Source organism: Streptomyces otsuchiensis, from assembly GCF_004305975.1.
Classification (GTDB): Bacteria; Actinomycetota; Actinomycetes; order Streptomycetales; family Streptomycetaceae; genus Streptomyces; species Streptomyces otsuchiensis.
Genome location: NZ_BHZI01000008.1, coordinates 1 through 45,347 on the forward strand (window position 1 = coordinate 1; position 45,347 = coordinate 45,347).

The window sequence follows — 45,347 nt, forward strand, 5'->3', positions numbered from 1 at the left end:
CGCCCTGCCCACAGCCGCCGCCCTCCTGGACAACCTCCACCGCACCGCCGCCGACCGCACCCGGGACACCTTCGGCCGCCTCCGCGCCACCGACCCCGAACGCTTCGCCCGCGCCTGGCTGGCCACCGCGCTCTACACCGACGAACTCGACCACGCACTGTGCGCCGCCGCCTGGAGCGCCGGACCGCCCGTGCCCGCGCCATGATGACCAACGACCGCCTGCGGCTTGGCAGTCGAGCCGCTGTCATGAGGAATACTGGAAGTGGTGAGGCAGGCGACTCACCGCCAGGACGGGTGAAATGTCGGAGTTTTGTAAAGTAAGTAAAATCCAGCTACTCGCCAGCTAAATCCCCAGCTCACGCCCTCTCCTCCCCGCGCACGCGGGGGTGTTCCCCAACACCGGCCGTGCGCAGAACCTTGCGCGCACTCCTCCCCGCGCACGCGGGGGTGTTCCCACACATTCGGTGTAAGTCGCCGCAAGCTCCTTGCTCCTCCCCGCGCACGCGGGGGGTGTTCCCCAATCACGACGTGTGCCTACGGGCAGTACATTCCAGGACGGGGGACGCGAAGACGTGCGACCGGGCACGACTCTGGCTCATGAGTACCGACGACCAGGGAGCAGCCAGCGGCTACCTCCACGAGCTTGCCTCAGCGCTCTGCGGAGTGGGGCTGACGAAACGGTACGGCGTCACGATGGCGACCTGCGCTGCTGGTGGGTGGGGGAGTACCTCGTGCGCCGGCAGCCGAGCTGCCCGCCCCCTCCGGGTGTGCGCCGTCCCCGCCACGGGCGGTGCGGATCGGGCTTGTTCCTCTGGAACGACCGGCCCTGAGCAGCGAAAAGCCCCACTGCGCGCAACATGCACGGTGGGGCTTCGGTCGGCTTCGCGGCGCGCGCTCAGTTGGTGATCTCACCGGTCTTGACGCCGGACACGAACGCGGCGAACGCACCGGCCGGGAGCGCGAGGGCTGGGCCGGTCGGGTTCTTGGAGTCACGCACGGGAACGGTGCCCGTGCTCGACGCGATGCCCGGGGCCCACTCGACGCATGAGCCGCCGTTGGTGCTGTAGGTGGACTTGATCCAGCGAACGGAGCCGGTCGTCATGGGGTGCCCTTCCGTACCTCTTCGATCATGGCCACCGATGCCGCCTGAGACAGCGATTCGGCCTGAAGCTGATGATAAGCCCTCACCAGAGGAAGCACGGAGGAACTTTCTCGCTCTAGATGGCCGTGGGTCTGGGACTCGACGTAGGACACCACCGAGCCGCCCGGCAGCGTGAGCAGGTTCACTAGCCGATCAAGGGGGCGCCGCTCACCAAGCGAGAGCGGCGCAAGCTGGAGGATCGTGTTCGGTAGCGCAGCAAAGTCGACCAGGCGCTGCAACTGTGCGTGCATCACGTCCGGGCCGCCAAATGGCCGTCGGATCGCGGTCTCGTCCAGTACCGCTATCACCATCGGGGACGCTTTCCGGGTCAGTGCTGCTTGGCGCCTTATGACTGCCTGAACTCGTTCGTCGGCTTGTTCCGGTGTGATGCTGCCCCGGTCGACCGCTGCTCGGTTGTGGACCTCTGCATACTCGCGGGTCTGGAGCGGGCCGGGGACCGCGACGGTGTCGAACAGTCGCACTTCTGTAGCTCTGCCTTCAAGGTCTACGTACTCGGGGAACCCTTGCAACAGCACCCCGTGCCGGATCTCGCCCCACTCGCGGGCGAACGACTCGGCGGTTCCGTCGAGTCCTAGGGCTACGTCAAGCGCCGCCGAAAATTTGCGAGTTGGCGATTTGTTGCCAGTTTCCACGCCCGAGACATGCCGCCCTGAGTAGCCCATGCGCGCGCCCAAGTCGTTTTGCAGCCACCCCCTCGCTTCCCTCAACCTGCGCAGACGCGCGCCGTACGCCGCTTCCGGGCTCGCGTCCGGGTTCAGATCCTTGCGGTTTACCAATGTGCTCCCCGCCCCTGCGACATTGAATACCCCCTGACTCTAGGCAACTCTGTGACTCCTTGGTAGTGGCAGCACTACGGAGAGGAGCAGTCGTGTGCCCTGATCTTCAGCCCGGAGGCTGGCACAACAGCCCGCAACTGCGGGTTCCGCCTGTACCACCTGAACGTGTGACCGAAGCGGGAACCGCCGCACACCAACTACGCGACGCGTTGACCGCCGTGGGCATAAGGCTTCCGGTGGCTGCTACCCCGCTCGTGTGGGGCTCCGCGACGGGTGGACCGGTGCGCTTGGTCGAAGTCGGCCCGATGCTCCCCGATGTCGCGGCCCGTATCGCCGAAGCGTTGCGTGCATCCTCGTCGGCGGGGTGCGCCGATGAGTGACTGTCAGACCTGCAAGGCGCTCCGTGAAGCACTTGAGCACTCCCAGAAAAGCGGTGACGCCCTGTCGGTGCACGAGATGCGGACCGCCATCCGAGCGCACGAGCGAGAGCACCGGTGACCGGCACGGGCGCCGAGGGCGAGCCGGAGCCTTCTCCGGCTCCCGCCCCGGCGGACGACGAGCCGCCGTGCCCGCTCGCTGAACTCGTAGCGCGCTCCGTGGAGTTAGGCCGGGCCGTCGAAGCGCACTTCAAAGAGCTGAGGCGGCGGTGAGCGGCGGCTACCGGTTCGCGCGGTTCCAGCTCGTACGCCTGCCCGGCCCGCTCGTCTTCCGTGCGCAGTGCGAAGTCTGCGAGGAGATCGGCCCGCAGGCGGACACCGGGGACGCGGCCATGACGTGGACGATCTTCCATCTGGAAGACCATCCGGACCACGACCTGTTCCGAGAACTCAGCTCCACCCCGTACCGGGCGGAGCCCCGCACGTGAGCGCCGGGCGGTACGTGGACGGCTACCACTGCGAAGTGGTCGCCCGGTCCCCGGACGCCGGGGGTGAGTGGTACTTGGCCACGACGTGGGCCGACACCCCCGACGACGCGCTCAACTGGCTTCACCACCAGGCCGTGCGGCTCGCGGATGTGCTCGATGTCGCCGAGGACGACCAGGCCGAGGACCAGCACCAGTACGTGACTCCGGTGTCCGAGGTCTTCCGCGAGTGGACGGCGGACACGAAGTTCCGCGCAGTTCAGCGCGCCGCCCTGGCGGACGGGCAACCGGTCAGCGCGAACGCCCGGGGCCCGGATCGGATCTGCGGTTCCGCGGATGTGGAAGTCCTCTACTCGCTGGCCGCCCGCCCCATCCTCCGCCCCGTCCTCGCCCCCTTTGGGAGTAGCAGTGTCGATCATCGATGAGCAGCGCGCCGAAGCGGCGTCCTTCCCAGCCACAGACATACAGGTCGGCGACTTCATCACGCTTGCCGGCTCGTGCCTGCGGGTCACTGCCGCCGTCCACCGTGGCGGCATCACGCGGCTGGAGCTTGGCCTCAGCGTGCGCGTACAGATCCACTCGCACATCGACGTGACCGTGATCCGACCCGTCCGTCCGGCCCGCCCCGTGCGGCCCGTGCGTGCCCTCTGGGCGCGCTGAACCCCGAACGCCCGCCCTGGTCGTGTTCCGGCTCCCTCCGGCGACCGGGGCGGATCACCCCTCTTGCCCGTAAGGGTGTGCGTTCCCGTCTGGCGAGGGGTCTCCCGTTCCGACGCATCTGGAGAGGAGGTAGGCAGATGGACGAAGACGTCAAGGAAACGGCTGAGGGATCGGATGTACCGACGGTCATCGACCTGGGCGACGCCGCCGCACTGACGCGTGGTAGTTCGTCGTCGTCTGTGGAGTCCAAACAGACTCCGTACAGCTAACGAGCAAGTAGCGGCCCCCTGCGGGAGCAATCCCAACGGGGGCCGCCCCGACGTCAAACGGCGGAAGGAGTGAGGAGATGAAAGACCGTAGAGCGCGGTGGTACGGCGGATGCGCACCCGGCAGCCGGCCCGTCGCAGCACCCGTGGGCGCGCGTCTGCTCTGGCGTGACCCTGCGCTGTGGGTCTGTGGCGGCTGGCAGCCCGAGCAGGTCCGAACCCTGGCGCTCGGCAGCGCGCGCATCGCCGTACTCGGTCCGTGCTCGGCCACGGAACACGACTTGGCCCGTGCCCTGTCCGCCCCCGAGCTTGCGACCGTAGCGCGGACGTGGGCGGGCTCTCACACGGTTGTTCGGCTGACCGAGCGGGGCCGCGTGGAAGTCCTCGCCGATGTGGGGGCAGCGTCACCCCTCTACACGGTCAGAGCCCCGGACGGAGCGGTGTGGGGGTCCAGCTCGTTGGCACTGTCCTCGCTCACCGGCGGAAGCGTCGATACAGGCTGGCTCGCCGCGTATCTCCGGGACAAGCACAGCCCCGCTTCGGGCCTGAGTGCATGGGCGGGCGTGACCCCCGTTCCTGCCGGTCATCTGCTGACGCTCGGCTCCGAGGGCGGAATGACTCTCGCCTCGTGGTGGAAGCCGATGCGACGGACACCCCATGAGGCATCGACGGCGCTTCGGCATGCGCTCGGCGAAGGTGTCCGCGTACGGGTGTCCGGAGTGCCCGCGAGCACCGACCTGGCCGGTATGGACTCGACCACGGTCACGCTCCTCGCCGCGCAGTGTGGGCCGATCACCGGCGTCACGGTGCACCCTGCGGGCGTGACTACCGGCGGAGATATGGAGTACGCCCGGGCATTGGACGTCCCCGGTCTCATCCGTTCGCCGTTCCCTCTCGCTGCCCGACATCTGCCGTTCAGCGCAACCGACGTGCCGTTGCCCGCGACGGACGAACCGGCACCATCGACGGCCGTTTGGGCGATGTTCGCGGACCAGCTCGGCACCGTGGCTTCCGCGGGCTCCGTCTGCCACCTGACCGGGGACGGCGGGGACAACCTGTTCTCATCCACTCCCGCACACCTGGTGCGCCTCGCCCGTAGCGGTCACTGGGCCCGGATGTTCGGGGACGCGCGGGACTGGGCTCGGCTCCGTCGCCAAAGCCCCCGCCCGTTGCTCACCGCCGCACTACGGGGCAACGCGTACCGAATCGGCCGTGCCGATTTCGGGCGGCCGAAATGGCTCGCCGCGCCCGTCCCGAAGGTGAGCGCTCCCACGGGCCCCGATGCAGACATGGCGTTGGTGGCCGAGTTGCGCACGGTCGCACGGTCGGCGTACGCGGAACTCCAACTAGCGGACGCGCTCGGGCTCGCGCTGCACAACCCGTACTTTGACGGGGCGGTCCTGGACGCGGTGGTCTCGGCCCCCGCCGAACAGCGCTACTCGGCTCGGCGGTACAAGCCCATGCTTGCCGACACGTTCGCCGACCTGCTGCCCGACGCGCACCGGACACGGGCCGCCAAGGGGCTCATGGTCGGCGACTTCCACCTAGGGCTACGCATGAACCGGCGGCGCGTGCTCGGTCTCGCGGACGGGCGTCTTGCGGCCCTCGGGCTCGTCAACCCCGCGCCGCTGCGTGCGACCGTTCACGCGGCTGCCCTCGGGGCTGAGACGGTATGGCCCCCGCTGCTGTCCGTCCTCGCTGCCGAGGCATGGCTAGAGGCAGTCGAACGCGCTCCCGGCACCGAGTGGACGCGGAACGCGCCGACCCCGGCGGGTGCACCGTGAGCCGAGCTAACACCGTGGTCTCCCGCGCCTCGCACGCGTCGGTCGTGCTCGACTACGACACGGGGACGGTCCAGTTGCGGCCCACGTCCCACGACGTGACCGCCATGGGGGCGAGCGTCGTTGACCTTCCCGACACTGTTCCGACGTGGGGAACCGTCGAACAGTCAGCGGCACCGCCCGAGCACGCCACTGTTCCGCTGCGCTGGCGGGTGGTTGCCGTGCCGGCTGTCCTCACCACCGCCGCAGTGCGGGCCGCCGGTCGTCGTCGGAACCGGTTCTCTCGGCTGGTCCGGCTCGCCTGCTCTGGGCGCGATTTGCCCCCGGCAACAGCCGCTCAGGCTCGCTACGCTGTCCGCGCCGCTCGTTGGGCCGCTCGGTTCCTGCCGATGCGCTGGGCGTGCCTGGAGGACTCGACGGCTGCCGCACTCGTGCTGACGGCCGTTCGACGCCGCGCCGAGTGGCGGCACGGTGTAGCGCTCGACCCCGTACGGCTGCACGCGTGGATAGCCGACCCGGAAGGGGAACCGGTCGAGGAACCGGCGGACACCGCGCTGTATACACCCACCTACACACCAGACGGCCCCGGCTCGGCGCGGGGCACCAGAAAGGTACGACCGTGAGTGAACCGCACATCCTGTTGAGCGGCGAAACGCTCGCTCTCGCAATGCCCCGCGCGGACATGCTGCCCGAGTACCACAAGTGGGAGAACGACCCCGCAACGATCCTGGGGTACGGAAACCAGTGGGCGCAGGCGTGGGAGGTTCGCGCCGCCGGGTACGAGCGGCAGCGCGGGAACGACCGCTTCCAGCAGTTCGAGGTGGTCCGGCTGGACGACGGTACGCCCGTAGGAATGACGATTCTGGAAGTCAACACGTACGTGCGCACCGCTGAGTTCGTGATGGTCCTCGCCCCCGCCGAGCGCGGGAAGGGCCACGCAGCGGAGGCGACTCGCCTAACGCTGGACTGGGCGTTTCACCTTGCCCATCTGCGGGCGGTCTGGCTCAAGGTGCTGGAGCCCAACAAGGCCGGAATCAGCGCGTACGAGAAGGCGGGGTTCCGGTCGGCTGGTCGGCTCCGCCGCTCGGGGTTCTGGCTCGGGAAGCCCGTAGACGAACTGATCATGGACGCGGTACCCGAGGACTTCCCCGAACCTTCCGCCGTCGCCGCGACGTTCGGCGACTGACACAGTCGTCACGTAGGAGCTTGCTCGTTTTCCCCGCTGCGGAAGGGCGGACGGGCACTCTCCTCCCCACTACGGTCCCGCACGAAGGTTCCCCGCTGCGGAACCGTGAAGACGTGTCCTTCGTCGCGGAGCAGTTTTCACCGGGCGAACCGGTAGCCGCCGCACACCGCTTGCCCAACTTTCGGAGGTGCGCCTCGATTGCTCGTCCCAGCTCTGCGGACCTCACACGAAGATCCGCCAACGAGGTCGGTTGTTCGTTGCCGGTGCAGGTTGATGACAGCCAGGGTGTGATGCCGCATCCACCCGGGCGCAACTCGTCGCAGCCGTTGAAGAGCCTTGACCGCTTCCTCCACATGTCCCAAGTCCGTGTGAGCGCGGGCGATATCCAACAGGAGCCACGTCCGCCAAGACGGTGGCGTGTCCGCAGAGAGGCGCATTCCCCCTGCCCAAACGGAGGGCTTCCTCCGGGTGGCCGTACTGGACAGCGAGCCGAGCTCTCTCGATTCTCACGGACGACCGATTGAATACAGATACCATCCTGCTGTCCTCCGACGGAGGAAGCTCCGAGAGGCGGCCAGTAGCCGATTCCGCCGCGAGCATCGTCTCGTTGGCCGTGTCGTAGCTTCCGGATCGCGCGGCGGATGTGGCGGCGGACATCACGAGGTCGCCCCACACCCGCAACCCTTCGGCGGTCTCCCCGCGTCCTTGCTCCACCTGATCCGAGGCGCGCACCGCGATCAACTCGGCATCGTCGAGAGCGTTCTGGCGTTGGTAGTTCCATATTCGTGCTCGTCGGGAGGTGTCAGCATCCGAACGGCCTGGCGTCCCACGCGTGCCCAGTGCCGCGTGCCGCCGTGCCGCCGCTTCAGTCGGTGGCCGGTTGCGGGGGCCAGGGGCCCCAGGCGTCCATGAAGGAGCCGCCGAGGAGTGGGGTGCCTGGGCGGGCCCAGCCGGGGTCGTCGGGGGTGATCACCGCGTCCGCGTACTGCTCGGCGTCGTCCTGCGGGTGGTAGCCGATCTGCCGACCCCGGGTGAGGTCGAGGACGGCGCGGGTGTTGGCGGAGACGCCGTTGACGACGGTGTGTCCGACCTCGGTGGCGGTGAGGGAGGCGTGGACCAGGCGGGCACAGTCGTCCGGGCTCAGCCAGATCGACAGCTCGCGGGCGTTGCGGGGCCGTGCGTAGCAGGCGCCGATCCGCAGCGAGACGGTCTCGATGCCGCAGCGGTCCCAGTAGAGCTGCGCCAGGTCCTCACCGGCGCACTTGGTGAGGCCGTAGAAGGTGTCGGGCCGGTGCGGTACGTCGGTGCCGATCGGCGGCTGTCCGGGGCCGGGGCAGCGGGTGAAGCCCACGGCGTGGTTGCTGGAGGCGAGGACGACCCGTGGTACGGCCTCCTGCCGGACCGCCTCGTAGAGGTGGTAGCCGCCGAGGATGTTGTTGCGCACCATTTCCGGGAAGTCGCGCTCCCCGGGGTGCGCCGCCAGGTGCACGACCGCGTCCGTCCCGCGCACCGCCTCGCGCAGGGCGGACTCGTCGTCCAGCGGCGCGGTGACCGCGTCCGGTTCGCCGGGGACCGGGAGCCGGTCCAGCAGTCTCAGTCGCCAGCCCAGGGCCGGGAGGCGTTCGCGCAGCATCGTTCCGATCCGGCCGGTGGCACCGGTCAGCAGAACGGTGGGGGAGGTGTCGGGCCCGGTCATCTCGCTCCTCGGCTGCGGGGTGGGCCCGCCGCCCGCCGCGCCCGGTCGTGCCGGAGGCCGGAGGAGGCCCGCCGGGAGTGATGCCCGCCACCGCGCGGGGCGCAAACAGCGGCGCGCCGGTAACGTCCTGGTTTCCGCGGCGGCCCCCGGCTGGGCGTACCCGCGCCGGTCAGGCAGAATGCGCCACGTTGAGTCACGTACCGCCTTGTTCAAGCCGTCCCGGCCGTCGGTCCGGGCACTCTCCGTGAGGATGTCCATGAGCACCACCGAAGTCGACGCCGGCGGCGGCAAGTCCGCCTCCGGTGCCAGCCGTCTCGACGCGTTCTTCCAGATATCGGAACGCGGCTCCACCGTCGGGCGGGAGATTCGCGGTGGCCTGGTCACCTTCTTCACCATGGCGTACATCCTGGTGCTGAACCCGGTGATCCTCGGTGGGACCACCGACGTCAACGGCGATCAGCTGGAGGTGGCGCAGCTGGTCACCGTCACCGCGCTGGTGGCGGCGGTGATGACGCTGCTGATGGGTGTCACCGCCAACCTGCCGATCGCGTTGGCGGCCGGGCTCGGCCTCAACGCCATGGTGGCCTACGGTCTGGCGCCGATCATGACGTGGCCGGAGGCGATGGGCCTGGTGGTGCTGGAGGGGCTGCTGATCTGCGCGCTGGCCGTCACCGGCCTGCGGGAGAAGGTCATGCAGGCCATCCCGATGCCGGTGAAGCAGGCCATCGGGGTCGGTATCGGGCTGTTCATCGCCTTCATCGGCGTGATCAACGCCGGCTTCGCCGGTCCCGGCGACGGCACCCCGGTGACCCTGGGGGACGGCGGCGCACTGCGCGGCTGGCCGGTGCTGGTGTTCTGCCTCGGTGTGCTGCTGACCTTCACGCTGCTGGCGCGGAAGGTGAAGGGCGCCATCCTGATCAGCATCGTCGCGATGACGGTGCTCGCGGTGATCATCAACACCGTCGCGGACGACGTGCAGTGGGGGCTGACCACGCCGGAGCTGCCGGGCGGGATCTCCGACATCGTCGCGGCGCCGGACTTCGGTCTCGTAGGGGCGTTCAGCCTGTTCGGAGCCTTCGGGCAGATCAGCGTGATCACCGTGGTGCTGCTGATCTTCACCCTTTTCCTCACCGACTTCTTCGACACCATGGGCACGGCCGTCGCGGTGACCAACGAGGCCGGTCTGCTGGAGGACGGCCGTCCGCCGCGGCTGGGCCGGCTGCTCTTCGTGGACGGTCTGGCCACGGTCGGCGGTGGCGCGTGCTCCGCCTCCTCGAACACCGCCTACATCGAGTCCGCGTCCGGTGTCGGCGAGGGGGCACGTACCGGCCTGGCCAACATCGTGACCGGTGGACTCTTCGCGCTGGCGCTGTTCTTCGCCCCGCTGGCGTCGGCGGTGCCCGCGCAGGCGGCGTCCCCGGCGCTGGTCGTGGTCGGCTTCCTGATGATGACGCAGGTCGCGGGCATCGACTGGAAGTCCTACGACCTGGCGATCCCGGCCTTCGTGATCATCGCGGTGATGCCGTTCACGTACTCCATCACCAACGGCATCGGTGCGGGCTTCATCGCCTATGTCGTGGTCAAGGCGGCGATGGGCCGTACCCGCGAGGTGCACTGGCTGATGTGGGTGACCGCGGCGATGTTCCTGGTGTACTTCGCCATCGACCCGATCGAGCAGGTCCTCGGCATCCGCTGACACGCACCGCTGAGACGGCGGCGGGCGGTCTCCCATCGATCGACGGGGGACCGCCCGCCGCCGTCTCGCGGTACGCCGGTCTGCCGACGTCCACCGGACGGGTCAGAGCGTGATGCCTAGCACCAGCGCGCCCAGGGTGTAGACACCCAGCGTCACGACGACGATCGCCATGATGTTGAGCAGCGCCCCGCCGCGCACCATTTGGCCGATGGTGACGTGTCCCGATCCGAAGACGATGGCGTTGGGCGGGGTGGCCACCGGGAGCATGAAGGCGCAGGTGGCCGCGAGGGCCACGGGAACCACGAGGAGCATCGGGTCCAGGCCCAGCCCCAGTGCGACTCCTCCCATGATGGGAAGGAAGGTCGCGGCGGTGGCGGTGTTGCTGGTCAGTTCCGTCAGGAACAGCACCAGCGCGACGATGGCGATGACCAGCAGCACGACGGGGATGGCGTCCAGCCCCGTGACCTGCTCGCCCACCCAGGCGCTGAGGCCGCTCGCGCCGAACTGCGAGGACAGCGCCAGGCCGCCGCCGAAGAGCAGCAGGATGCCCCACGGCAGCTCCTTGGTGTCCTCCCAGACCAGGACGCGGCGCGAGTTGTCACGGTCGGCCGGCAGCATGAACAGCAGGATCGCGGCGGTGACAGCCACGCCGGCGTCGCCGAAGCGGGCCGGCCACTCCCACACATCGTCCAGTTGCGGCACGACCACCCAGGAGACCGCGGCCAGGGTGAACACGGCGAGCACCGTCTTCTCCGCGTGGCTCATCGGCCCGAGGTCACGCTTGCGCTCCGCGATCATCTCCCGGCCCCCCGGGATGTCGGTGATCGTGGGCCTGAAGACGATCTTGGTGAGGACGAACCAGGCGATCACCAGGAAGACCGCCGCCAGCGGGACACCGAAGAGCATCCACTGGAAGAAACCGATGTTGATGTCGTGCTCGCTGCTGAGGTACTCACGCAGGAACGCGTTGGGAGGGGTCCCGATGACCGTGCCGAGCGATCCGATGGACGCGGCGTACGCGATGCCGAGCATCAGCGCCGTGGCGAAGTTCGGGTCGCGCCGCCCGTCGCCCAGTTGGGCGACCAGGCCGAGCACCGCCACACCGATGGGCAGCATCATCACGGCGGTCGCCGTGTTCGAGATCCACATGGAGAGCAGACCGGTGGCGATCATGAATCCCGCGATCATCCGGACCGGACTGGTGCCCACCAGCAGGACGGTCGCCAGCGCGAACCGGGTGTGCAGGTTCCAGCGCTGCATCGCGACGGCGAGAATGAACCCTCCCATGAACAGGAAGATCGTCTCGCTGGCATAGGGAGGCGCCACCTCGGAGAGGGGGGCGTTGCCCAGCAGAGGGAAGAGGATCAGCGGCATCAGCGCGGTGGCCGGCAGGGGGATGGCCTCGGTCATCCACCAGACGGCCATCAGCGTGGCGACGGCCGCCACGTTCTTCCCGTCCGCGGAGAGTGAGTCGGGGGCGATCAGCCGAACGGCGACGGCCAGGACGACGCCGAGGCCCAATCCGATCCACTGGCGGGGGAGCACCTTCGGGGCGGCGGAGCCGGCCGTCCCGTCTCGGGGCGGCTGAGGCTCTGTGGCCTTGTCTATCTGGGATTGCGACACGGATTCACCCTTGGTTGGTTTTCAGCCGTGCCAACCTCCCATCCGACGGTGCCCGTAGCAAGCACCTGCACCAGCACCTGCACCAGCACCGGTGTCAGTACCTGCACCGGTGTCAGTACCGGTACCGGCACCTTCGGTTGCCGGACGCCGCGCGGGCGGTGCCGGGTCCTCGGCCCCGCACACGCGGCGTCCGGCCCCCGGTCAGCTCACCGGGGTGAAGTCACGCGCCCCGATGTACTCGGGGCGGCGGACCGGCGCGGCGAAGGGTTCCACCGCTTCGTTCTCGACGCTGTTGAAGACGACGAAGACGTTGCTGCGCGGGTACGGGGTGATGTTGTCGCCCGAGCCGTGCATGGCGTTGCAGTCGAACCAGGTCGCCGAGCCGGGCTTCCCGGTGAACAGCCGGATGCTGTGGTCCTGCGCCATCCGGGTCAGCTGCTCGTCGGACGGGATACCCGCGTCCTGCATCTGGAGCGACCGCTTGTAGTTGTCCTCGGGGGTGGCGCCCGCGCAGCCGAGGAAGGTCTTGTGCGACCCCGGCATGATCATCAGGCCGCCGTTGGTCGTGTAGTTCTCGGTCAGGGCGATCGACACCGAGACGGCGCGCATGTGCGGCAGGCCGTCCTCGGCGTGCCAGGTCTCGAAGTCGGAGTGCCAGTAGAAACCGGAGGCTCCGAAGCCCGGCTTCACGTTGATCCGGCTCTGGTGGACGTACACGTCCGAGCCCAGGATCTGGCGGGCCCGGTCGGCCAGCCGTGGGTCGCGGACCAGCCTCGCGAACACCTCACTGATGCGGTGTACCTCGAAGACGGTCCTGATCTGCTGTGACTTCGGCTCGACGATCGAGCGGGGGTCCGCCTTGATCGCGGAATCCGTGGTCAGACGGTCCAGCTCGCGGTGGTACAGGCCCACCTCGTCGTCGCCGATCAGTTCCTCGACGGCCAGGAAGCCGTCGCGTTCGAAAGCGGCCAGTTCGGCCGCGGGCATCGGTCCAGCCGCACCGGGCTCGGACCAGACCACCGGGTCCTGGCGCTTGGTGATCATTTCGGAGTCGCCGCGTGTGGGGTACAGGTCGGCGATCTGCGCGGGTGCGGTCGTCATGGTGCTGCCATCTCCTCTCGGTCGTCACGCCCCGAATGGATAGGCCCCGACACTCACCACGGCCGCCGGGCGGTGGCTTCCGACCGGCGGACCGGGTGATGACCGGTAGGCCTGAGCCGGGGGGTACGCGTCAGCGCACCCCCCGGCTCAGGCCCGGGGCCCCGGCTTGCTCAGTCCTCCGCGGGCTCCGTGAGCAGCGGATAGACGCCGTTCTCGTCGTGGTCCTCCCGCCCGGTCACCGGGGGGTTGAAGACGCAGACCACGCGGAAATCGGTCTTGGGACGCAGTGTGTGCTTCTCATGGCCGTTCAGCAGATACATGGTCCCGGGGCTGATCCAGTGGACCTCCCCGGTCTCGTCGTTGGTGAGTTCCGCCTCACCATCGACACAGAGCACCGCTTCGATGTGGTTGGCGTACCACATCGAGGTCTCGGTGCCCGCGTAGAGCACCGTTTCGTGCAGCGAGAACCCGACACGCTCCTTGGCCAGGACGAGGCGCTTGCTGCGCCAGGTGCCGGAAGCCGACTTCACGTCCCGGTCGGTGCCTTCGATCTCGCTCAGAGAACGGACGATCACTTCTTCACGGTGCCTTCCTGCGAGCCGTCCGGCAAGTGGCGGGAGGTTACGTCTCCCGCACTTCTCCATCGGACGGTTGCGCGGTCGTTACGTTGGGTTCACCGGCGCACGCCCTGCGCGTGCGCCGGAGTGGCCGGATCGGGGGCCGGCGGACCGTGGGGATCCGCCGACCCGACGGCGCGTCAGGCGGTCTCGCGGACGGCGCGTGCCAGGATGCGCAGACCCTCGTCCAGCTCCCCGGGTGAGATGGTCAGCGCCGGCAGCAGCTTGACGACCTCGCTCTCCGGGCCGGAGGACTCGATCAGCAGCCCGAGGTCGAAGGCGCGCTTGCAGATCTTGTTGGCGCGCTCCTTGTCGGGGAACTCCATGCCCCAGACCAGGCCACGGCCACGGAAGTGGGCGCCGCTGTCCGGGTTCTCGCGGACGATGCCGGCCATCGCGGCCTCGACCTGCTCACCGCGGGCCATCGTCTGCTTCTCCATCTGGCCGTCGTGCCAGTAGGCGTCCAGCGCGGCGGCGGCGGTCACGAACGCCGGGTTGTTGCCGCGGAAGGTGCCGTTGTGCTCGCCCGGCTCCCAGACGTCCAGCTCCGGCTTGAACAGCGTGAGCGCCAGGGGCAGTCCGTAGCCGCTGATGGACTTCGAGACGGTGATGATGTCCGGCGAGATGCCCGCCTCCTCGAAGGAGAAGAAGGCACCGGTGCGGCCGCATCCCATCTGGATGTCGTCGACGATCAGCAGCATGTCGTAGCGCTTGCACAGGTCGGCCAGCGCACGCAGCCACTCGGCGCGCGCGACGTTGATGCCGCCCTCGCCCTGGACCGTCTCGACGATCACGGCGGCGGGCTGGTTCAGCCCGGAACCGGAGTCCTCCAGCAGCCGCTCGAACCAGATGAAGTCCGGGGTGCGGCCGTCGAGGTAGTCGTCGAACGGCATCGGGGTGCCGTGCACCAGTGGGATGCCGGCGCCGGCCCGCTTGAAGGCGTTGCCGGTCACCGCCAGGGAGCCCAGCGACATGCCGTGGAAGGCGTTGGTGAAGGAGACGATCGACTCCCGGCCCTTGACCTTGCGGGCCAGCTTCAGCGCCGACTCCACCGCGTTGGTGCCGGTCGGCCCGGGGAACATCACCTTGTGGTCCATGTCGCGGGGCCGCAGGATGACGTCCCGGAAGGTCTCCAGGAACGCCCGCTTGGCGGTCGTCGACATGTCCAGGCCGTGGGTGATGCCGTCGCGCTCCAGGTAGTCCAGGAGCGCCCGTTTCAGCACGGGGTTGTTGTGACCGTAGTTGAGTGACCCCGCGCCCGCGAAGAAGTCGAGGTAGCGGTGGCCGTCCTCGTCGAAGAGGTAGCTGCCCCGCGCCTGGTCGAAGATCGCGGGCCAACCGCGGCAGTAGCTGCGTACTTCCGACTCGACGGTCTCGAAGACACTGAGGTCGGGCTGGGTGATCGTCACGGCGTTCTCTCCTGGGACTCGGTGCGGGCGGTTGCGTGCCGGGGGCGCCCGGCGAGGTGCTGCGGGGACCGGCGCGTCGGCCTCCGGTGGACGTCGCGCTGCGCGGCGGGGTGCGGTACGGGGTGGTCCGAACGTGGAGCCGGCGCGGCGCTGCCCGGTACGTCGTCGTCCGGTGCTGCGGCGCGGTGCGTGGTGCGGAGGCGGTCCGGTCGGTGGTGCGCGGTGGTGCGTCAGTGACCGTCGACGGGTCCGATCCGGTGGAGGACCTCGGGCTCGTGGCCGCTCTCGGGGAACACGTCGGGGTCGAACAGCGTGTCGCTGCGCATCGGGGCGCCGCGCCGTTCGGCGAAGGAGGTGAACAGCCGGTTCGACGGGGTGTTGTCCGGGGTGACCGTGGTCTCCACGAACGCCACGTCCAGTTCCTCCGCGGTGCGGTCGACCAGTGCGCCGAGCATTGCCGCGGCCAGCCCGCGTCCGCGCTGGCTGTGGTCGACGGCGACCTGCCAGACGAAGAGGGTGCGCTGATCCTGCGGGCGCAGATAGCCGGTGACGAACCCGACGGGGGACCCGTCCGCGTCCCGTGCCACGATCGACGTGGCACTGTGGTCGCGGCACCACAGCAGGTAGCTGTAGGAGGAGTTGAGGTCGAGAACCCGGGAGTCGCGCGCGATGCGCCAGAGCGCCGCGCCGTCCTCCAGTCGTGGATAGTCGAGCTTCAATCCTTCGGGCTTTTCTGCGCTTTTACTGGGGGCACGTGCATGGTCTGCTTGTGCGGAGGTCATGTCTATCGAATTTACCCAGCAAATGGGAAGATTGCATCGCCAGGCGCGGTTCACACAGCGCTCGATCCATGCTACGGGGAACCCGGTGAAACCGACCTCAAACCGGCTCGTTCTGCGGCTTTTGTGGTGACATTCCCGTGCAGATCGGGCACGGTGTTGGCTTGGTCACAGATCCGTAACGTCACCGACATCTGCAACCGCCAATCGTTGATCCGGTGAAACCGAATACGTTTTGTTTAGCCTTCCACGATCGGGGCAGCAGCAGATGGGCGGCTAGCCTCGTGTGGCGGATGAGAATTCTGGTGAGATCGTCTCCCGCAGAATCCCCGCGTGGAATCCCCGAAGAATCCCGGCGCCGACCGGTGCGCCGCGAGCGCGGAACTCGTAGCCTGCCGCCATGACTTCCCGCCTGGAGCGACCGGTACTGCACATCCGGGGCCGCGTGCTGACCGGCCCCGGACCCGAGGACGTACTCGACGAGCTGTGGGCCGTCGACGGCCGGGTCAGCCTCACCCGCCCCACCGCCGGCGCGGACGACGCGGTCACCGTCACCGGATGGGCGCTGCCCGGGCTCATCGACGCCCACTGCCACATCGGCCTCGACGGCCACGGCGCCATCGACGCCGCCGCGGCGGAGAAGCAGGCCGTCATCGAGCGCGAGGCCGGGGCGCTGCTGCTCCGCGACGCCGGCTCGCCCTCCGACACGCGCTGGATCGACGACCGCGAGGACCTGCCCCGGGTGGTGCGCGCCGGCCGTCACATCGCCCGCCCCCGCCGTTACATCCGCAACTACGGCCATGAGATCGAGCCCGCGGAACTGCCCGAGTACGTCCGCCGGGAGGCGCGCGCCGGAGACGGCTGGGTCAAGCTCGTCGGCGACTGGATCGACCGCGACCGGGGCGACCTCGCGCCGTGCTGGCCCGCCGACGCGCTCCGGGAGGCGATCGCCGCCGCCCACGAGGAGGGCGCCCGCGTCACCGCCCACTGCTTCTCCGAGGAGTCGCTGCCCGACCTGCTCGCCGCCGGGGTGGACTGCGTGGAGCACGCCACCGGGCTCAGTGAGCGGACCATCCCGCTCTTCGCCGAACAGGGCGTCGCCATCGTCCCCACGCTGGTCAACATCGCGACCTTCCCGCAGCTCGCGGCGGCGGGCGAGGCCAAGTTCCCGCGCTGGGCCGCCCATATGCGGCGCCTCCACGAGGGGCGCCACGCCACCGTCCGGGCCGCCTGGGAGGCCGGCGTCCCCGTCTACCCCGGCACCGACGCCGGGGGCACCATCGCGCACGGACTGATCGCCGAGGAGATCGCCGAACTCGTCCGGGCGGGCATTCCCGCCCCGGACGTGGTCGCGGCGGCGTCCTGGGGCGGGCGCGCCTGGCTGGGCCGCCCCGGGCTGACTGAGGGTGCCCCGGCCGACCTGGTGGTCTACGAGGACGACCCCCGGCGCGACGTCCGTGTGCTCGCCGCGCCCCGGCGCGTGGTGCTGCGCGGGCGCGTCGTGGCCTGAGCGCGCCTGCGGGCGCCCCCCGGCCGGCGGAGCGTGGCCCTCGTTCGCGCTCTCCCCGAGGTGCGCCCACCGGCGCCCGGCGAGACCTCGCGCGCCGTCCCGGCCCCCGCTCCTCGGGGCGGGGCGGCCCGCCCCGCGTCCCTGCTCGCGGAGGCGGCCTCGGCTAATCGCACACCCTGACGGCATATGCCCGTACGGGTGAAGCCCGTCAGGAACACCCACATTCACCCGTACGGGCGCCAAGGATGGCCAGGTCCCAGCCGCCGTCACGCCGGTGTCCCACCGGCGCGCAGCGGCGGCATCACCTTTTTCCGTGGGGGTTCCACCCGTGTACAACTCTGCCTTCCGCCGGTCCGGCCCACGCCGGGCGGCGGCGCTGCTCACCACCGCACTCCTGCTCGGGAGCGCCGCCCCGGCCGCCGCCACCGGCGGCGACGGGGAGGAGCGGGGCGATCAGGGCAAGGCGAGCGCCGCGGTGCTCCGGGCCGGCCTGGACGTCGCGCTGCTGAACAAGACCGTCGAACTGCCGCTGAGTGCCACGCTCAACGAGGTCCACGCTCCCGAGGGGGAGCGGGAAGCCGCCGAGAAGACGGCACTGACCGCCACCCTCGACGGCGTCGACCAGGGTCGCCCCTTCCACCTGCTGCGCGCCGACGTCGCCTCCGCACGCGCCGGCGTCGACGAGGAGACGGCCGAGGGCGAGGTCGAGATCGCCAAGGCGTCCGTCCACGTCCCCGGACTGCCGCTGCTCTCCGTGATCGAAGTGGAGGCGGTCACCGCCCGCGCCACCTGCACCGCCGGCGAACAGCCGGAGGCCGAGGCCGGAATCGTCGGCCCGGTCACCGTCCTCGGCCAGACCGTCACCCTCACCGCGGGCGGCACCACCGCCGTCAACGTGCCCGGCGTCGGCGAGGTCCGGCTCGACCTCTCGCACCGGGAGACCACCGACAGCACCGCCGCGGCCACCGCCCTGGAACTGGCCGTCTCCGTCAACCCCCTCAACCTGAACGTCGCCGAGGTCGACGGCGTCGTCACCCTCGCCGCCGCCAGCTGCGAGAGCCCAGCCGTCCAGGAGCCCGAGCCGAAGCCCGAACCCGAGCCGGAGCCCGAGCCCGAGGGCAAGACCCCGCAGACCGGGGGCGGCGAGGAGGTCGAGACCAAGACCCCCGACCTCGCGGCGACCGGCGGTAGCGCCACCACGCCCGTCGTGGCCGCCTGCGCCGCCGCGCTCGTCGGCGGCGGAGCCCTGATGCTCCTGCGCCGCCGAACGGCCGGCAAGCGCGACTGACCCACCCGCTCACGACCGGCCCACGCGGCCGACAGGGGGCCGGGCCACACGGCCCGGCCCCCGCGGGCGGCGACACCCGCCGCCCGTCCGCTACCGTCCGCCCATGGCAATCGACGGCCCCCGCACCCCCGGCACCGCGCCCCGTGACGACACCGGCCCGCCGCACGCGCCGGAGCACCCACCGGCGCTGGCCCACGCCTGGCGCGCGCTGCTGGAGGCCGCCCGCCGCACCGTCACCGACGGCCTCGTCGTCGGCACCTCCGGCAACCTCTCGGTACGAGTCGGCGACACCGTGCTGATCACCCCCACCGGCGTCCCCTACGACCGCCTCCGCCCCGATGACCTTCTCGCCGTTCGCACCGACGGCACCCGCGTGGCCGGAACCCTCGCCCCCACCAGCGAACTCCCGCTGCATCTCGCGGTCTACCGGCACACCGCCGCCACCGCCGTCGTCCACACCCACGCCGTGCACGCCACCGCCGTCTCCCTGCTCGTCGACGAGGTGCCGCCGGTCCACTACGTCACCGCCCTGCTCGGCGGGCCCGTCCGCGTCGCCCCCTACGCGCTCTACGGCAGCGAGGCGCTGGCCGCGCACGTCGTGGCCGCGCTCCGCGACCGCACCGGCTGCCTGCTGCGCAACCACGGAGCCGTCACCTACGGAACCGGCGACGGCGGACTGGACCAGGCATACGAGCGCACCGCCCAGCTGGAGTGGATGTGCCGGGTCTGGCTCACCGCCGCCTCCGTCCCCGGCCCGCCGCCCAGCGTGCTGAGCGGAGCCGAGCTGGACGAGGCCACCGCCCGGCTGCGCGGCTACGGCCAGCCCTCGCCACCCGTCCACGCTCACCCCGAGTGACGCGACCACAGTCGGCTGTCACCACCTTCGCCCCGGCCGTGACCTGAATCTCACCCGGCCGCGCGCGCCCACTCGCTCCCCGGAGAGCCGAGCGTCATGGTGGAGCACATGCGCGCACGCACCGCGGCGGCCACGACCGCCACCGCCCTGCTCGGCACCGGCGCGGCGATACTCGCCGCCGGCCGGTACGCCGGGAAGTCCGCCCTCCGCCCCGGCGCCGACCCCCCGGTGCCCGCCGGGTTCCGCCGCAGCGTGCGGACCGTGGTCAGCGGCGACCACGGCCACGTCACCTTCACCCGGACCCCCGACCCGCTGCCGCCCGGCCGCTACGCCGTCACCTGGCCGTCCGGACGCGCCGAACTCGGCCCGCCCGAAGCGGACTCCGGAACCACCGGCACTCCCCGCCGGCGGCTGCTGCGCCTCAGCGGAGCCCCGCCCGCCCCCGGCGACCGCGTCCGCCTCACGCCGCAGCTCTACACCGGTGACCCCCGCGGCGCCCTGGGCATCGACTTCGCCGACATCAGCATTCCGTCCGAACTCGGCCCCCTGCCCGCCTGGTTCGTCCCCGGAGAGCGCGACCTGTGGGTCATCGCCCTGCACGGCCTCGGCGCCACCCGCGAAGCGCCCATGAACCTCCTGCCGTTCCTCACCGGCCAGGGCTTCCCCGTGCTGATCCCCAGCTACCGGGGAGACCCCGGCACCCGCGGCCCACGCGACCGCCTCTCCCGCCTCGGCGCCACCGAGTGGCGGGACGCCGACGCCGCGCTGCGCCACGCCGCCGGATACGGTGCCCGCCGCGTGCTGCTGCTGGGCTGGTCCGTCGGCGCCACCATGGCCCTCCACACCGCCACCGCGTCGCCGCTGCGCCGCCGGATCGCCGGGCTCGTCCTGGACTCCCCGGTGCTGCGCCGCGACTCCACCACGCGTGCGCTCGCCGCCGAACGCGGCGCCCGCGGCCCGCTGCTGCCGCTGGCCGTCCGCGCGGCCGAGGGCGCCGCCCGGCTCGGACCGGACACCCCGCCCCTGCTCCCGCTGCGGCCCTCCGGCGCGACACTGCCGGTCCTCATCGCCCACGGCCCGGACGACCACATCGCACCCTGGGAACCCTCCCGGGACCTCGCCGCCCGGCACCCGGAGAGCGTCGTCACCCATGTCGCCCGCCGCGCCGGCCACGCCGCGATGTGGAACGCCGACCCCGAAAGCTACGAGGAGGCGCTGCGCCGGTTCGTCACCCCCCTGGCGTGACCGGGGCGGGCGTCGGGATCCGGCCGCCGGTGGCGCACCACCGCTCCCGGGCGTCCCGCCGACCTCGTCCGTTCCCGCCAACAGGGGGTGCGGTTTGGGGAATCGGAGGGGCACCAGGAACACTGTTTCCGTGACGTCCCGTACCCCGCGAGACACCAGACTGCGTTCCGTCCCCAGGACGGCCATCGCGACGGCCCACCGCTCCGTGGCGCAGGGCCGCTCCCGTCCGGCCCCCAGGCCACCCGCTGCCCTGACACCTCGTGACGGGCTCGCCCGGCAGGCACGCGCCGCGCTGGGCGAGGCCGTACGCGCCGCCCGCTGGGCCGTGGCCGTCGGCCACTCCCCGCTCGCGCCCGCCGCGCCGTCCGGTGAACCCGGCGGCGCACCCGGCCCGGAACGGGCCGCCGCCGACCTCCGGATGCCCCCCGACCAGCTCCAGACCCACTGGGACCGCGCCCGTCTGGCCGGCCTGGTGGAGATCCACGACGACACCGTGCGGGCAGGCTGGCGGCTGCGCGCCTGGGACCGCGACGACTCGGCGGTACTGCGCGGCTGGGTCGCGCTGTTCGACGCCTGGTCCCTGGCCCACCCGGCGCCACCCGGCGCCGACCCCGCCCTCGTGGGCGAGGCGATCGTCGCCGCGCCCCAGTTCCTCTCGGTGATGCACCTGTCGGCGGGGCCGGTCACCGAACCGGTGCTGCTCGAACTGCTCACCAAGCGGATCGACGAGCTGCGCGCCGAGCGTGCTGAGCGGGACGCGGGCGGTGGTGCCGACACCGGGCCGTCGCCCACCGCGGAGCAACTGGCCGAACTGCTCGGCTGGGCCCTCGACGGCTTCGCCGGCGTCGGCGCCCTGACCCGCTGCCACGACCCCGGTGAGGACGGCCAGGCCGTCCTCACCCCCCTCGGCAACTGGGCGGTGTGGGTCAAGCTCGAACAGATCTGTGTCGCGGCGCAGAGCCCGGCGGGCAACATCGAGCAGAGCGCGGAGGACATGCTGCGCGGCTGCGTCCGGCTCACCCCCGGACCGGCCCGCGACGAGTACCGGGCCTGGCTCGCCGCCCGCACCACCGGCCCCGCCGTCACCGAGTTGCTCACCGCCGCCCGCGGTGAGGACGCGCTGATCCGGGCGCTCGCCTTCGAGGCGCTGCGCGTGGTCGGCGCCCCCGCCGAGACGGCCGTCCGTGCGGCCGCGGGCGAGACCACGCTGCGGCCCTACGCCCTGCTCTGGCTCGCCGAGCACGACGGGGCCGACCCCGAGGACCTGGCCGCCGACGCCTCCGGCGTCCTCACCCGCGAGGAGGCGACGTGGCTGTGGGTGGACACCGCGGCCGCCGTCTCCGACCACGGCGAGGGCCGGCTGCTCGTGGAGCACCTGGAGTCCTCCGGTCATGACTCGATGACCCGGCTCCTCGCCGAGGTCCGGGCCACCGGGCATCCCCGCACCGTGCAGGTGCTGGTGGCGCTCGCTGCTGAGCACCCGGACCCGGTGCTGGCCCGCGTGGTGCGCCGGGCGGCGTTCCAGGTGCACACCGGGGAGGGGTGAGGCAGGCCGGTCGTCCCGGGCGCGTCCCCGTCCCGTCCGGCGCGCGTGTCCCCGTCCGTCGTGCCCCGTACCTCCCACTCAGCCGGGCGGTACGGGGGGCGGGACGCGGCCACGGCCGTCGCTTCCGCCGCCCGGCGAAAAGCGGTTGCCCCGGCCCGTAGACTGGCCCGCATGGACATTCTGTTTCTCACGCACTAGCGGGCGGGCGTCAGGCGCGGCCACCGGCCGCCCTCTCCACCGTCCAACCCGCCCGTTCACCCCGCCTGGAGAATGTCCATGATCGCCGCCTCTGCCGTGGAGCTGCGCGCCGGCGCCCGCGTCCTGATCGAGTCCGCCACCTTCCGTATCGCCGCCGGTGACCGCGTCGGCCTGGTCGGCCGCAACGGCGCCGGGAAGACCACCCTCACCAAGTGCCTGGCCGGGGAGGGCGTCCCCGCCGGCGGCACCATCACCCGCGGCGGCGAGGTCGGCTACCTTCCGCAGGACCCGCGCACCGGGGACCTCGACAGCCTCGCCCGCGACCGCATCCTGTCCGCCCGCGGCCTGGACAGCGTGATCCGCCGCATGCGCGAGAACGAGGACCGGATGGCGAACGGCAAGGGCGCCACCCGCGACAAGGCGATGAAGAAGTACGAGCGGCTGGAGACCGAGTTCCTCACCAAGGGCGGCTACGCCGCCGAGGCCGAGGCCGCGACGATCGCCGCCAGTCTCGGCCTGCCCGAGCGGGTGCTGGGACAGCCGCTCCACACCCTCTCCGGTGGTCAGCGCCGGCGCGTGGAACTCGCGCGCATCCTCTTCTCCGACGCCGACACCCTGCTGCTGGACGAGCCGACCAACCACCTGGACGCCGACTCCGTCGCCTGGCTGCGCGACTTCCTGCGGACCTTCCGCGGCGGCCTGATCGTCATCTCCCACGACATCGACCTCGTGGAGACGGTCGTCAACAAGGTGTTCTACCTGGACGCCAACCGCTCGCGCATCGACATCTACAACATGGGCTGGAAGCAGTACCTGACCCAGCGGGAGGCCGACGAGCGGCGCAGGCGCCGGGAGCGGGCCAACGCCGAGAAGAAGGCCGCCGCGCTGCACTCCCAGGCCGACAAGATGCGGGCCAAGGCGACCAAGGCGACCGCCGCGCAGAACATGGCCAAGCGCGCCGACCGGCTGCTGGCCGGACTGGAGGACGAGCGCCGCTCGGACAAGGTCGCCAAGCTGCGCTTCCCGGACCCGGCGCCGTGCGGCAAGACCCCGCTGACCGCCGAGGCGCTGTCGAAGTCCTATGGCTCGCTGGAGATCTTCACGGACGTCGGCCTCGCGATCGACCGCGGCTCACGCGTGGTCATCCTCGGCCTGAACGGCGCGGGCAAGACCACCCTGCTGCGGATGCTCGCGGGCATCGAGCCGCCCGACACCGGCCAGGTCACCCCGGGCCACGGGCTGAAGCTCGGCTACTACGCGCAGGAGCACGAGACGCTCGACCCGGACCGCACCGTCCTGGAGAACATGCGGTCCGCCGCGCCGGACATGGACCTGGTCGCGATCCGCAAGACGCTCGGCTCGTTCCTCTTCTCCGGCGACGACGTCGACAAGCCGGCCGGGGTGCTCTCCGGCGGCGAGAAGACCCGGCTGGCGCTGGCCACCCTGGTCGTCTCCTCGGCCAACGTGCTGCTGCTGGACGAGCCGACCAACAACCTCGACCCGGCCAGCCGCGAGGAGATCCTCGGCGCGCTGCACACCTTCACCGGCGCCGTGGTCCTGGTGACGCACGACGAGGGCGCGGTCGACGCGCTCGAACCGGAGCGGATCATCCTGCTGCCCGACGGTGTCGAGGACCTCTGGAGCGCCGACTACGCCGACCTGGTCGCCCTGGCCTGACGCCCGCGGCCCGCACTCGCTTGACGCCTGCGGGCGTGCCCGTAGGGCCCGCTGGCCCGGCGTGGCACGGCGACGGGGGCCGGCGGGCGGGTGGATACCGCACGGGGACGATCATCCGGCCCAGTGAAGGTCCGTCGTCCGGGTGAGGTTTCCGTGTGCGTCGGCCCGGCGCCGGGCCGACGACACGTGCTCGTGCCCGCCCGGCGGCGCTCCGGGCGCCGTGGCCGCCCCGCGCCGCTGACCTGCCGCTTCCGCGATCTTGGCCGCCCGGAGCCGCCACCCCGCCCCGCCCGGCGGCGCTCCGTGACGCGCTCCGCCGGGGCTTCGCGGCCTCCGCCGCCCTGCACCGACCTCGCCGAATGGGTGGCCAGGAAGCGGGTTAGGGGTGATCATGAGAGTTCCAGAGCGCACTTCCTTGAGGAGGCACGGGTGGCCGAGACTCTGAAGAAGGGAAGCCGGGTAACCGGCGCCGCGCGCGAAAAGCTCGCGGCAGACCTCAAGCGGAAATACGAATCAGGCGCGAGCATCCGTGCGCTGGCCGAGGAAACCGGCCGGTCGTACGGGTTCGTGCACCGGATGCTCAGCGAGTCCGAGGTGACCCTGCGCGGCCGCGGGGGCGCGACGCGGGGAAAGCGGGCCACAGCGGCCTGACCCCCGGCTCGCTGGAGCCACGCCCGTCCGACCGTTACTCTGCAGATGTTATTACCGCCGAGTAACGTTCGGAGGGGCTCATGAGCCTGCTCGACCAGGACGGAGTGAGGGTCACCGTCGACGACGCCGTCGCGACGGTCACCCTCACCCGTGGGGACAAGCGCAACGCCCAGACCCCCGCCATGTGGCGAGCCCTCGCGGAGGCGGGGTCCGTACTGCCCGGTTCCGTCCGGGTGGTGCTGCTGCGCGCCGAGGGCCCGTCCTTCTCCGCCGGCCTCGACCGCCGCGCCTTCACGCCCGACGGCATCCCCGGCGAACTGTCCTTCCCCGCGCTCGCCCGCACCCCCGACGCCGAACTCGACGCGTACATCCAGGGTTTCCAGGGGGCCTTCACCTGGTGGCGGCGGAACGACCTGATCACCGTGGCCACCGTCCAGGGTCACGCCATCGGCGCCGGCTTCCAGCTGGCGCTCGCCTGCGACCTGCGGATCTGCTCCGACGACGCCGAGTTCGCCATGCGCGAGACCACTCTCGGACTGGTGCCCGACCTGACCGGCACCCACCCCCTGGTAGCGCTCGTCGGCTACGCCAGGGCGTTGGAGATCTGCGCCACAGGGCGCACCGTCCACGCCGAGGAGGCCGAGCGCGTCGGCCTCGCCAATCTGGTGGTGCCCGCGGCCGACCTCGACTCCGCCGCGGCCGACCTCGTCGCCGCCCTGCTGGCCGCCCCCCGTGACGCCGTCATCGAGACCAAGGCGCTGCTGCGCGCGGCGACGGTCAACGACTACGACCAGCAGCGTGCGGCCGAGCGCGCCTCCCAAGCGCGCCGGCTGCGGGACCTGCTGGGGGAGAGCGACTGACGAGAGCCGGTCGTCGAGAGGCACGCCCGGGCGGGCAGCGACCCGCCCGGATGTGCCGGCCCGGATTCGGTGCGGGAAAGTGCGTGAGCGAGTGGGTGCCGCGGAGGGGTGAACGCCGGGTGGGCTACGGAAGACCGCCGTCTTCCGCGCAGGATATCTGTCATGGCGGGAGTAGACATGCGGATCTGTCCTGGTTAGTCTCGGGCGGTCGGTTCCGGGCGTCCAGCCGGTGGGACCGCGACAGTGCGGCGGTGCGGAGCGGGTCCGGCGCATCCCCCCGAGCAGAGGTGCATGTGACCGCAGAGAAGTCCCTCGGTCGTCTCGACGACGACGACTACCCCGCCTACACCATGGGTCGCGCCGCGGAGATCCTGGGCGCCACCCCCGCCTTCCTGCGGGCCGTCGGCGAAGCCCGCCTCATCACCCCGCTGCGCTCGGGGGGCGGCCACCGCCGCTACTCCCGTTACCAGCTGAAGATCGCCGCCCGGGCGCGCGAACTCGTCGACCAGGGCACCCCGCTTGAGGCGGCGTGCCGGATCGTCATCCTGGAGGACCAGCTGGAGGAGGCGCGGCGCATCAACGCCCGGCTGACCGGCGGCTCGGACGGCCCCTCCGCCGGCGGACCCGTGGCCGGGTGACGGACACGGCTGACGACCGGGGCCGATGACCGCTCGCCGCCGGAGCATTACCTTTCACTGCGGACGGCCGGAAATCTGTTGTCGCGGGAGGAGATAGAAAGGTCTTCTCGCGCGCGGTATTCACGGCTGAGGCGCCGGATTCAAGGGCGCTGTTGCACATGGCGGCACCCCCTGTGCTAGCTTGAGTCCCAGTTGCAGTTGTGGTTCCCAGGAGCTTCAAGCGCTCTCGTCGGTTTCTCAACGATGAGAACGCTTTTGTTTTTTCCGGTCCAATCCGGTTGGGGCAATCATCACGGCGACGCTGGGCCCGCACAGTGCGGACCCAGGGCACCGCCCCGAAGGAGATATGACATGGCTACTGGCACCGTGAAGTGGTTCAACGCGGAAAAGGGCTTCGGCTTCATCGAGCAGGAGGGTGGCGGCGCTGACGTCTTCGCCCACTACTCGAACATCGCCGCCCAGGGCTTCCGCGAGCTCCACGAGGGCCAGAAGGTTAACTTCGACGTCACCCAGGGCCAGAAGGGCCCGCAGGCGGAGAACATCGTCCCCGCCTGAGGCTGACACGTACGACGTGGTCGGGCCCGCGCCTGAGGGCGCGGGCCCTGCTCGTTTGCCACGTGGAGCCCTCCACGTGCCGCAGCGGATTCACCGGGCGCCCAGCGGGTGACCCAGCCGGTGGCGAAGTGCCACCGTGCCGCGCGGCAGGACAGGAATGCGGCTCCGGTTCACCGGTTCAGCCCTCCGCCTTTCCCAGGCGGACACCTGTGCCCGCCGTTCGCGCGGGGAAGACACGTTTCTTCCCTCATTGTTTTCGTATTCTTCGGCCCGTACTCGCGATTCTCCCCATGGCGCTCTGCTGCCGAGAATTCCTCGATACGTGCCGCATCGAGGAAGGTTCTGCATGAACCGCACAGCACGTACGCGTGACCGAAACCCCCGCTCCGGCGGCAACAGCGGCGGCGCCCGGAGTGGCGCCGGTCGCGGTGGCGCCCCCCGCCGTTCCGGTGGAGGCCGTCCCGACAACGCGAGCCGCTCCGGCGGCGGCCGCGGCCGCCGCCCGGCACCGCGCGGAGAGTTCGCGCTCCCCGTCACCTCCACCCCCCCGCTGCCGGCCGTCGGCGCCTTCGCCGAGCTGGACATGCCCGCTCCGCTACTCGCGGCGCTCGGCACCCAGGGAGTGGTCGAGCCCTTCCCCATCCAGGCGGCGACCCTCCCGAACGCGCTCGCCGGCCGTGACGTGCTGGGACGCGGACGCACCGGTTCGGGCAAGACCCTGGCGTTCGGCCTGGCGATGCTGGCCCGCACGGCGGGTCGCCGCGCCGAGCCCCGCGAGCCCCTGGCCCTGGTGCTCGTGCCGACGCGCGAGCTGGCCCAGCAGGTCACCGACGCGCTCACCCCGTACGCCACCCCGCTGCGGCTGCGGATGGCCACCGTCGTCGGCGGCATGTCCATCGGCCGGCAGGCCTCCGCCCTGCGCGGCGGCGCCGAGGTCGTGATCGCCACCCCCGGGCGGCTGAAGGACCTCATCGAGCGCGGCGACTGCCGCCTCGGCCGGGTCGACATCACCGTCCTGGACGAGGCCGACCAGATGGCCGACATGGGCTTCATGCCCCAGGTCACCGCCCTGCTCGACCAGGTGCGGCCCGACGGCCAGCGGATGCTGTTCTCCGCCACGCTGGACCGTAACGTCGACCTGCTGGTGCGCCGCTACCTCGACGACCCGGTGGTGCACTCGGTCGACCCCTCGGCCGGCGCCGTCACCACGATGGAGCACCACGTACTGCACGTCCACGGCACGGACAAGCACGCCACCACCATCGAGATCGGTGCCCGCGACGGCAGCGTGATCATGTTCCTGGACACCAAGCACGCGGTCGACCGGCTCACCCGGGACCTCCTGCGGAGCGGCGTGCGCGCCGCGGCGCTCCACGGCGGCAAGTCCCAGCCCCGGCGGAACCGCACGCTGGAGCAGTTCAAGACCGGCGATGTCACCGTGCTGGTGGCCACCAACGTGGCCGCCCGGGGCATCCACGTCGACAACCTCGACCTGGTGGTCAACGTCGACCCGCCCAGCGACCACAAGGACTACCTGCACCGCGGCGGGCGCACCGCCCGTGCCGGCGAGTCCGGCCGGGTCGTCACCCTGGTCCTCCCCGAGCAGCGCCGTGAGATGACCCGCCTGATGGCCGACGCGGGCATTAACCCGCACACGGCGCGGGTGCGCTCCGGTGAGGCGGAGCTGAGCCGCATCACCGGAGCCCAGGCGCCCTCGGGCGTCCCCGTCGTCATCGCCGCCCCGGTCGTGGAGCAGCCGAAGCGCAAGGCTCCCTCGCGCGGCCGGCGCAGCCGCACCGCCCAGGCCCGGCGGTCCGGCGCCCCCACCCGCACCGGCGGCGGCCGGGGCGAGCGCCGCTCCTGACCGAGCGGCCCGCACGACACACCACGACCTCACCGGCGGATCCGGCACCCACAAGGGCGCCCGGACCGCCGGTGAGGCCGTTGATCCCCCGGCACGTCGACCGGCGCCGGGGCTCCGGAACGGTCCGCGGATCGGTTCAGACGGGGTCGATCGCCGTGACCAGTACCGCCACCCGGTCGGTCCCGGCGGTCGCGATGGCGGTCAGCCGCACGCGGTGCGCCACGTCCAGCACCTGCGCGTCCTGACGTACCGCCAGTTGCAGCCGGGCTCCGTCGTCGTCCACGCGGACGGCCCGGCCGGTGCCTCCCAGCACCCCCGCCGGGCGGGTCACGCCCGGTACCTCCAGGACCGCGCGCAGCACGGACGCCGTCAGTTCGGTGAGGTGGTCGTCGCCCGCGGCGCGTGAGGGCGCCGGGGCGCCGTCGGCCCCGCTCTCCGCCGCCACCTCCGCGTCCGCGATCCCCGTGCTCTCCGGGCCCGCCTCCTCGTCGAGCAGACCTGAGACGGTCAGGTCGATCTCCCGCAGATCCAGCCCGATCCGCTCACGCGCCGACCGGGCCAGCGTGGCGCGCAGCCGGGACGCCCGTTCCGGCAGCGGGGCATCGGGGCGCGTGGCGAACTCCGCGGCCAGGCGCAGGGGTGCGCCCGGCGGCAGGGCGCTCGGCGGCCAGGGGCGGCCGCCGGATCGGGCGGGGTGCCGGCCCGGCGCGTCACCGGCCGGCCCCGATGGCTCCTCCTCCGCCACGCCAACGGCCCAACCGGCCGGGCCGGCGTGTGAGCCGTCCGTCGCGAGACCGATCCGCAGGGCCGTGACCCGCAGCCCGGGCAGGGCGTGGGCGTCGGTCAGCAGCGCCCCCGCCGCGGCGCTCTCGGTCACCCAGAGCGGCTCCGCGCCGGTGCCCAGCGGGAGCAATCGGCCCAGGCCGAGCTGTTCCCGGACGGCTTGCGCCAGTCGCTGCGTCACCATCGCACCGCACCCTCTCGTCGTCGTGTCGTCCCACCGCCGCGTGCCGTCACCCGCGTGGCCCACGCCACCGCCGATCCGCTCCTGCCCTGGCCGGGGACACGGAACCACCCAACCCGGTTCCCCGGGCGGGGAGTCGAGCGTGTCGGCGGTGCGGGTCATCGCTCGGGACCGGCGGCAGGAGTTCCGTGCAAGGTCGCCGAAGCTGGGTACAGCATTGCTTATGACGTGGTGCCAGGGCGCCCCGTTCACCCGGTCGGCGCGGTGTCCGCGAGTCCCCGACCAGGCGGGTCTACTCTGGCACGAACAGCGGCGACGGCCGTTCCCGAACGGCCCGAACCCGGGGAACGAGGAGGCGCAGTGAGCGACAGCACGACCGAGACCGCGACCGACGCGAACGCGTCGGGGACCAAGTCGCTGGCGAACCGGCGCGGCACCGGCGACCCCGCGACGCGAGGCAAGACGACCATCGCCGACGGTGTGGTCGCCAAGATCGCCGGACTGGCCGCACGCGACGTCGTCGGTGTGCACGCCATGGGCAGCGGGCTCGCCCGCACCTTCGGCGCGGTGCGCGACCGGGTGCCCGGCAGCGCCAAGTCCGCCACCCGTGGTGTGAAGGCCGAGGTCGGCGAGGTGCAGACCGCGCTCGACCTCGACATCGTGGTGGAGTACGGCGTCTCCATCGCCGAGGTCTCGCGCACCGTGCGCGAGAACGTCATCTCCGCCGTGGAGCGGATGACGGGCCTGGAGGTGGTCGAGGTCAACATCGCGGTCGGCGACGTCAAGCTGCCCGAGGACCTTGAGGAAGAGGCCGAGGACGAGGCCAGCCGCCCCCCGCTCCAGTGAGCGGTGCCGGCGGGCACGAAGACATCCCGGTCCTGCGGGCCCGGTGAGTGAAGGAGCGGAAGATGAGCATGGCCGTCGTCGGTCTGATCGCCGGCATGGCACTCGGATTCGCCGGGTACTTCGGCGGGTTCGGGGCCTTTCTGCTGGTCGCCGCCCTCGGCGCCGTCGGCTTCGTGGCCGGCCGGTTCGCCGACGGGGATCTACAGCCGGGGGACTTCTTCCGGCCGGGGGAGCGCAACCGCGACAATGACCGACTCCGCTGACACCCTCGCCCCGACGGTCCCGCCCGCCGAACGAGGCGCCACCCGGATCGCCGAGCGGGTGGTCGCCAAGCTGGCCGCCCAGGCGGCCCGGGAGGCGCTGCGCTCGGTGAGCGCGTCCATGGAGACGCCCTGGTCGCCCCGGGCGGCCGGGCGGGGCCAGCCCGAGGCCAGCGTCTCGGTCCGCCGGAACCCCGGTCCCGGCGGGACCGGCGGCCTGGCAGACGTCCGGGTCGCCGTCGAGCTGGGCTACCCCTCCGACATCGGAGCCCAGTGCGGTGCCGTCCGCCGCCAGGTCTCCCGCCGCGTGCTGGAACTGGCCGGGATGGAGACGACCGATGTGGCGGTGGACATCCGCCGGCTCCACTCCGAGCACCTCAGCCCCGACGGGAGGCTCCGGTGAACGACCACCGCGCACCCCACGGCCCGGAGCCCGCCGGCGGGCCGCACCACGGCGGCCACGGCGATCCCGGCGGTTACGGACCGGGCCACGGCGACCCCGGACCGGGGCCCGGGCCCGGCACCTCACCCAGCCTGGAGAAGCATCCGCCCGCCGAGCCCGGGACGCTCCCCGGGGAACCGGGCCCGGGCGATCCGCCGGACCACACCCCGCACGGTGAGGAGATGGGATCGCGCCGCGCGGCCACCACTGCGCGCTACGAACCGGAGCCGTCGGACGGGGGACGCCCGGCCGGGCGGTTCTGGTCCGTGCGGCGGCTGCCCGCCGGAGCCGTGGCACTGGTGCTGCTGGCCGCGTGCGGCCTGCTGCTCTTCGACGTCGTCGCGGTCCGCGCCGACCGCCGGGCCGCCGCCTGGCGCACGGAGCTGGCGGACCAGCTCGCCACACGCACCCTGGACGACCCCTGGGTGATCGCCGTCGCCGCCGTACTGGTCCTGGCCGGAGTGTGGCTGCTGCTGTTCGCCCTCACCCCGGGACTGCGCGGGCTGCTGCCGATGCGGCGGGAGAGCGACTTGCTGCGCCCGTCCATCGAGCGCAACGCGGCCGCCCAGGTCATCCGCGACCGGGCGATGGACATCTCCGGTGTCCAGGCGGTCCGGGTGCGCGTGGGACGCTCCCGCGTGCGGGTCGCCGCCCGTGCGCACTTCCGTGATCTGGACGAGGTCCGCAGCGACCTCGACGCCGTCCTCGACCACACCGTCCGCGAACTGTCGCTGGCACGGCCCCCCTCGCTGTCGGTCCAGGTACGACGGCCGGGCAGCAAGGGCTGACCCGCGAATGGGGGACGGCGTCCGCCCGGCCCGCACGAGACGCCCGCCGAGGGCAGAGGTGACTTGCAGATGCTGAGAACCGTCAACCGGGTGCTGCTGGCCGTGACCGGTGTCGCGCTGATCGGGCTGGGCGGCGCCGCCCTGGCCGTCGCGCTGGACCTGCCGTCCCGGCTGGGCGTCACCCTGCCCGCCAACTGGTCGTGGCGGGGACCCGACTCGGTACCCCTGAGCCGGGCCGACCGCGTCCAGTGGCGCGAGGAGAGCTGGTGGTGGCCGGTGGTCATCGGCGCGCTGGCCCTGATCCTGCTTCTCGCCCTGTGGTGGCTGCTGGCCCAGCTGCGCCGCCGTCACCTGCGGGAGGTGGTCGTCGACAGCGGCGACGGCTCGGGTGCCCTGCTGCACGGCAGCGCCATGGAGGACGTGATGTCGGCCGAGGCCGAGGCACTGCCCGGGGTCGAACGGGCCCGGTTCACGCTGATCGGCCGCCGTACCGAACCACGCGTCCGGGTCGGGCTGCTGATCGCACCGCAGGCCCGGCCGGGCTCGGTCGTCCGTACGCTGCGCGATCAGACGCTGGAGAACGCGCGGCGCTCCGCCGGGGTGGAGAAGTTGCCGGCCGAGGTCAGGCTGCGGTCCGCCCGCCACTCGGCCGACCGGGTCATCTGACGGCGGGCGCCTCGCCGGCCGTCGCGTCGGAGGAACGCGTCTCGTCGGTGTCGGTGTCGGTGTCCGCCACGTCCGCGCTCGCGGTGCCGGTATCGGCTTCCGTCGGGTGCCCGTCCGTGGTGCCGGTCCGGTCGTCGGGCCCGTCCGGGCCGCCAGCGGTGGACGGCGCCTCGCCCGGGCCCTCCTCGCGGGCGTCGGCCAGCTCGCGACGCAGCAGCAGCACCCAGCCCACCGGGACCATGGCGGCGAACAGCCACCACTGGTACGCGTAGGCGAAATGGGCGCCGATCCCGCTGTGGTTCGGCGCGGAGAGCAGCTCCGGCTGGTCCTCGGGCCCGCCGGCCGGCGCCGGGGTGGTCTCGGCCAGCTCCAGGTGGCCGGCCACCACGGGCGTGCCCAGCTCCTCCGCCCGCTGCCCGCTGTTCATCATCATGACCATGCCCTCGGGCAAGCCGCCGCGGTCGCGGATACCGGTGGTCTCGGGGGTCTCGTCGGCCATCAGCCGGCCGCTCACCGTCACCTCGCCGTCCGGCGGTGCGGGAACGTCGGGCATCCGGGTCGGGTCCGACCCGGCCCGCACCCAGCCGCGGTTGACCAGGACCACCGGGCCGTCGTCCTGCGTCAGGGGTGTCAGCACGTAGTAGCCGAGCGCGCCGTCCTGGTTCCCGGTGCGCTGCCGCACGACCACCTCGCCGGCGGCGTCGTACGACCCGGAGGCGGTCACCGTCCGGTAGCGGTCGTCGGGGTCGGGCGCCCGGCCGGGGGCCGCCAGCTCCGTCATGGGGACGGGCTCGGCCTCCAGGTTGCCCTTGATCAGCTCATTGCGCTCCACCCGCTGCCCGTAACGGTCGTACTGCCAGTTGCCAGCCTTGATGAAGGCCGGGATCAGCAGCAGCGACACGAGGGTCAGCATCACCCATTGCCGGGACAGCAGCACACGGTACACAGCACCCGACGTTACCGGAGGCGGTTCATGCTCCCGGTGCCGGGTCGGACGGCGGCCGCGCGGCGGGCAGCACGTCCCGCAGCAGCTGGGTGTACGCCGCCTCGTCCACCACCGGGGTGCCGTGCCGGCGGGCGCGGGCCACCTTGCTGGTGCCGGCGTCGGGATCGTTGGTGACCAGCAGGCTGGTGCGGCCGGAGACGCTGGACGACACGTGCAGGCCCGCCTCGCACGTCTGGTCCTCCAGCAGTTCCCGCTCGATCGAGGTGTCGCCCGAGAACGCCACTCGCATCCCCTGGGCCAGCGGCTCGCCCTGGCGGTAGCGGCCCGGGTTGGGATAGGGGCACGGCGGCAGCTTGCGGCTCATGCGCCACGCGCCGGAACCGGCGGACCTGCGGGAGACGGGAAGGCCGGGCGCGGGGGTGTCGCTGAACTCGGTGAGCGGCCGGCACAGCAGCAGTGGCAGCCGTACCCCCTGCCGCGCGGCCCGGTGCAGGCTCGGGGCGAAAGCCTCGGCCAGCACCCTGGCGTCGTCCAGCGCGTGGTGGGCCCGCTCCTGACGCACACCGAAGTAGGCGACCAGCGACTCCAGACGGTGGTTGGGCAGCGGCAGCCCCAGCTCCTTCGCCAGGGCGATGGTGCACAACCGCTGCCGCACCGGCGGTACGTGCCCGGCGCGTGCGTACTCGCGGGCGATCATCGTCCAGTCGAAGACCGCGTTGTGCGCCACCAGCACACGCCCCTCCAGCCGCCGGCCGAACTCCTCGGCCACCTCGGCGAACAGGGGCGCGTCCGCCAGCACCTCGGCGGTCAGCCCGTGGATCCACGTGGGGCCCGGGTCACGCTGCGGGTTGACCAGGGTGTACCAGTGATCCTCCACCTGGCCGCGCGAGTTGAGCCGGTAGACGGCGGCGGAGACGATGCGGTCGTCGCGGGAGAGTCCGGTGGTCTCGACGTCGACCACCGCGTAGCCGTCCGGATACCCCTGTGGCCAGGGCGTGTTGGCGGACTGCTGGGCAGGGACGTCAACCGTGACTGAGAGGTGGTCTTCGGACATGGTCCCAGAGAATACGGGCCGGTGCCGACAGTTCGGTCATCCGCCCACGGCGGTTCACCCGGCCGACCTGTGAGGTATCTGACGCGTCCGCAGGTCGCGGGCGGGGGAGCACGCCACCTCCGGTGCGGTCTGCCGACGGGAGCGCGCCACCCGGCACGCGCGGTGTCCCGGGCGCCGCACCGGCACGCCCGCTGCGGCGCCGCACGCCTCCGCACGCCCCTCGGGATCCGCCTCCGCCCGTCGGCCCCGCCGCCCGCCCCGGCTGTCAGCGCGCTGACGTACCCTGCGACGTACGGTGGAAAGGACGGCTAAAGGAGTAAGCATGCTGCTCGACACCTACGGCCGGACCGCGACGGACCTGCGGGTCTCCCTGACCGACCGCTGCAACCTGCGCTGCACCTACTGCATGCCCGAGGAAGGGCTCGACTGGCTGAAGAAGACCAGTCTGCTGACGGACGACGAGATCGTCCGGCTGGTGCGGATCGCCGTCACCCGGCTCGGCGTCACCGAGGTCCGGTTCACCGGCGGGGAACCGCTGCTGCGGCCCGGCCTGGTCTCCATCGTGGCCCGCTGCGCCGAACTCGACCCCCGCCCCGACCTCTCCCTCACCACCAACGGCATCGGCCTGGAGCGCGTGGCGCCGGCGCTCCGGGACGCCGGCCTGGACCGGATCAACGTCTCCCTGGACACCATCGACCCTGAGGTCTTCCGGCGGATGACCCGCCGCAAGCGCCACGACGACGTGCTGCGCGGGCTGGCCGCGGCCCGGGAAGCCGGGCTGGCTCCGGTCAAGGTCAACACCGTGCTGATGCGCGGCGTCAACGAGGAAGAAGCGCCGGAGCTGCTGGAGTGGGCGATGGAGAACGCCTACGAGCTGCGGTTCATCGAGCAGATGCCGCTCGACGCCCAGCACGGCTGGAAGCGCGAGGGCATGGTCACCGCCGCCGACATCCTCGCCTCGCTGCGGACCCGCCACACCCTCACCGACGAGGGGGCGAACGAACGGGGCTCGGCGCCGGCCGAACGCTGGCTGGTCGACGGCGGCCCCTACCGGGTCGGGGTGATCGGCTCGGTGACCAGACCGTTCTGCCACGCCTGCGACCGCACCCGGCTCACCGCCGACGGACAGGTGCGCAACTGCCTGTTCGCCCGGGAGGAGACCGACCTCAGGGCGGCGCTGCGTGAGGAGGGGAGCGACGACGAGCGCGTCGCCGAGCTGTGGCGCGCGGCCATGTGGGGCAAGAAGGCGGGCTCCGGGCTGGACGACCCCTCGTTCCTCCAGCCGCAGCGGCCCATGTCAGCGATCGGCGGCTGACCGTCGCGGCCCACGCCCAGCCCCCCACCGGGCGCACGGGCCGGCAGGGGCGGCCGGCTCAGTCCGCGTCGGGGCGCTCCTGGGCGGAGGCGGCCTGCGCCGCCTCCCACTCCTCCAGCGGCACCACGTCCTTGAGGAAGTCGCGCGCACCGAGGAAGGCCGACAGCGACTCGCGGTGCTCCTCGCACGCCAGCCAGGTCTTGCGGCGCTCGGGAGTGTGGAGCTTGGGGTTGTTCCAGGCCAGCACCCAGCGTGCGGGGGTGCGGCAGGCCTTGGCCGAACAGATCACCTGGTCGTTCACCCGGCCCATCCAACACGCCACGTGGTGGCGGGGGCAAACGGGTGCGGCCGACACCAGGCGGCGGACGATCGCCGGGCCGCGTGCGGGCAAGGCGACGCCGGGCAGCCACGGGGGGAGCCGCCCGGCGTCGGTCAGTCGCTCCGACGGGGGATACGGAGCGCCTCTGCAGTATGACATGCGACAAGCCGCTCGGTGCAGCCGATCGGCGAGATTGATCCGAGGTTTTCACCCGCCGCCGGGTGGTCCGTTCACCTTGTCGTCGTACGGGTCTCGTCGCCGTCGTCGGCCGGTGCGGGGGCGGTCAGCGCGGGCCGTTGCGGCCCGGCGAGGGTGGTCCGCGGCAGCGGCGCGGCGTTTTCGCGGCCCGCGTTGGCGATGATCACCGCGACGTAGGGGAGCAGGGTGCCGAGCGCCAGGGTGACGAAGGCCAGGGGGCGGCTGACGTCCCAGAGCACCACCGTCAGCAGTACGGCGGCCGTCCGCACCAGCATCGCGATCGCGTACCGGCGCTGCCGTGCGTTGACATCGTCGGTGAGGCTCCGCCGGACACCGCTGATCCGGTACACCTCGGTCTGCTCAGCGCGCTCGCGCCGCCATCGCACCATGGGTCACCATCCGCTTCGTCCCGGAACGTGTGGGCCGTCCGGTTTCCCCACGGTACTCCGGGCCGGTGCCGCCCCGGCAGAGGGGGCGGCACCGGCCCGGAGTCACAGCCCGCGGCCCGCGTCGCGCAGCCGTGCCAGCTTCCGCCCGGCCTTGAGGTAGACACCGGTGGCGCCGGCGCCGGCCAACTGCTCGTCGACGACCTCGGCCAGCGGCCGCAGCGCGTCCGACTCGGCCAGCACCACGGCCGTTTGGCCGTCGGCCTCGCGCTCCACCACCAGGCGCAGCGCCTTCTGCTTGGCCAGCCGCCGCGCGGCCGAGGCGCTGGGCGCGAACTCCAGCACCTTGGTCAGCACCGTGGCGACGCCGTCCGCGCCGTGCTCGGCCAGGTCGACCTCCGGCAGGGTCTCCACATCGGTGAAGCTCTTCCGTGAGAACTGCGCCGCGAAGCCGGCGCGGGCTGCCATCGCCGCGTCGAGGCCGTGCAGGGCGGCGACCATCTCGCCGGCGAGGACGCGCTTGAGGTCCATCGGGTGCACGGCGCGTTCGCCGACCCGGGCCAGCACCGCCGAGATCTCAGCGTCGGTCCACTCCGTCCACGCCCGCAGGTAGGGCTCCATCAGCCGGTCCGGAATCGACATGATCTTGCCGAAGACGTCCTCGGCGCTCGCGGTCAGCGACACCGCGTTCCCCAGCGACTTCGACATCTTGGCGCCCGACCCGTCGGTGCCCTCGATCAGCGGGTTGGTGGCGATCAGCTGCGGGCGCAGGCCGTAGACCTCCATCACCCGGCGGCCCATCTGCATGTTGAGCAGCTGGTCCACCCCGCCCAGCTCGATGTCGGCGTCGATCTCCGCGGAGTCGATGGCCATCGCGACCGGGTAGATCAGCTCGGACATGGTCAGCCCGTGCCCGGCCTCCAGCCGCTTGCGGAAGTCGTCGCGCTGCAGCAGCGCCGACGCCGGCACCTGGGCCAGGATGCCGATGAGCCGGGGCAGCGTCACGGCCGCCAGCCACTCGCTGTTGTGGCGGACCGAGACCTGCTCGAAGTTGAAGAACGGCTTCACCTGGGCGCGGTAGCCCGCCAGGTTGCGCGCGATGTCCTCGTCGGTGAGCGGCGGGCGTTCCGCCGAACGCCCGGACGGGTCACCGATCTTGGCGGTGATGTCGCCGATGATCAGCGTCACCCGGTGACCCATGCGCTGGAACCGGCTGAGCTGGATCATCGGGACGGTGTGACCGAGATGGACCTCGGTGGCCGTCGGGTCGATGCCCAGCTTGACGTGCAGGCCGCCCTCGGCCCGCGCGGTCTCGATCCGTTCCGTCAGCAGTTCCACCGACGGAAGGACGTCCACCGCGCGGGCCGCGATCAGCTCGGCCTGCTCGGCCGCGCTCAGGTCCGTCAGGTCCAGATAGCGCCGCGCGCCGGTCTCCTCCAGCAGCTCCCGCACGACGGTGTCGGAGGAGAGGTCCTGCGCCAGAAGGGCGCTGGCGCGTGCTACGGATTCGCCGAGGCGTGTCACTGTCGGTCCTGACGGTCGAGTGAGCGGAAACGGTCGGGCGCGATTCTACGCGGCCGGGCCGCTCCGGCTCCCGGGCCGCCGCTCAGACTCCCTGGCTCACCGAGCTCATGTGGAAGTCCTCGACGCGCAGCGCCGGCATGGCGGTCGGACCGAAGTAGTCCGTCCACTCCCGGGACAGGCAGCGCTCCGTCCGGCCCGCCTCGGTGGCGCGGGCGATCACCTCCAGCGGTGACTCGTTGAACCGGAAGTTGTTGACCGCCCCGGTGACCTCGCCGTTCTCCACCAGGTAGACACCGTCCCTGGTCAGCCCCGTCATCAGCAGGTTCCTGGGGTCCACCTCGCGTATGTACCACAGGCTGGTCAGCAGCAGCCCGCGCTCGGTGCGGGCCACCATCTCCTCCAGCGAACGGGTGCCGCCCGCGTCCAGTACGAGGTTGTCGGTGCGTGGTGCCGAGGGCAGGCCGGTGAGCGCGGAGCCGTACCGGGAGGCGGGCAGGGCCCGCAGCGTGCCGTCCTTGATCCAGTCGCTGCGGCGCAGCGGCACCCCGTTGTCGAAGACGGAGGAGCCCGGCCCGATCGTCCCGCCGGAGGCGTGGGAGATCACGAACGGTGCCGCGGTCAGTCCCGGGGCGCCGGGGTCGCTGTAGAGGTCGAAGGGCAGCTCGGTCAGCCGTTCGCCGATCCGGGTGGTCCCACCGGGGGCGCTGAAGAGGGTGCGGCCCTCCGCGGCGTCCCGGGCGTCGGCCATCCAGTGCTGGTAGATCTGGAGGTCCGCCACGGCCACCGGCGGCAGCAGCGTCTCGTACCGGCCGGCCGGCAGCTCCACCGAGCGTTCCGCCCAGCCCAGACGGCGTGCCAGCTCCGCGTCCATCGCCGCGATGTCCACGTCGGCGAAGTCGTCGGCGGCCTGGTTGGTCCAGGCCGAGCGGGTGCGGTCGGGGGACTTCGCGTTCAGCTCGACGGTGCCCATCGGCTGGTCGTGCCGCAGCCGGGCGCCGGCCGAGGTGCCCAGGTAGGTGGAGACCGACTGGTGGGAGGCGAAGCCGAACAGCTCGCGCCCGCCGGAGGCCGCGGTGGCGAAGGTCTCGCCCAGCGCCGTCGCGAAACCGTCGAACAGCCGGGGCGAGGTGACCAGCGGGGGAGCGGTGAAGTCGCCGCTGTCCGCACCGGGCCCGGCGAGCGGCTGGGCGTCCTCCATCGGCCCGGAGCCCCGCGCCGCGTCCTCGGCGGCGCGCACCAGCGACTCCAGCTCGCCGGCGGTCGCACCCCAACGGGAGACCACGCCCGCCGCCGTGCCCTCGGCGCCGCCGACCGTCGCGATCACCGTCACCCGGCGTTCCTGGGTGGCGCCGTTGGTGGTCAGCGCGTTACCCGCCCACCGCAGGTTGACGCTCGATCGCTCCTCCACGATGGCCACCGTGCCGTCCGCGCGGGAGAGCTCCAGCGCCCGCTCGACGATCTCGTGCGGCCGGTCCGTCGTCCTGCCCGTCATCCCCATCACCCGTCCACCCTGCTCTGTCGTCGGTCGCCGTCGTGCTGCCGTGCCCGCGCCGGGCCCCCGCCCGGCTCCTCGCGCGTGCTCACCGTGCGCCCGCCTCCTCGCCGGTGTTCAGGATGCGCACACCGCGGAAGAGCGCGGAGGGGCAGCCGTGCGAAACCGCCGCGACCTGGCCCGGCTGCGCCTTGCCGCACATGAACGAGCCGCCGAGCACATAGGTCTGCGGCCCACCGACCGCCTCCATCGAGCCCCAGAAGTCCGTGGTCGTCGCCTGGTAGGCGACGTCGCGGAGCTGCCCCGCGAGCCGGCCGTTCTCGATCCGGAAGAAGCGCTGCGCCGTGAACTGGAAGTTGTACCGCTGCATGTCGATCGACCAGGACTTGTTGCCCACCGCGTAGATGCCGCGCTCCACCCGGGAGATCAGCTCCTCGGTGTCCGGCCCGTCCGGCGCCGGCTTGAGGGAGACGTTGGCCATCCGCTGCACGGGGACGCTCGAGGGGGAGTCGGCGAAGGCGCAGCCGGTGGAACGGCCCAGCCCCTGGCGGGCGGCCATCGCGCGGTCCGTCTGGTAGCCGACCAGGACGCCCTCGCGGATGAGGTCCCAGGACTGGCCCGCCACTCCCTCGTCGTCGTAGCCGATGGTGGCCAGACCGTGTTCGACGGTGCGGTCACCGGTGACGTTCATCGCTGGGGAACCGTAGGCGAGCGTCCCCAGCTGGTCGAAGGTGGCGAACGAGGTGCCCGCCATGGCCGACTCGTAGCCCAGCGCCCGGTCCAGCTCGGTGGCGTGGCCGACCGACTCGTGAATGGTCAGCCACAGGTTGCTCGGGTCCACCACCAGGTCGTACGTTCCCGCCTCCACCGAGGGCGCCGTCATCTTCCGCGCCAGCAGCTCCGGCATCTCGGCCAGCTCCGACGCCCAGTCGTAGCTGTCGCCGGTCAGGTACTCGAAGCCGCGCCCCGCGGGCGGCGCCAGCGTCCGCATCGAGTCGAAGAGCCCGGTGGCGGAGTCCACCGAGACGGCGGTCAGCTCGGGGCCGACCCGTACCCGCTGCTGGGTGGTCACCGTGCCCGCGGTGTCCGCGTAGAACTTGTTCTCCTGCACCGACCACAGCCGGGCGTTCACATGGGTGACGCCCTCGCCCGCCAGCAGCCGCGCCGACCAGTCCGCGAGCAGCTCGGTCTGCTCGGCCACCGGCACGTCGAACGGGTTGACCTCGTAGGAGGAGATCCAGCTCCGCTCCCCGTGCGAGGGCTCCTCGGCCAGCTCCACCCGGCCACCCCCGCCGGACGCGCCGCTCACCCGCGCCGCGAGCTTCGCCATCGCCACCGCCTGGCCCGCGACCCGTGCCGCGCCGTCCATGGTCGGTTCGAGCCCGGCGGCGAAGCCCCAGCTTCCGCCGTGCAGCACCCGGACCGCGTAACCGCTGTCGGAGGTGTCGTCCGCTCCGGACAACCGGGCGTCCCGCAGGTTCAGTTCGGAACTGCGCACCCGCTCGTACCGGAAGTCGGCATGATCGGCGCCGAGCGCCCTGGCCCGGGCCAGGGCAGCGTCCGCGAGGGCGCGCAACGGAAGCGCGAGGAAGGACTCGTCGATCGATGGGGGCACGGGCAGCTCCTGGAGGTCTCGGCCGGCTTCTGCGGGCGGCGCCTGCTGCGGGCCGCCCGGCGACCCCGCCGATCATGCCGTGCGGCGGGCCCCGGTGCCAGGGCCTTGGAGAGACTCCGCCCTGTAGGAACCCGACAGGTCGCGGGGGGAGTGGCTGTGCCGGACCGCGTCCCGGCCGCGCCGCCGCGCCCGATAGCGTGGAGCCCGCACTCGACATGGAGAAAGGGTGGTCCCTTGAGCCGCTCGGTACTGGTCACCGGAGGAAACCGCGGGATCGGCCTGGCCATCGCCCGGTCCCTCGCCGAAGCCGGCGACAAGGTCGCCTACACCTACCGCTCGGGGGAGCCCCCGGCCGAACTCACCGAGCTGGGCTGCCTGGCGGTGAAGTGCGACATCACCGAGCCGGAGCAGGTGGAGCAGGCCTACAAGGAGATCGAGGCCACCCACGGCGCGGTCCAGGTACTCGTCGCCAACGCCGGCGTCACCCGTGACCAGCTGCTGCTGCGCATGTCCGAAGAGGACTTCGCGACCGTCGTGGACACCAACCTCACCGGCACCTTCCGGGTCGTCAAGCGCGCCTCGCGCGGCATGCTGCGCGCCCGCAGCGGCCGGATCGTGCTGATCTCCTCCGTCATCGGGCTGCTCGGCGGCGCGGGGCAGGCCAACTACGCCGCCTCCAAGGCCGGACTGGTGGGCTTCGCCCGCTCCATCGCCCGGGAGCTGGGGTCGCGTTCGATCACGTGCAACGTGATCGCGCCCGGCTTCGTCGACACCGACATGACCCGCGCGCTCAGCGACGAGCAGCGCGCGTCCATCGTCAAGCAGGTCCCGCTCGCCCGGTACGCGGAGCCGGCGGAGATCGCCGCCACCGTCCGTTTCCTGGCGTCCGACGAGGCCGCGTACATCACTGGTGCCGTCATTCCGGTTGACGGCGGATTGGGCATGGGTCACTGAACCATGAGTGGAATTCTCGCCGGCAAGCGCATCCTGGTCACCGGGGTGCTCACCGACGCTTCGATCGCCTTCCATGTGGCGCGGCTCGCGCAGGAGGAGGGCGCCGAGGTGATCCTCACCGGCTTCGGCCGGCTCTCCCTGGTGAAGCGCATCGCCAAGCGTCTCCCCAAGGAGGCGCCGGTGATCGAGCTGGACGTGCAGAACCAGGAGCAGCTCGACGGCCTCGCCGACGCGGTGCGTGCCCACTTCGGTGACGACGCCTCCCTGGACGGCGTCGTGCACTCCATCGGCTTCGCGCCGCAGGACGCGCTGGGCGGCAACTTCCTCAACACCGGCTGGGACTCGGTCTCCACGGCCGTCGAGGTCTCCGCCTACTCGCTGAAGTCGCTGACGATGGCGACGCTGCCGCTGCTGGAGAAGCGCGGCGGGTCGGTGGTCGGCATGGACTTCGACGCGCAGGTGGCATGGCCCAAGTACGACTGGATGGGCGTGGCCAAGGCGGCGCTGGAGGCGACCTCCCGCTACCTCGCCCGCGACCTCGGTTCGCGCGACATCCGCTGCAACCTGGTCTCGGCCGGCCCGATCAAGTCGATGGCCGCCAAGTCGATCCCCGGCTTCGAGGAGCTGGCGGACGTGTGGAACACCCGCGCCCCGATCGGCTGGGACCTGGACGACCCGGAGCCCGCCGCGCGCGGCGTGGTCGCCCTGCTGTCGGACTGGTTCCCGAAGACGACGGGCGAGGTCGTCCACGTCGACGGCGGCGTCCACATGATGGGGGCCTGAGCCTGATCCCCGCCGCCCGCGGGCGGCACGCGACGAGGGGCCGGGGAGTCACCACAGCGGTGACTTCCCGGCCCCTCGGCACGTGGCCCGCGAGCGCGGTCCGCGCCTACTCCGCCGCGACGCCGCGGCAGGTGAGCGCGTACGAACCGGCCTCCGCGGCGGCCGTCTCCGCGTCGCCGTCGCGAATGGCGGTGACCAGGCGGGCGTGGTCCAGGTGGTCCTCGGCCCGCAGCTCGTCGCCGACGTCGTGACGGAGGAAGGCGCGCAGCACCGCTCCCAGGTCGGCGTAGAGCGCGGTCAGCACCTCGTTGTGGGACGCCTTGACCACCGACATGTGGAACGTGGCGTCCGCCTCCACGAAGGCGTCCACGTTCCCGCTGGCCCAGGCGTCCTCCCGCCGTGAGAGCAGCGTGCCGAGGAGGGCCACGTCCGCCTCCGTCCTGCGGGTCGCGGCGAACCGGGCGGCGGCGGCCTCCATGGTGGAGCGCAGCTCCGCGACGTGCCGGGGATCGGCGTCGGCGAAGCGGCGGTGCATCACCCCGGCCAGTTCGCTGGTGGCCAGCACATAGGTGCCCGATCCCTGCCGGATGTCCAGCAGGCCGTTGTGGGCCAGCGCGCGGATGGCCTCGCGCACGGTGTTCCTGGCCACACCCAGCTGTTCCACCAGCTCGGGCTCGGTGGGGATGCGGGACCCCACCGGCCATTCGCCGGAGGTGATCTGCCGGCGCAGTTCGATGATCACCTGGTCCGCGAGGGCGGAGCGCCGGGGTGAGGTCAGTGGCATGGTTCTCCCGGGAGCCGTTTGGCCTGACACATCCAATGATTCTATGATGCCACCATGGCGTACAGGCACGACGGTGACACCCTGCGGGAAGCATCTCCCGCCACGACCCCGGCGGGAACCAGCAAGGCCGCCATGTCCCAGCGAATGGCGCTGCTCGTCGCCGTCGGCCTCGTACTCGCCGCCGTCAACCTCCGCCCCGCGATCTCCGGACTCGGCCCCCTGCTCGAAGAGGTCCGCGCCGCGCTCGGGATGAACGCCACCGTCGCCGGCCTGCTCACCTCCGTCCCCGCGCTCTGCTTCGCCGTCTTCGGCGCAACCGCCCCGCGGCTCGCACGCAGGTTCGGACCGGTCGCCGTCCTGGTCTCCGGCATGGCCGCCATCACCCTGGGCGTCGCGCTGCGCCCGCTCTCCGGCGGCACCGGCGTCTTCCTCGCCACCAGCGCGCTGGCGCTGGCCGGTATCGCCGTCAGCAACGTGCTGCTGCCCGTCATCGTCAAGCGGTACTTCCCCGACCGGGTCGGCACCATGACCGGCCTCTACTCCATGGGCCTGGCCCTGGGCACCGCGGGGGCCGCCGCCTTCACCGTGCCGCTCACCCACGCCGTCGGCGGCGGCTGGCGCACCGGCCTGCTGCTGTGGGCGGCACCCGCCGTCCTCGCCCTGGCCTGCTGGACCACCGTGGCACTGCGGGACCGGGCCGCCGCCCGCACCGGCGCGCCGGGAGCCCCCACGCCCGCCGACGCACCCCCGGTGCGGGTGACCCGCTCACCCACAGCCTGGGCCCTCGCCGTCTTCTTCGGACTCCAGGCCACCGGCGCCTACATCACCATGGGCTGGATGCCGCAGATCTACCGCGACGCCGGGATCACCGCGACCACCGCCGGCACCCTGCTCGCGGTGACCATGGGCATGGGCATCCCGCTCTCCTTCGTCCTGCCGCGGCTGGCCTCCCGCCTCTCCCACCAGGGGCCGCTGATCGCCGTGCTCGGCCTGTGCGGCATCGCCGGCTACGCCGGACTGTGGTTCGCGCCCGCCGCCGGAGCCTGGGCCTGGGCCGTGCTCCTGGGAGTCTCCAACTGCGCCTTCCCCGTGGTGCTCACCCTGATCGGGCTGCGCGCCCGCACCGGCGCCGGAGTCGCCCGGCTCTCCGCGTTCGTCCAGAGCACCGGCTACCTGATCTCCATCCCCGGCCCGCTGCTGGTCGGCACCCTCTACGGCTCGACGGGCGGCTGGCACGCGCCGCTGCTGTTCATGATGGCCCTGCTGGTCTGCCAGATCTCCGTCGGCGTCCTCGCGGGCCGCAACCGCGTCATCGAGGACGGCGGCTGACGGGTGCGCCGGGCGTGCGAGACTGGCCCCATGCCGGTACTCGACCCCAACCCTCCCAAGGGCCAGACCCGACTGCTCCAGATCCTCGGAGCGATGCTCGCCATCGGCGCCGTGATCTCCGTGATCGCCGTCATCGCCTCCCCCTGACGGGACCCCCACCGCCCCGGGGTGGTGCTGTCC

At 72.0% G+C, this 45,347-nt stretch carries 46 protein-coding genes and 2 pseudogenes; 30 read left to right on the forward strand and 18 right to left on the reverse strand.

All coding sequences use genetic code 11. The annotated features are described in order from the left end of the window. A pseudogene (locus E0D90_RS01490) lies at positions 1-205 on the forward strand (hypothetical protein); the annotation flags it as partial. 690 nt (positions 206-895) lie between these two features. Here the strand turns inward: E0D90_RS01490 and E0D90_RS01495 are convergent. Continuing rightward, positions 896-1,102 (reverse strand): DUF397 domain-containing protein, encoded by a 207-nt coding sequence (locus tag E0D90_RS01495; RefSeq protein WP_130796338.1) that lies wholly within the window; start codon positions 1,100-1,102, stop codon positions 896-898. Then, complete coding sequence (locus E0D90_RS01500) at positions 1,099-1,938, reverse strand: DUF5753 domain-containing protein (protein WP_130796339.1); 840 nt, start codon at positions 1,936-1,938, stop codon at positions 1,099-1,101. The genes E0D90_RS01495 and E0D90_RS01500 overlap by 4 nt, the downstream gene beginning before the upstream one ends. 646 nt (positions 1,939-2,584) lie before the next feature. Between E0D90_RS01500 and E0D90_RS01505 the strand changes: the two genes are divergently transcribed. From E0D90_RS01505 to E0D90_RS01535, 7 genes are all read left to right on the forward strand, one after another. After that, positions 2,585-2,803, forward strand: coding sequence for a DUF7848 domain-containing protein (locus E0D90_RS01505; RefSeq protein WP_103503605.1), 219 nt, complete (start codon positions 2,585-2,587; stop codon positions 2,801-2,803). Next, on the forward strand, positions 2,800-3,225 hold the full coding sequence (locus E0D90_RS01510) for a hypothetical protein (protein ID WP_130796340.1): 426 nt from the start codon (positions 2,800-2,802) through the stop codon (positions 3,223-3,225). The genes E0D90_RS01505 and E0D90_RS01510 overlap by 4 nt, the downstream gene beginning before the upstream one ends. Beyond that, positions 3,209-3,460, forward strand: a complete 252-nt coding sequence (locus E0D90_RS01515) for a hypothetical protein (RefSeq protein ID WP_130796341.1) — start codon at positions 3,209-3,211, stop codon at positions 3,458-3,460. Before E0D90_RS01510 ends, E0D90_RS01515 begins: the two co-directional genes overlap by 17 nt. A 137-nt stretch (positions 3,461-3,597) precedes the next feature. Next, positions 3,598-3,729, forward strand: a complete 132-nt coding sequence (locus tag E0D90_RS01520) for an albusnodin family lasso peptide (RefSeq protein WP_103502383.1) — start codon at positions 3,598-3,600, stop codon at positions 3,727-3,729. Positions 3,730-3,806: 77 nt separating this feature from the next. Beyond that, positions 3,807-5,510 carry an albusnodin/ikarugamycin family macrolactam cyclase gene (locus tag E0D90_RS01525; RefSeq protein WP_130796342.1) on the forward strand — a complete coding sequence of 568 codons (1,704 nt, stop codon included), beginning with the start codon at positions 3,807-3,809 and terminating at the stop codon, positions 5,508-5,510. 104 nt (positions 5,511-5,614) lie between these two features. After that, a complete protein-coding gene (locus E0D90_RS01530; RefSeq protein WP_103502869.1) occupies positions 5,615-6,130 on the forward strand; it encodes a lasso peptide biosynthesis B2 protein in 516 nt (171 codons plus the stop codon). Next, positions 6,127-6,693, forward strand: a complete 567-nt coding sequence (locus E0D90_RS01535; protein WP_227869915.1) for a GNAT family N-acetyltransferase — start codon at positions 6,127-6,129, stop codon at positions 6,691-6,693. The genes E0D90_RS01530 and E0D90_RS01535 overlap by 4 nt, the downstream gene beginning before the upstream one ends. A 137-nt stretch (positions 6,694-6,830) precedes the next feature. Here the strand turns inward: E0D90_RS01535 and E0D90_RS27575 are convergent. Both E0D90_RS27575 and E0D90_RS01545 read right to left on the reverse strand, forming a co-directional pair. Then, positions 6,831-7,473 (reverse strand): annotated as a pseudogene (locus E0D90_RS27575) (hypothetical protein); the annotation flags it as partial. Positions 7,474-7,558: 85 nt separating this feature from the next. Further along, positions 7,559-8,389, reverse strand: coding sequence for an NAD-dependent epimerase/dehydratase family protein (locus tag E0D90_RS01545; RefSeq protein WP_130796343.1), 831 nt, complete (start codon positions 8,387-8,389; stop codon positions 7,559-7,561). Between the two features lie 250 nt (positions 8,390-8,639). Here E0D90_RS01545 and E0D90_RS01550 point away from each other — a divergent pair, with 250 nt between their 5' ends. Then, positions 8,640-10,085, forward strand: a complete 1,446-nt coding sequence (locus E0D90_RS01550) for an NCS2 family permease (RefSeq protein ID WP_103528860.1) — start codon at positions 8,640-8,642, stop codon at positions 10,083-10,085. 102 nt (positions 10,086-10,187) lie between these two features. Here the strand turns inward: E0D90_RS01550 and E0D90_RS01555 are convergent, their stop codons facing one another. The 5 genes from E0D90_RS01555 to ectA form a co-directional block, all read right to left on the reverse strand. Further along, positions 10,188-11,708 (reverse strand): SLC13 family permease, encoded by a 1,521-nt coding sequence (locus E0D90_RS01555; RefSeq protein ID WP_227869917.1) that lies wholly within the window; start codon positions 11,706-11,708, stop codon positions 10,188-10,190. A gap of 201 nt (positions 11,709-11,909) precedes the next feature. Further along, positions 11,910-12,809, reverse strand: coding sequence for an ectoine hydroxylase (gene thpD / locus E0D90_RS01560; protein WP_103502864.1), 900 nt, complete (start codon positions 12,807-12,809; stop codon positions 11,910-11,912). A gap of 170 nt (positions 12,810-12,979) precedes the next feature. Then, on the reverse strand, positions 12,980-13,384 hold the full coding sequence (locus tag E0D90_RS01565; protein ID WP_103502863.1) for an ectoine synthase: 405 nt from the start codon (positions 13,382-13,384) through the stop codon (positions 12,980-12,982). Positions 13,385-13,566: 182 nt separating this feature from the next. Beyond that, positions 13,567-14,835 (reverse strand): diaminobutyrate--2-oxoglutarate transaminase, encoded by a 1,269-nt coding sequence (gene ectB, locus E0D90_RS01570; protein ID WP_103502862.1) that lies wholly within the window; start codon positions 14,833-14,835, stop codon positions 13,567-13,569. A 230-nt stretch (positions 14,836-15,065) separates the two neighbouring features. Beyond that, positions 15,066-15,617 carry a diaminobutyrate acetyltransferase gene (gene ectA / locus E0D90_RS01575; RefSeq protein WP_103502861.1) on the reverse strand — a complete coding sequence of 184 codons (552 nt, stop codon included), beginning with the start codon at positions 15,615-15,617 and terminating at the stop codon, positions 15,066-15,068. A gap of 397 nt (positions 15,618-16,014) precedes the next feature. Between ectA and E0D90_RS01580 the strand changes: the two genes are divergently transcribed. From E0D90_RS01580 to E0D90_RS01630, 11 genes are all read left to right on the forward strand, one after another. After that, the gene (locus E0D90_RS01580; RefSeq protein WP_130796344.1) at positions 16,015-17,124 is read left to right on the forward strand and encodes an amidohydrolase family protein; all 1,110 of its coding nucleotides are present in this window, start codon (positions 16,015-16,017) and stop codon (positions 17,122-17,124) included. A 328-nt stretch (positions 17,125-17,452) separates the two neighbouring features. Beyond that, positions 17,453-18,412 carry an SCO1860 family LAETG-anchored protein gene (locus tag E0D90_RS01585; protein ID WP_103501817.1) on the forward strand — a complete coding sequence of 320 codons (960 nt, stop codon included), beginning with the start codon at positions 17,453-17,455 and terminating at the stop codon, positions 18,410-18,412. A gap of 103 nt (positions 18,413-18,515) precedes the next feature. After that, positions 18,516-19,268, forward strand: coding sequence for a class II aldolase/adducin family protein (locus E0D90_RS01590; RefSeq protein ID WP_130796345.1), 753 nt, complete (start codon positions 18,516-18,518; stop codon positions 19,266-19,268). A 108-nt stretch (positions 19,269-19,376) separates the two neighbouring features. Next, positions 19,377-20,513, forward strand: coding sequence for an alpha/beta hydrolase (locus E0D90_RS01595; RefSeq protein WP_130796346.1), 1,137 nt, complete (start codon positions 19,377-19,379; stop codon positions 20,511-20,513). Positions 20,514-20,643: 130 nt separating this feature from the next. Further along, positions 20,644-22,059: a hypothetical protein gene (locus E0D90_RS01600; protein ID WP_103501819.1), complete on the forward strand. Its 1,416-nt coding sequence runs from the start codon at positions 20,644-20,646 to the stop codon at positions 22,057-22,059. A 276-nt stretch (positions 22,060-22,335) separates the two neighbouring features. Beyond that, positions 22,336-23,934, forward strand: a complete 1,599-nt coding sequence (locus tag E0D90_RS01605; protein WP_103528703.1) for an ABC-F family ATP-binding cassette domain-containing protein — start codon at positions 22,336-22,338, stop codon at positions 23,932-23,934. Positions 23,935-24,363: 429 nt separating this feature from the next. After that, positions 24,364-24,585, forward strand: a complete 222-nt coding sequence (locus E0D90_RS01610) for a helix-turn-helix domain-containing protein (protein ID WP_176599800.1) — start codon at positions 24,364-24,366, stop codon at positions 24,583-24,585. Between the two features lie 80 nt (positions 24,586-24,665). Beyond that, a complete protein-coding gene (locus tag E0D90_RS01615; RefSeq protein ID WP_103501814.1) occupies positions 24,666-25,445 on the forward strand; it encodes an enoyl-CoA hydratase/isomerase family protein in 780 nt (259 codons plus the stop codon). A 293-nt stretch (positions 25,446-25,738) separates the two neighbouring features. Continuing rightward, positions 25,739-26,083: a MerR family transcriptional regulator gene (locus tag E0D90_RS01620; protein ID WP_130796347.1), complete on the forward strand. Its 345-nt coding sequence runs from the start codon at positions 25,739-25,741 to the stop codon at positions 26,081-26,083. A 351-nt stretch (positions 26,084-26,434) separates the two neighbouring features. After that, positions 26,435-26,638, forward strand: coding sequence for a cold-shock protein (locus E0D90_RS01625; RefSeq protein ID WP_028428031.1), 204 nt, complete (start codon positions 26,435-26,437; stop codon positions 26,636-26,638). 346 nt (positions 26,639-26,984) lie between these two features. Continuing rightward, positions 26,985-28,502 (forward strand): DEAD/DEAH box helicase, encoded by a 1,518-nt coding sequence (locus E0D90_RS01630; RefSeq protein WP_103501812.1) that lies wholly within the window; start codon positions 26,985-26,987, stop codon positions 28,500-28,502. A 136-nt stretch (positions 28,503-28,638) separates the two neighbouring features. On the opposite strand, the gene E0D90_RS01635 is transcribed toward E0D90_RS01630, so the two are convergent. Continuing rightward, positions 28,639-29,469 carry a hypothetical protein gene (locus tag E0D90_RS01635; protein ID WP_130796348.1) on the reverse strand — a complete coding sequence of 277 codons (831 nt, stop codon included), beginning with the start codon at positions 29,467-29,469 and terminating at the stop codon, positions 28,639-28,641. 357 nt (positions 29,470-29,826) lie between these two features. Here E0D90_RS01635 and E0D90_RS01640 point away from each other — a divergent pair, with 357 nt between their 5' ends. From E0D90_RS01640 to amaP, 5 genes are all read left to right on the forward strand, one after another. Beyond that, positions 29,827-30,312: an Asp23/Gls24 family envelope stress response protein gene (locus tag E0D90_RS01640; protein WP_103502231.1), complete on the forward strand. Its 486-nt coding sequence runs from the start codon at positions 29,827-29,829 to the stop codon at positions 30,310-30,312. 62 nt (positions 30,313-30,374) lie between these two features. Next, the gene (locus tag E0D90_RS01645; RefSeq protein WP_103502230.1) at positions 30,375-30,575 is read left to right on the forward strand and encodes a hypothetical protein; all 201 of its coding nucleotides are present in this window, start codon (positions 30,375-30,377) and stop codon (positions 30,573-30,575) included. Continuing rightward, positions 30,559-30,975, forward strand: coding sequence for an Asp23/Gls24 family envelope stress response protein (locus E0D90_RS01650; RefSeq protein WP_103502229.1), 417 nt, complete (start codon positions 30,559-30,561; stop codon positions 30,973-30,975). The genes E0D90_RS01645 and E0D90_RS01650 overlap by 17 nt, the downstream gene beginning before the upstream one ends. 131 nt (positions 30,976-31,106) lie before the next feature. Continuing rightward, complete coding sequence (locus tag E0D90_RS01655; protein WP_438827359.1) at positions 31,107-31,802, forward strand: DUF6286 domain-containing protein; 696 nt, start codon at positions 31,107-31,109, stop codon at positions 31,800-31,802. A 69-nt stretch (positions 31,803-31,871) separates the two neighbouring features. After that, positions 31,872-32,468 (forward strand): alkaline shock response membrane anchor protein AmaP, encoded by a 597-nt coding sequence (gene amaP, locus E0D90_RS01660; protein WP_130796349.1) that lies wholly within the window; start codon positions 31,872-31,874, stop codon positions 32,466-32,468. Here amaP and E0D90_RS01665 read toward each other — a convergent pair. Together E0D90_RS01665 and E0D90_RS01670 are read right to left on the reverse strand one after the other, a co-directional pair. Next, positions 32,461-33,414, reverse strand: coding sequence for an SURF1 family cytochrome oxidase biogenesis protein (locus E0D90_RS01665; RefSeq protein WP_130796350.1), 954 nt, complete (start codon positions 33,412-33,414; stop codon positions 32,461-32,463). The two genes, amaP and E0D90_RS01665, sit on opposite strands and share 8 nt — an antisense overlap. A gap of 25 nt (positions 33,415-33,439) precedes the next feature. Then, positions 33,440-34,468 carry a DEDDh family exonuclease gene (locus tag E0D90_RS01670; protein WP_103502225.1) on the reverse strand — a complete coding sequence of 343 codons (1,029 nt, stop codon included), beginning with the start codon at positions 34,466-34,468 and terminating at the stop codon, positions 33,440-33,442. A gap of 322 nt (positions 34,469-34,790) precedes the next feature. On the opposite strand from E0D90_RS01670, the gene moaA reads away from it, so the two are divergent. After that, the gene (gene moaA / locus E0D90_RS01675; protein WP_130796351.1) at positions 34,791-35,783 is read left to right on the forward strand and encodes a GTP 3',8-cyclase MoaA; all 993 of its coding nucleotides are present in this window, start codon (positions 34,791-34,793) and stop codon (positions 35,781-35,783) included. A gap of 58 nt (positions 35,784-35,841) precedes the next feature. On the opposite strand, the gene E0D90_RS01680 is transcribed toward moaA, so the two are convergent. From E0D90_RS01680 to E0D90_RS01700, 5 genes are all read right to left on the reverse strand, one after another. Beyond that, complete coding sequence (locus E0D90_RS01680; RefSeq protein WP_103529011.1) at positions 35,842-36,093, reverse strand: hypothetical protein; 252 nt, start codon at positions 36,091-36,093, stop codon at positions 35,842-35,844. Positions 36,094-36,332: 239 nt separating this feature from the next. Beyond that, the gene (locus E0D90_RS01685) at positions 36,333-36,689 is read right to left on the reverse strand and encodes a DUF3099 domain-containing protein (RefSeq protein ID WP_103502222.1); all 357 of its coding nucleotides are present in this window, start codon (positions 36,687-36,689) and stop codon (positions 36,333-36,335) included. Between the two features lie 102 nt (positions 36,690-36,791). Then, positions 36,792-38,210, reverse strand: a complete 1,419-nt coding sequence (gene tyrS / locus E0D90_RS01690) for a tyrosine--tRNA ligase (RefSeq protein ID WP_130796352.1) — start codon at positions 38,208-38,210, stop codon at positions 36,792-36,794. 82 nt (positions 38,211-38,292) lie between these two features. After that, complete coding sequence (locus tag E0D90_RS01695; protein WP_130796353.1) at positions 38,293-39,702, reverse strand: TldD/PmbA family protein; 1,410 nt, start codon at positions 39,700-39,702, stop codon at positions 38,293-38,295. Positions 39,703-39,790: 88 nt separating this feature from the next. Beyond that, positions 39,791-41,317 carry a TldD/PmbA family protein gene (locus E0D90_RS01700; RefSeq protein WP_103502220.1) on the reverse strand — a complete coding sequence of 509 codons (1,527 nt, stop codon included), beginning with the start codon at positions 41,315-41,317 and terminating at the stop codon, positions 39,791-39,793. A gap of 234 nt (positions 41,318-41,551) precedes the next feature. Here E0D90_RS01700 and fabG point away from each other — a divergent pair, with 234 nt between their 5' ends. Next, positions 41,552-42,271, forward strand: coding sequence for a 3-oxoacyl-[acyl-carrier-protein] reductase (gene fabG / locus E0D90_RS01705; RefSeq protein ID WP_103502219.1), 720 nt, complete (start codon positions 41,552-41,554; stop codon positions 42,269-42,271). 3 nt (positions 42,272-42,274) lie between these two features. Beyond that, the gene (gene fabI / locus E0D90_RS01710) at positions 42,275-43,054 is read left to right on the forward strand and encodes an enoyl-ACP reductase FabI (protein WP_130796354.1); all 780 of its coding nucleotides are present in this window, start codon (positions 42,275-42,277) and stop codon (positions 43,052-43,054) included. A gap of 106 nt (positions 43,055-43,160) precedes the next feature. Here the strand turns inward: fabI and E0D90_RS01715 are convergent, their stop codons facing one another. Further along, positions 43,161-43,838: a FadR/GntR family transcriptional regulator gene (locus tag E0D90_RS01715; RefSeq protein ID WP_103529013.1), complete on the reverse strand. Its 678-nt coding sequence runs from the start codon at positions 43,836-43,838 to the stop codon at positions 43,161-43,163. A 54-nt stretch (positions 43,839-43,892) separates the two neighbouring features. On the opposite strand from E0D90_RS01715, the gene E0D90_RS01720 reads away from it, so the two are divergent. Next, on the forward strand, positions 43,893-45,167 hold the full coding sequence (locus E0D90_RS01720) for a CynX/NimT family MFS transporter (protein ID WP_103502216.1): 1,275 nt from the start codon (positions 43,893-43,895) through the stop codon (positions 45,165-45,167). Between the two features lie 30 nt (positions 45,168-45,197). Further along, positions 45,198-45,314: an SGM_5486 family transporter-associated protein gene (locus tag E0D90_RS28240; protein WP_258037081.1), complete on the forward strand. Its 117-nt coding sequence runs from the start codon at positions 45,198-45,200 to the stop codon at positions 45,312-45,314. Positions 45,315-45,347 lie beyond the last annotated feature (33 nt).

Coding starts and splice junctions, on each gene's coding strand:
- E0D90_RS01650 (WP_103502229.1), top strand. CDS start 30,559: ATGACCGACTCCGCTGACACCCTCGCCCCGACGGTCCCGCCCGCCGAA.
- E0D90_RS01525 (WP_130796342.1), top strand. CDS start 3,807: ATGAAAGACCGTAGAGCGCGGTGGTACGGCGGATGCGCACCCGGCAGC.
- E0D90_RS01645 (WP_103502230.1), top strand. CDS start 30,375: ATGAGCATGGCCGTCGTCGGTCTGATCGCCGGCATGGCACTCGGATTC.
- moaA (WP_130796351.1), top strand. CDS start 34,791: ATGCTGCTCGACACCTACGGCCGGACCGCGACGGACCTGCGGGTCTCC.
- E0D90_RS01605 (WP_103528703.1), top strand. CDS start 22,336: ATGATCGCCGCCTCTGCCGTGGAGCTGCGCGCCGGCGCCCGCGTCCTG.
- thpD (WP_103502864.1), bottom strand. CDS start 12,809: ATGACGACCGCACCCGCGCAGATCGCCGACCTGTACCCCACACGCGGC.
- E0D90_RS28240 (WP_258037081.1), top strand. CDS start 45,198: ATGCCGGTACTCGACCCCAACCCTCCCAAGGGCCAGACCCGACTGCTC.
- E0D90_RS01695 (WP_130796353.1), bottom strand. CDS start 39,702: ATGACGGGCAGGACGACGGACCGGCCGCACGAGATCGTCGAGCGGGCG.
- E0D90_RS01520 (WP_103502383.1), top strand. CDS start 3,598: ATGGACGAAGACGTCAAGGAAACGGCTGAGGGATCGGATGTACCGACG.
- E0D90_RS01530 (WP_103502869.1), top strand. CDS start 5,615: ATGGGGGCGAGCGTCGTTGACCTTCCCGACACTGTTCCGACGTGGGGA.
- E0D90_RS01580 (WP_130796344.1), top strand. CDS start 16,015: ATGACTTCCCGCCTGGAGCGACCGGTACTGCACATCCGGGGCCGCGTG.
- E0D90_RS01630 (WP_103501812.1), top strand. CDS start 26,985: ATGAACCGCACAGCACGTACGCGTGACCGAAACCCCCGCTCCGGCGGC.
- E0D90_RS01685 (WP_103502222.1), bottom strand. CDS start 36,689: ATGGTGCGATGGCGGCGCGAGCGCGCTGAGCAGACCGAGGTGTACCGG.
- E0D90_RS01680 (WP_103529011.1), bottom strand. CDS start 36,093: ATGGGCCGGGTGAACGACCAGGTGATCTGTTCGGCCAAGGCCTGCCGC.
- fabI (WP_130796354.1), top strand. CDS start 42,275: ATGAGTGGAATTCTCGCCGGCAAGCGCATCCTGGTCACCGGGGTGCTC.
- E0D90_RS01590 (WP_130796345.1), top strand. CDS start 18,516: ATGGCAATCGACGGCCCCCGCACCCCCGGCACCGCGCCCCGTGACGAC.
- E0D90_RS01615 (WP_103501814.1), top strand. CDS start 24,666: ATGAGCCTGCTCGACCAGGACGGAGTGAGGGTCACCGTCGACGACGCC.
- E0D90_RS01495 (WP_130796338.1), bottom strand. CDS start 1,102: ATGACGACCGGCTCCGTTCGCTGGATCAAGTCCACCTACAGCACCAAC.
- E0D90_RS01625 (WP_028428031.1), top strand. CDS start 26,435: ATGGCTACTGGCACCGTGAAGTGGTTCAACGCGGAAAAGGGCTTCGGC.
- E0D90_RS01720 (WP_103502216.1), top strand. CDS start 43,893: ATGGCGTACAGGCACGACGGTGACACCCTGCGGGAAGCATCTCCCGCC.
- E0D90_RS01715 (WP_103529013.1), bottom strand. CDS start 43,838: ATGCCACTGACCTCACCCCGGCGCTCCGCCCTCGCGGACCAGGTGATC.
- amaP (WP_130796349.1), top strand. CDS start 31,872: ATGCTGAGAACCGTCAACCGGGTGCTGCTGGCCGTGACCGGTGTCGCG.
- E0D90_RS01545 (WP_130796343.1), bottom strand. CDS start 8,389: ATGACCGGGCCCGACACCTCCCCCACCGTTCTGCTGACCGGTGCCACC.
- E0D90_RS01595 (WP_130796346.1), top strand. CDS start 19,377: ATGCGCGCACGCACCGCGGCGGCCACGACCGCCACCGCCCTGCTCGGC.
- ectA (WP_103502861.1), bottom strand. CDS start 15,617: ATGACCTCCGCACAAGCAGACCATGCACGTGCCCCCAGTAAAAGCGCA.
- E0D90_RS01635 (WP_130796348.1), bottom strand. CDS start 29,469: ATGGTGACGCAGCGACTGGCGCAAGCCGTCCGGGAACAGCTCGGCCTG.
- E0D90_RS01550 (WP_103528860.1), top strand. CDS start 8,640: ATGTCCATGAGCACCACCGAAGTCGACGCCGGCGGCGGCAAGTCCGCC.
- E0D90_RS01670 (WP_103502225.1), bottom strand. CDS start 34,468: ATGTCCGAAGACCACCTCTCAGTCACGGTTGACGTCCCTGCCCAGCAG.